The sequence below is a fragment of the Stenotrophomonas sp. FR024 genome, assembly GCF_047500745.2.
In the GTDB taxonomy this organism is placed as follows: domain Bacteria; phylum Pseudomonadota; class Gammaproteobacteria; order Xanthomonadales; family Xanthomonadaceae; genus Stenotrophomonas; species Stenotrophomonas maltophilia_A.
The window spans coordinates 266,295-322,896 of the sequence record NZ_JAXAXM020000002.1 but is presented as its reverse complement, the minus strand read 5'-3'; the positions used below and the strand labels follow the sequence as shown (position 1 = coordinate 322,896).

Annotated in this window: 50 protein-coding genes (2 of these 50 only partly in view); 18 read left to right on the top strand and 32 right to left on the bottom strand. The window is 67.1% G+C overall.

From position 1 onward, the window contains the following. The 3 genes from ACMZ91_RS03510 to ubiM all read left to right on the top strand — a co-directional run. Positions 1-292, top strand: partial view of a DUF4019 domain-containing protein gene (locus tag ACMZ91_RS03510; RefSeq protein WP_032128358.1) — the 3' portion only. It extends 254 nt beyond the left edge of the window; only the last 292 of its 546 coding nucleotides appear in the window; the start codon falls outside the window, past its left edge; the stop codon is at positions 290-292. An 11-nt stretch (positions 293-303) separates the two neighbouring features. Continuing rightward, positions 304-693 carry an MAPEG family protein gene (locus ACMZ91_RS03505; RefSeq protein ID WP_032128357.1) on the top strand — a complete coding sequence of 130 codons (390 nt, stop codon included), beginning with the start codon at positions 304-306 and terminating at the stop codon, positions 691-693. Between the two features lie 80 nt (positions 694-773). Further along, on the top strand, positions 774-1,952 hold the full coding sequence (ubiM, locus tag ACMZ91_RS03500) for a 5-demethoxyubiquinol-8 5-hydroxylase UbiM (protein WP_049461759.1): 1,179 nt from the start codon (positions 774-776) through the stop codon (positions 1,950-1,952). 25 nt (positions 1,953-1,977) lie between these two features. Here ubiM and ACMZ91_RS03495 read toward each other — a convergent pair whose 3' ends face one another. Further along, positions 1,978-2,199 carry an RNA-binding S4 domain-containing protein gene (locus ACMZ91_RS03495; protein ID WP_010486399.1) on the bottom strand — a complete coding sequence of 74 codons (222 nt, stop codon included), beginning with the start codon at positions 2,197-2,199 and terminating at the stop codon, positions 1,978-1,980. A gap of 266 nt (positions 2,200-2,465) precedes the next feature. Between ACMZ91_RS03495 and ACMZ91_RS03490 the strand changes: the two genes are divergently transcribed. From ACMZ91_RS03490 to ACMZ91_RS03465, 6 genes are all read left to right on the top strand, one after another. Then, positions 2,466-4,412, top strand: coding sequence for a DEAD/DEAH box helicase (locus ACMZ91_RS03490; RefSeq protein ID WP_032128355.1), 1,947 nt, complete (start codon positions 2,466-2,468; stop codon positions 4,410-4,412). Positions 4,413-4,639: 227 nt separating this feature from the next. Next, a complete protein-coding gene (locus ACMZ91_RS03485; RefSeq protein ID WP_414577150.1) occupies positions 4,640-7,063 on the top strand; it encodes a putative bifunctional diguanylate cyclase/phosphodiesterase in 2,424 nt (807 codons plus the stop codon). A 109-nt stretch (positions 7,064-7,172) separates the two neighbouring features. Further along, a complete protein-coding gene (locus tag ACMZ91_RS03480) occupies positions 7,173-8,837 on the top strand; it encodes a sensor domain-containing diguanylate cyclase (RefSeq protein WP_049461760.1) in 1,665 nt (554 codons plus the stop codon). 34 nt (positions 8,838-8,871) lie between these two features. Further along, complete coding sequence (locus tag ACMZ91_RS03475) at positions 8,872-9,594, top strand: pseudouridine synthase (RefSeq protein WP_049424580.1); 723 nt, start codon at positions 8,872-8,874, stop codon at positions 9,592-9,594. 144 nt (positions 9,595-9,738) lie between these two features. After that, positions 9,739-10,809, top strand: coding sequence for a sensor domain-containing diguanylate cyclase (locus ACMZ91_RS03470; RefSeq protein WP_049424582.1), 1,071 nt, complete (start codon positions 9,739-9,741; stop codon positions 10,807-10,809). Between the two features lie 117 nt (positions 10,810-10,926). Further along, positions 10,927-12,087 carry an AAA family ATPase gene (locus tag ACMZ91_RS03465; RefSeq protein ID WP_049461761.1) on the top strand — a complete coding sequence of 387 codons (1,161 nt, stop codon included), beginning with the start codon at positions 10,927-10,929 and terminating at the stop codon, positions 12,085-12,087. Positions 12,088-12,117: 30 nt separating this feature from the next. On the opposite strand, the gene ACMZ91_RS03460 is transcribed toward ACMZ91_RS03465, so the two are convergent. Genes ACMZ91_RS03460 through ACMZ91_RS03450 form a run of 3 tightly spaced genes read right to left on the bottom strand, consistent with a single transcriptional unit; the run spans position 12,118 to position 14,370 of the window. Beyond that, a complete protein-coding gene (locus ACMZ91_RS03460; protein WP_049461762.1) occupies positions 12,118-13,065 on the bottom strand; it encodes a DMT family transporter in 948 nt (315 codons plus the stop codon). A 34-nt stretch (positions 13,066-13,099) separates the two neighbouring features. Beyond that, a complete protein-coding gene (locus ACMZ91_RS03455; RefSeq protein ID WP_049461763.1) occupies positions 13,100-13,930 on the bottom strand; it encodes a DUF72 domain-containing protein in 831 nt (276 codons plus the stop codon). Continuing rightward, positions 13,927-14,370, bottom strand: coding sequence for a VOC family protein (locus ACMZ91_RS03450; RefSeq protein WP_049461764.1), 444 nt, complete (start codon positions 14,368-14,370; stop codon positions 13,927-13,929). Before ACMZ91_RS03450 ends, ACMZ91_RS03455 begins: the two co-directional genes overlap by 4 nt. A gap of 110 nt (positions 14,371-14,480) precedes the next feature. Here ACMZ91_RS03450 and ACMZ91_RS03445 point away from each other — a divergent pair, with 110 nt between their 5' ends. From ACMZ91_RS03445 to agp, 3 genes are all read left to right on the top strand, one after another. Then, positions 14,481-16,040 carry a serine hydrolase gene (locus ACMZ91_RS03445; RefSeq protein WP_049461765.1) on the top strand — a complete coding sequence of 520 codons (1,560 nt, stop codon included), beginning with the start codon at positions 14,481-14,483 and terminating at the stop codon, positions 16,038-16,040. Between the two features lie 199 nt (positions 16,041-16,239). Beyond that, positions 16,240-18,072, top strand: a complete 1,833-nt coding sequence (smrA, locus tag ACMZ91_RS03440) for a multidrug efflux ABC transporter SmrA (RefSeq protein ID WP_049461766.1) — start codon at positions 16,240-16,242, stop codon at positions 18,070-18,072. Positions 18,073-18,116: 44 nt separating this feature from the next. Next, a complete protein-coding gene (agp, locus tag ACMZ91_RS03435) occupies positions 18,117-19,346 on the top strand; it encodes a bifunctional glucose-1-phosphatase/inositol phosphatase (RefSeq protein ID WP_414577147.1) in 1,230 nt (409 codons plus the stop codon). A 101-nt stretch (positions 19,347-19,447) separates the two neighbouring features. On the opposite strand, the gene ACMZ91_RS03430 is transcribed toward agp, so the two are convergent. Continuing rightward, complete coding sequence (locus ACMZ91_RS03430; protein ID WP_049461768.1) at positions 19,448-21,256, bottom strand: DUF885 domain-containing protein; 1,809 nt, start codon at positions 21,254-21,256, stop codon at positions 19,448-19,450. 113 nt (positions 21,257-21,369) lie between these two features. On the opposite strand from ACMZ91_RS03430, the gene ACMZ91_RS03425 reads away from it, so the two are divergent. Both ACMZ91_RS03425 and ACMZ91_RS03420 read left to right on the top strand, forming a co-directional pair. Continuing rightward, on the top strand, positions 21,370-21,726 hold the full coding sequence (locus tag ACMZ91_RS03425) for a GFA family protein (protein WP_046983156.1): 357 nt from the start codon (positions 21,370-21,372) through the stop codon (positions 21,724-21,726). A 32-nt stretch (positions 21,727-21,758) separates the two neighbouring features. Continuing rightward, a complete protein-coding gene (locus tag ACMZ91_RS03420; protein ID WP_414577160.1) occupies positions 21,759-22,538 on the top strand; it encodes a DUF4349 domain-containing protein in 780 nt (259 codons plus the stop codon). Positions 22,539-22,569: 31 nt separating this feature from the next. Here the strand turns inward: ACMZ91_RS03420 and ACMZ91_RS03415 are convergent, their stop codons facing one another. Continuing rightward, complete coding sequence (locus tag ACMZ91_RS03415) at positions 22,570-22,863, bottom strand: hypothetical protein (protein ID WP_005415831.1); 294 nt, start codon at positions 22,861-22,863, stop codon at positions 22,570-22,572. A gap of 68 nt (positions 22,864-22,931) precedes the next feature. Then, complete coding sequence (locus ACMZ91_RS03410) at positions 22,932-23,876, bottom strand: LysR substrate-binding domain-containing protein (protein ID WP_049461769.1); 945 nt, start codon at positions 23,874-23,876, stop codon at positions 22,932-22,934. Between the two features lie 115 nt (positions 23,877-23,991). Here ACMZ91_RS03410 and ACMZ91_RS03405 point away from each other — a divergent pair, with 115 nt between their 5' ends. Beyond that, a complete protein-coding gene (locus ACMZ91_RS03405) occupies positions 23,992-24,864 on the top strand; it encodes a DMT family transporter (protein WP_313300470.1) in 873 nt (290 codons plus the stop codon). Positions 24,865-25,448: 584 nt separating this feature from the next. Here ACMZ91_RS03405 and ACMZ91_RS03400 read toward each other — a convergent pair. Next, positions 25,449-26,351, bottom strand: coding sequence for a peptidylprolyl isomerase (locus ACMZ91_RS03400; RefSeq protein ID WP_049461549.1), 903 nt, complete (start codon positions 26,349-26,351; stop codon positions 25,449-25,451). A 136-nt stretch (positions 26,352-26,487) separates the two neighbouring features. Here ACMZ91_RS03400 and ACMZ91_RS03395 point away from each other — a divergent pair, with 136 nt between their 5' ends. Further along, positions 26,488-26,853 carry a PadR family transcriptional regulator gene (locus tag ACMZ91_RS03395; protein WP_032128337.1) on the top strand — a complete coding sequence of 122 codons (366 nt, stop codon included), beginning with the start codon at positions 26,488-26,490 and terminating at the stop codon, positions 26,851-26,853. Then, positions 26,850-27,839, top strand: a complete 990-nt coding sequence (locus ACMZ91_RS03390; protein WP_049461548.1) for a sensor domain-containing protein — start codon at positions 26,850-26,852, stop codon at positions 27,837-27,839. Before ACMZ91_RS03395 ends, ACMZ91_RS03390 begins: the two co-directional genes overlap by 4 nt. 199 nt (positions 27,840-28,038) lie before the next feature. Here the strand turns inward: ACMZ91_RS03390 and ACMZ91_RS03385 are convergent, their stop codons facing one another. Together ACMZ91_RS03385 and ACMZ91_RS03380 are read right to left on the bottom strand one after the other, a co-directional pair. Then, positions 28,039-29,346 (bottom strand): polyhydroxyalkanoate depolymerase, encoded by a 1,308-nt coding sequence (locus tag ACMZ91_RS03385; protein WP_049461547.1) that lies wholly within the window; start codon positions 29,344-29,346, stop codon positions 28,039-28,041. Positions 29,347-29,439: 93 nt separating this feature from the next. Next, positions 29,440-30,030 carry a class I SAM-dependent DNA methyltransferase gene (locus tag ACMZ91_RS03380; protein ID WP_032128334.1) on the bottom strand — a complete coding sequence of 197 codons (591 nt, stop codon included), beginning with the start codon at positions 30,028-30,030 and terminating at the stop codon, positions 29,440-29,442. Positions 30,031-30,179: 149 nt separating this feature from the next. On the opposite strand from ACMZ91_RS03380, the gene ACMZ91_RS03375 reads away from it, so the two are divergent. Beyond that, on the top strand, positions 30,180-30,635 hold the full coding sequence (locus ACMZ91_RS03375) for a CopD family protein (RefSeq protein ID WP_032128333.1): 456 nt from the start codon (positions 30,180-30,182) through the stop codon (positions 30,633-30,635). 330 nt (positions 30,636-30,965) lie between these two features. Here ACMZ91_RS03375 and ACMZ91_RS03370 read toward each other — a convergent pair whose 3' ends face one another. From ACMZ91_RS03370 to ACMZ91_RS03265, 22 genes are all read right to left on the bottom strand, one after another. After that, positions 30,966-31,925 (bottom strand): acetyl-CoA carboxylase carboxyltransferase subunit alpha, encoded by a 960-nt coding sequence (locus ACMZ91_RS03370; RefSeq protein ID WP_032128332.1) that lies wholly within the window; start codon positions 31,923-31,925, stop codon positions 30,966-30,968. A 113-nt stretch (positions 31,926-32,038) separates the two neighbouring features. Beyond that, positions 32,039-32,908 (bottom strand): hypothetical protein, encoded by an 870-nt coding sequence (locus ACMZ91_RS03365; RefSeq protein ID WP_414577143.1) that lies wholly within the window; start codon positions 32,906-32,908, stop codon positions 32,039-32,041. A 64-nt stretch (positions 32,909-32,972) separates the two neighbouring features. After that, the gene (gene dnaE, locus ACMZ91_RS03360) at positions 32,973-36,560 is read right to left on the bottom strand and encodes a DNA polymerase III subunit alpha (RefSeq protein WP_414577142.1); all 3,588 of its coding nucleotides are present in this window, start codon (positions 36,558-36,560) and stop codon (positions 32,973-32,975) included. 218 nt (positions 36,561-36,778) lie between these two features. Next, positions 36,779-37,447, bottom strand: a complete 669-nt coding sequence (rnhB, locus tag ACMZ91_RS03355; protein ID WP_414577141.1) for a ribonuclease HII — start codon at positions 37,445-37,447, stop codon at positions 36,779-36,781. After that, positions 37,444-38,646, bottom strand: coding sequence for a lipid-A-disaccharide synthase (gene lpxB, locus ACMZ91_RS03350; protein ID WP_414577158.1), 1,203 nt, complete (start codon positions 38,644-38,646; stop codon positions 37,444-37,446). Before lpxB ends, rnhB begins: the two co-directional genes overlap by 4 nt. A 53-nt stretch (positions 38,647-38,699) precedes the next feature. After that, the gene (gene lpxA / locus ACMZ91_RS03345; protein ID WP_032128327.1) at positions 38,700-39,491 is read right to left on the bottom strand and encodes an acyl-ACP--UDP-N-acetylglucosamine O-acyltransferase; all 792 of its coding nucleotides are present in this window, start codon (positions 39,489-39,491) and stop codon (positions 38,700-38,702) included. Between the two features lie 16 nt (positions 39,492-39,507). Continuing rightward, on the bottom strand, positions 39,508-39,966 hold the full coding sequence (gene fabZ / locus ACMZ91_RS03340) for a 3-hydroxyacyl-ACP dehydratase FabZ (protein WP_032128326.1): 459 nt from the start codon (positions 39,964-39,966) through the stop codon (positions 39,508-39,510). Continuing rightward, positions 39,963-40,985, bottom strand: coding sequence for a UDP-3-O-(3-hydroxymyristoyl)glucosamine N-acyltransferase (gene lpxD, locus ACMZ91_RS03335; RefSeq protein ID WP_049455670.1), 1,023 nt, complete (start codon positions 40,983-40,985; stop codon positions 39,963-39,965). Before lpxD ends, fabZ begins: the two co-directional genes overlap by 4 nt. Before the next feature lie 434 nt (positions 40,986-41,419). After that, complete coding sequence (bamA, locus tag ACMZ91_RS03330; RefSeq protein ID WP_049463624.1) at positions 41,420-43,783, bottom strand: outer membrane protein assembly factor BamA; 2,364 nt, start codon at positions 43,781-43,783, stop codon at positions 41,420-41,422. Between the two features lie 74 nt (positions 43,784-43,857). Further along, positions 43,858-45,216, bottom strand: a complete 1,359-nt coding sequence (gene rseP, locus ACMZ91_RS03325) for an RIP metalloprotease RseP (RefSeq protein WP_032127946.1) — start codon at positions 45,214-45,216, stop codon at positions 43,858-43,860. 55 nt (positions 45,217-45,271) lie between these two features. Then, the gene (locus ACMZ91_RS03320) at positions 45,272-46,462 is read right to left on the bottom strand and encodes a 1-deoxy-D-xylulose-5-phosphate reductoisomerase (protein ID WP_049463625.1); all 1,191 of its coding nucleotides are present in this window, start codon (positions 46,460-46,462) and stop codon (positions 45,272-45,274) included. A gap of 2 nt (positions 46,463-46,464) precedes the next feature. After that, a complete protein-coding gene (locus tag ACMZ91_RS03315; RefSeq protein ID WP_414577139.1) occupies positions 46,465-47,301 on the bottom strand; it encodes a phosphatidate cytidylyltransferase in 837 nt (278 codons plus the stop codon). Continuing rightward, positions 47,298-48,065, bottom strand: a complete 768-nt coding sequence (gene uppS, locus ACMZ91_RS03310; protein WP_032127943.1) for a polyprenyl diphosphate synthase — start codon at positions 48,063-48,065, stop codon at positions 47,298-47,300. Before uppS ends, ACMZ91_RS03315 begins: the two co-directional genes overlap by 4 nt. Positions 48,066-48,070: 5 nt before the next feature. Continuing rightward, positions 48,071-48,625, bottom strand: a complete 555-nt coding sequence (gene frr / locus ACMZ91_RS03305) for a ribosome recycling factor (RefSeq protein ID WP_032127942.1) — start codon at positions 48,623-48,625, stop codon at positions 48,071-48,073. Positions 48,626-48,721: 96 nt separating this feature from the next. Then, complete coding sequence (pyrH, locus tag ACMZ91_RS03300; RefSeq protein ID WP_032127941.1) at positions 48,722-49,450, bottom strand: UMP kinase; 729 nt, start codon at positions 49,448-49,450, stop codon at positions 48,722-48,724. A gap of 121 nt (positions 49,451-49,571) precedes the next feature. Continuing rightward, on the bottom strand, positions 49,572-51,110 hold the full coding sequence (locus ACMZ91_RS03295; RefSeq protein ID WP_049463627.1) for a GGDEF domain-containing protein: 1,539 nt from the start codon (positions 51,108-51,110) through the stop codon (positions 49,572-49,574). Positions 51,111-51,368: 258 nt separating this feature from the next. Next, complete coding sequence (gene tsf, locus ACMZ91_RS03290) at positions 51,369-52,244, bottom strand: translation elongation factor Ts (RefSeq protein ID WP_032127939.1); 876 nt, start codon at positions 52,242-52,244, stop codon at positions 51,369-51,371. Positions 52,245-52,370: 126 nt separating this feature from the next. Then, the gene (rpsB, locus tag ACMZ91_RS03285) at positions 52,371-53,177 is read right to left on the bottom strand and encodes a 30S ribosomal protein S2 (RefSeq protein ID WP_005408748.1); all 807 of its coding nucleotides are present in this window, start codon (positions 53,175-53,177) and stop codon (positions 52,371-52,373) included. Positions 53,178-53,396: 219 nt separating this feature from the next. Further along, positions 53,397-54,095, bottom strand: coding sequence for a fimbrial biogenesis chaperone (locus ACMZ91_RS03280; RefSeq protein WP_197655699.1), 699 nt, complete (start codon positions 54,093-54,095; stop codon positions 53,397-53,399). Next, a complete protein-coding gene (locus tag ACMZ91_RS03275; protein WP_049463630.1) occupies positions 54,095-54,313 on the bottom strand; it encodes a hypothetical protein in 219 nt (72 codons plus the stop codon). Before ACMZ91_RS03275 ends, ACMZ91_RS03280 begins: the two co-directional genes overlap by 1 nt. Before the next feature lie 290 nt (positions 54,314-54,603). Then, positions 54,604-55,641, bottom strand: coding sequence for a Csu type fimbrial protein (locus ACMZ91_RS03270; RefSeq protein ID WP_049463631.1), 1,038 nt, complete (start codon positions 55,639-55,641; stop codon positions 54,604-54,606). After that, positions 55,638-56,602, bottom strand: partial view of a fimbria/pilus outer membrane usher protein gene (locus ACMZ91_RS03265; RefSeq protein ID WP_049463632.1) — the end only. Its footprint extends 1,414 nt past the window's final position; only the last 965 of its 2,379 coding nucleotides appear in the window; the start codon falls outside the window, past its right edge; the stop codon is at positions 55,638-55,640. The genes ACMZ91_RS03270 and ACMZ91_RS03265 overlap by 4 nt, the downstream gene beginning before the upstream one ends.

Here is a 56,602-nt window from a genome sequence, read left to right as displayed (position 1 = left end):
GGATGGCGCTTCGGCCGTCGCGCGCCGTGCAGTACCGAAGGCCGCCTTCGTCAGTCAGTTGACTGCCGAGCGCACGCGCCTGGGCGCGCTGGCCGGGCGTGGCCAGCCGACCATCACCCGGGTCAAGTACAGCGCCGGTGCCGCGGTGCCGGAGGGGCTGTACATCAACGTCAGCTTCCCGACCCGTTTCGCCAACAGCGCGCAGCCGGTACGCGAGCTCGTCTCGTTCCGTTTCGACGAGGACCAGGTGTGGCGCCTGGCCGGTTACAGCCTGCGTGCGTCGGCACCCTGAGGAGATGATCGATGGCAACTGAACTGACGATGCTGGCCTGGTCGGTGCTGCTGGGCTTTGTCTACATCTTCGCTACCTCCACCGTGGTCACCCGCGAGCGTGGGATGAAGTGGAATGCCTCGGCGCGTGATGGCGAAGCCAGGCCACTCAGCCCGCTGGCCGGGCGCCTGCAGCGTGCGCAGGCCAACTTCCTGGAGACGTTCCCGTTCTTCGCTGCCGCCGCCATCGCAGTGGTCGTGGCCGGGCGCGGCAACGACACCACGGCGCTGGCGGCGCAGGCCTACTTCTGGGCGCGCGTGGTCTACCTGCCGCTGTATGCCGCGGGCGTGCCCTACGTGCGCAGCCTGGTCTGGGCAGTGTCGCTGCTGTCGATCCTGGCGCTGGTGTTCGCGTTGTTGTGATCCCGGCCTGATCCAGATCAAGGCCGGTCAGGTGCGCGGCGCTATGCTGGCGCGGACTGAATCAACGGCAGGAGGCGCGCATGCGCAGGATGGACGTGGTGGTGGTCGGCGCCGGACCGGCGGGGCTGTGTTTCGCGCGTGCGCTGGCCGGTAGCGGCCTGCAGGTCGGGCTGGTCGAAGTTCAACCGCGCCAGGCCCTTGCCGAGGCCGCCTTCGATGGCCGTGAGATCGCGCTGACCCATGCCTCGCGGCAGAGCATGGAGCAGCTGGGGCTGTGGCAGCGCCTGCCGCAGGCTGAAGTCGCTGAACTGCGCGATGCCAAGGTGATGAACGGCGGCTCGCCGTTCGCGCTGACCTTCGCCAGCAGCCAGGTCGACGGCCAGCCGCTGGGCTGGCTGGTACCCAACCATCTGATCCGCCGCGCTGCATGGGATGCCGTGCAGGGGCAGGACGGCCTGGAGCTGTTCGACGGGCGCAAGGTGCTGGGCGTGCAGGCCGATGCGCAGGGCCACGTGGTCAAACTCGATGACGGCATCCAACTTCATGCGCGCCTGCTGGTCGCCGCTGACAGCCGCTTCTCCGCAACCCGCCGCATGCTCGGCATCGGCGCGCAGATGCGCGACTTCGGCAAGTCGATGCTGGTGTGCCGCATGCAGGTTGAGCGTGATCATCACCACACTGCCTGGGAATGGTTCGGCTACGGCCGCACGATGGCGTTGCTGCCGCTCAACGAAGGCCAGGCATCAGCAGTGATCACGCTGCCACCGCGGCAGATTGAAGAACTGCTGGCGATGGACGAGGTGGCCTTCGGTGAGGCCATCGGTGCCTGCTTCGAACACCGTCTTGGCCGCATGCAGCCAGTGGCCACGCCGCAGGCGTATCCGCTGGTGGGTGTGTACGCGCACCGTTTCGTCGGCGAGCGTTCGGCGCTGATCGGCGATGCCGCCGTCGGCATGCACCCGGTCACCGCGCATGGCTTCAACCTGGGACTGGCCAGCGCACAGCGGCTTGCACAGGGCATCGTCGCGCAGCAGCGACGTGGTGCCGACATTGCCGCCGCCGGCATGCTGGCCAGCTACCAGCGGGGTCACCGGCTGGCGTCGCGGCCGCTGTACGAGGCCACCAATGCCATCGCCAGCCTGTATACCGACGATCGCCGCCCGGCGCGGCTGCTGCGCGCGGCGGGCCTGCGTCTGGCACAGGGCGTGGCACCGTTCAGGCAGCTGATCGCCTCGCACCTGACCCAGCGCGTGGCCTGAACCGGTTCAGATCAGCCCGTTCAGATCAGCCGGCGGCCAGCACCCGGATCTGGCTGTCGGCGAACTCGACCACCTGGCCTGCGCGGATTTTGCAGGCCTTGCGCAGTTCGACTTCGCCGTCGACCCGCACCTGGCCGTCACCGATGACCATCTTTGCCTCGCCGCCGCTGGTGACCAGGTCGGCCAGCTTGAGCAGCTGCTTGAGTTCGACGTAGTCACCGTCGAGGTCGAATTCGAGAATCTGCATGGAGCGGGGTTCCTGGGGAAGGGCGCAGCCAGCGGCCGGGCCGGTGAAGAGGGCGCGTATTGTGCGCCAGCTTGGGTCATGACGGTACGCGCACGGCAAGCTGTACGCCTTGTTCAGGATCAATGCGGTATGATTCCGCTCTGAGCGAGTGAAATCTCCTCCAACCGAGCAGCGCCAGGGCACGCGATAAGAAGGGCGCCCAAAGCGCGGACCATCACCTTTTTTATCGCACTGCCAGGAAGACGGCAGTGTCTTCGGAGTTCCCCATGTCCCAAGATTCCCAAGCGCCGCTGCAGTTCGCGCAGCTCGGCCTGTCCGAGCCCGTGATGCAGGCGGTCACCGCCATCGGCTACGAAACCCCGTCGCCGATCCAGGCCGCCACCATCCCGGCGATGCTGGAAGGTCGCGACGTGCTGGGCCAGGCCCAGACCGGCACCGGCAAGACCGCAGCGTTCGCGCTGCCGGTACTGTCCAACATCGATCTGCAGCAGATCAAGCCGCAGGCCCTGATCCTGGCGCCGACCCGCGAACTGGCCATCCAGGTTGCCGAGGCGTTCCAGTCCTATTCGTCGAAGATCCCGGGCTTCCGCGTGCTGCCGGTGTACGGCGGCCAGCCGTACGGCCAGCAGCTGTCGGCCCTGCGCCGCGGCGTGCACATCGTGGTCGGTACCCCCGGCCGCGTGATCGACCACCTGGACCGCAGCACCCTGGACCTGTCCGAGCTGAAGACGCTGGTGCTGGACGAAGCCGATGAAATGCTGCGCATGGGCTTCATCGACGACGTCGAAGCCGTGCTGAAGAAGCTGCCGGAGCAGCGCCAGGTGGCCCTGTTCTCGGCCACCATGCCGCCGCAGATCCGCCGCATCGCGCAGACCTACCTGCAGGACCCGGTGGAAGTGACCATCGCGGCCAAGACCACCACCTCGGCCAACATCCGCCAGCGTTACTGGTGGGTGAGCGGCATGCACAAGCTGGACGCGCTGACCCGCATCCTGGAAGTCGAGCCGTTCGACGCGATGATCATCTTCGCGCGCACCAAGGCCGGCACCGAGGAACTGGCCAGCAAGCTGCAGGCCCGTGGCCTGGCCGCTGCCGCCATCAACGGTGACATGCAGCAGGCCCAGCGTGAGCGCACCATCGCCATGCTGAAGGAAGGCAAGCTGGACATCCTGGTCGCCACCGACGTGGCTGCCCGCGGCCTGGACGTGGAGCGCATCAGCCACGTGCTGAACTACGACATCCCGTACGACACCGAAAGCTACGTGCACCGCATCGGCCGTACCGGTCGTGCCGGCCGCAGCGGCGAGGCGATCCTGTTCGCCACCCCGCGCGAGAAGGGCATGCTGCGCCAGATCGAGCGCGCTACCCGCCAGCCGATCGAAGAGATGCAGCTGCCGAGCGTGGAAGCGGTCAACGACACCCGCATCAACAAGTTCACCTCGCGCATCAGCGAAACCCTCGGCGCCGGTGGCCTGGACTTCTACCGCCAGCTGCTGGAGCGTTTCGAGAACGAGCAGAACGTGCCGGCCATTGAAGTGGCTGCCGCGCTGGCCAAGATGCTGCAGGGTGACACCCCGTTCCTGCTGCAGCCGCCGGTGCGTGCCCCGCGTGAAGAGCGCGCACCGCGCGAACGCTTCGACCGTGGTGACCGCCCGGAACGTGGCGATCGCTTCGACCGCAACGAGCGTGGTCCGCGCTTCGAGCGTGGCCCGCGCCGCGACGACGCCGAAGGTGGCTTCGAGCAGCGTCCGCGCCGTGAGGTTCCGCCGCGTGGTGCGCCGGAGCAGGGCATGGAGACCTACCGCATTTCGGTCGGCCACCAGCACGGCGTGAAGCCGGCCAACATCGTTGGCGCCATTGCCAACGAAGCTGGCCTGGAAAGCCGCTTCATCGGCCGCATCGACATCCACGACGACTTCTCGCTGCTGGACCTGCCGGCACAGATGCCGCCGGACGTGCTGTCGCACCTGCAGAAGGTGTGGGTGTCCGGCCAGCAGCTGCAGATGCGTGCGCTGGCCCCGGGTGAAGACACCAACCCGGCCCCGCGTCCGTTCAAGCCGCGCTTCGACAAGCGTGGTCCGGGCGGCCCGGGTGGCCCGCGTCGCGGTGGCCCGGGCGGTCCGGGTGGCCACGGTGGCGACCGCGGCGGTGACCGCGACAGCCGCCCGCCGCGTCGTGACGGCTTCAAGCCGCGCGGCCCGCGCAGCTTCTAAGCCGCACCTGCGGTCCTGAACAACGCCAGCCTCCGGGCTGGCGTTGTCCGTTATGGGCCTGGAAAAGGGGACGGAGGGGATTAAGTCGTTTATGCCCGGCAGTGCGCTTATGCCGAAAACGACTTAATCCCCTCCGTCCCCTTTTCGCATGGCAAACACATTGCCGGTCATAGGCTGGGTCGGTTCCAAGGGAGGTTGTCACCGCAGCACATTCGGGGGGATCCGGGATGGGTAGAAGTGGCACGGACCAGCAGAGCCGGCGGGTGCCGATGACCCGTGGCCTGGGATTGCGCTTTGCGTTGTTGACGGGCATGGCGATCGGGTTGGTCGCGCTGTCCGCGTTGATCCAGGAACTGCAGGCGGCCTCGACGGCCTGGATTGCCGGCCAGGGCTACTGGTCGCGGGGGCAGCAGGATGCGACCGCTGCGCTGAGCCGCTACCTGGCGCGTGGCGATGCGCAGGACCTGGATGACGCGCGCCAGGCCCTGCGGATTCCGTTGGGGGATCTGCAGGCCCGGCTGGCGCTGGAACAGGCGGTACCGGACGAGGAGAAGGCCCGGCAGGGTTTCCTGCAGGGCGGCAACGCGCGCGCCGATATTCCACGCCTGGTGTTCTCGTTCCGCTACGCCCGTGACCTGGGAGCATTCCGCGAAGCCACTGCACTGTGGCGGCAGACCGATGGTGATCTGGAGGCTGTGCAGGCCCTGGTCGCCGAGCTGCAACGGAGGCATGCGGCAGGTGAACTGCCCGTGGCCGACCGCAATCGCTACCTGCAGCAGCTGCGGGATCTCGACCGCCGCCTGCAGGTGCAGGCCCAGGCGTTCTCGCAGGCGCTGCTGAGGATGGCCACCATGGTCCGGATCGCCACGCTGATGGTTGGCGGCCTGTCGGTGCTGGTGATCAGCCTGATGGCAGTGGCGCTGGCGCGTCGCGTCGGCAAGGATCTGACCGAGCACGAGAGCCGCTTCCGCGCGGCCTTCTACCAGGCCAATGTCGGCATGCTGAAGCTCGACACCGATGGCCGCGTGGTCGAGGCCAACCAGGCGATGGCGGATATCCTCGACTACCGGCGCGATGTGCTGCTGCAGATGCTGCTGGGTGACCTGCTGATGGAGGGGGAACTGGTCCTCGACGGTGTCGGCCGCATCGACTGGGACCGGCAGCTGCGGCCGAGCGAGCTGCGTTTCCGGCGGCGCGATGGCAGCCTCGTCTGGGGACGCTGGAGCGGTACCGCGGTTCGCAGCTCGGGCGGTGGATTGTCGGTGTTCGCGATCATCGAGGATGTCAGCCAGAACCATGCACTGGCGCGCGAGATCGAGCATCACGCCAGCCACGATCCGCTGACCGGCCTGATCAACCGCCGCGAGATCGAACGCCTGCTGGAACGCGCGCTGCTGCAGGTCCGGACGGACGGTGGTACGCATGCGCTGTGCTACATCAACCTGGACCACTTCAAGCTGGTCAACGACAGCTTCGGTCATGCCGCCGGCGACCAGATGCTGCGCGGTTTCGCCGACTATCTGGTGGCGGCGGTGCGTGATGGCGATTGGGTCGGCCGCCTGGGGGCCGATGAGTTCGCGGTGTTTCTCGCCCACGCCGGCCAGGATGAAGCCAAGCGGGTACTGCAGCGGGTGATCCGCAACCTGGGCCAGGCCACGTTCCCGATCAGCGAGGGCAGCCCGCAGTTGAGCTGCAGCATCGGCGTGGTCGAGGTCAGTGCCGAGGCGCCGGACGCGAACTGGTTGATGAGCGCCGCCGACAGCGCCTGCTATGCCGCCAAGCAGGCCGGTCGCAACCGCGTGCACTGCTTCAACGAGAACCGCATGGCGCTGGAGGAGCGGCGGCAGGAGGCCGAGCGTCTGCAGGGTGTCAGCCTGGCCATGGCGGAGAATCGCATGCTGCTGTACGCGCAGCGCATCGCCCGCGTGGGCGATCCGTCCTACCTGCATTACGAGGTGCTGGTGCGCATGCGTGGTACCGATGGCAGCCTGCATCTGCCCGGTCAGTTCATGCCGGCGGTGGAGCGATACGGCATGGCGGTGGCGCTGGACCGGCACGTGCTCGGGCTGTTGTTCCGCCACCTGCAGGTCTGCCCGGCACACGTGCGCCAGCTGGGCCTGTGCAACGTCAACGTTTCGGCGCAGCCGATCGCCGAGCCGGGATTCCTCGCCTTCGTCTGCGACCTGCTCGAGCGCAACCGCGCGCTGGCCTCGAAACTGTGTTTCGAGATCACCGAGACCGCGGCGATCAGCAACCTCAGCCAGGCACGCGCTTTCATCGATGCGGTCAAAGCGCGTGGCTGCCGGATGGCACTGGATGACTTCGGCTCCGGCCTGTCCTCGTTCGGCTATCTGCGCCAGCTGCCTGCGGACATCCTGAAGATCGACGGCACCTTCGTGCGTGACATGGACACCGACCCGGTCAGCCACGCCACGGTGCGGGCGATCAGCGAGCTCGGGCGGGAACTGCAGATGGAGGTGGTGGCCGAATGGGTGGAAACCGCCGAGGTGGCTGGCGCACTGACCCGGCTCGGCGTGCAGGGCCTGCAGGGCTACGCGATCGAGCGGCCGCAGCCGCTGGAACGGATGACCCTGAGTGACCTGAGGCCGGTCCGCCTGGTGGCGGTGAAGGGGCCTCCGGCCGCTGGCTGAACGGCGCACGGCGACTTTGGTCTACACATGCGTGGCGTGCCCGGCTGCGATAATGCGCGCCAGGGGCGACGCGCAGTGGGCGCGGACGTAAGCAGGAACAGGATGTGGCGTGGGCGTCAGGCAGTGGCGGTACGAAACAGGGGCGCTGCTGGTCGTCCTGCTGATGGGAGTGTTGCTTCCCGGTCTGGTGCACGCGCGCCTGGCCGAGGCCGGCCGGGATTTCCTGCTGGTTGGCGCACCGACGGACGAACCGACACCCCATCGTGGCTGTACGCCCGCGATGCTGGCCGGGCCGCGCGAGCAGGTAGAGGTGCCGGCGCCGCCCGGGGGCTGGTCGGGGCAACCCCAGGCGCTGGATGTGTTCAACGTGTTCGCTGGCGAAGTCCGCGTACAGCATGGTGACCGCGAGATCTGCGGCAACATGCACGATGCGCGCACCCGTGATTCGCGCTTCCGTGCCGGCATCGGCCTGGTGGCGGTGCCAGCGGCAGGCAGCCATGAGCCGTTCCTGGTGTCGTGGCAGGCGCCGCTGAAAGCGCGCTGGGTGCCGACCTTGCGGCTGGGGGCGCCCAGTCCGGTCCAGCAGAACGATACCGCCCGCCTGCTGGTGCGCGCGGCCTGCATCGCGGTGGCGATCGCGCTGGCGCTGTCGGCATTGATGGCCTACCTGACCACCCGTGACCGCAGCTTCCTGGTCTACATCGGCGCGACGATCGTGGTGGTGGTGTGGCAGGCGGTTCTTGGCGGCTTGAGCGGTTATCCCGAACCGTGGCTGCCGGTGGGCGAGCGCGGCGCATGGTGGCTGCTGGCGCTGACCGCCGCGACCCAGGCGCTGGTACTGCCCGCTCTGTGGCGCCTCAACGGTGGGGACCGCTTGCTGCCACGCTCGCGGCCGGCACAGCAGGCTGTGCTGTGGGGCCTGATGGGACTGGCCGCGCTGGTGCCGTGGCTGCGCTGGGACACCCTGGCGCTGGTCGCGCAGAGCCTGCAGCTGACCTTCATCCTCGGTTGCCTGTTGTCACTGGCCGCTGGCATGCGTGCCTGGTTGCGCGGTGACTGCTGGGCGTTGGCGGGCCTGGCGGCGCTGGTGCCACTGCTGGTGATGATCGCAGCCGATGCCAGCAGTGCGGGGTGGCTGCTGGAGTACCGGGTGGAAGCACTGCAGCTGTCGGTGACCTGGCTGCTGATGATGGCCGCCTATGCCATGAACCAGCGGTTGGGCCGGCTGCGCCAGCAGCGCGATGAACTGCGCCAGCTGGCCGAAACCGATGGCCTGACCGGGCTGCCCAACCGCCGGGCCGGCCTGCAGCAGCTGGCCCGTCACCTGGCACAGGTCGACCGTGAGCGCGGCCCGCTGGTGATCGGTTTTCTCGACATCGACCTGTTCAAGGACATCAACGACCGCCATGGCCACGCGGTGGGCGACCAGGTGCTGGTGGCGGTGGCGCGTGCCCTGCGCACGGCAGTCCGCAGCCAGGACGAAGTGGTGCGGATGGGCGGCGAGGAGTTCCTGCTGCTGATGCCGGGCATGCCGCGCGAGGCGGCGTCGGCGCGCCTGGACCGCCTGCGCCAGCGCATCACCGAAGCCGGCCAGGCCCTGCAGGTGCCGGGCCTGGAAGTGACCGCCAGCATCGGACTGGCGCAGTGGCGGCCGGGTGAGGATGATCTGGCCGCGCTGCTGCGGCGGGCCGACCATGCCATGTACGTGGCCAAGCGGGCGGGTCGCAACCGGGTGTTCGACGGCGAAGAGCTCGATCCGCCGGCCCTGGCATGAAGCGCAGCGGGCGGCGATGCCGGATAATGGACCGATGACCACCCGACTCAACAAACATATCGCCGACACCGGCTTCTGCTCCCGCCGCGAGGCCGATCGCCTGATCGCCGCCCGCCGCGTCACCGTCAACGGCCACGCGGCCGGCACCGGTGCGGTGGTGGGCGAGGAAGACCAGGTGCTGGTCGACGGCCAGCCGCTGCGCGCGCGCGTGGCACGCAAGCCCGGCGCCCGCCGCCACGTCTACATCGCGCTGAACAAGCCGGTGGGCGTCACCTGCACCACCGAAACCTCGGTCAAGGGCAACATCGTCGACTTCGTCGGCCACGAACAGCGCATCTTCCCGATCGGGCGCCTGGACAAGGAGTCCGAAGGACTGATCCTGATGACCAGCAACGGCGACATCGTCAACCAGATCCTGCGTGCCGAGAACGGCCACCAGAAGGAGTACCTGGTGGCGGTGAACAAGCCGGTCACCGACGAGTTCCTGCGTGGCATGGCGCGCGGCGTGCGCATCCACGACCAGATGACGCTGCCGTGCAAGACCTCGCGCATCGCCAAGTTCGGATTCCGCATCACCCTGCAGCAGGGACTGAACCGGCAGATCCGCCTGATGGCCGCCGAATTCGGCTATCGCGTGACCCAGCTGCGCCGCGTGCGCATCGACAACATCAAGATCGGTGCGCTGAAGCCGGGCCAGTGGCGCAACCTGACCGAGCAGGAGCTGCAGGGCCTGCTGCCGAAGCAGCTGGACTGGTAACGCGCGGTAGCGCCGGCCGCTGGCCGGCTGCACCAGGCATCGAATGAGCGCGGGATGCCGGCCAGCGGCCGGCACTCCCCGTTGTGCGAATTGCGCACCGGCATCAGCTAGACTCCGCAGTGACCTGCCGGAACGTGACGCTGCATGATCAAGCCCGACAAGCCTGCCAACGAAGCCCTGCGGCTCGAGGCGCTGTACCGCTACCGGATCCTGGATTCGCAGCGTGAGAAATCCTTCGACGACCTGGTCGCGATCGCCAAGGCGGTCTGCGGTACCTCGATGGCGGCGGTGACCCTGATCGACGTCGAACGGCAGTGGTTCAAGTCGATCCAGGGCATCGACGCGGCGGAAAACCTGCGCAGCGAATCGATGTGTGGCCACGCCATCCTGCAGCCACAGGAAATCATGGTGGTCGAGGACGCGTTGCAGGACATCCGCTTCCACGATAATCCGGTAGTGACCGGCGACCCGCACATCCGCTTCTACGCCGGTGCGCCACTGATCAGTTCCGATGGCCTGCCTCTGGGCACGCTGTGCGTGTTCGATGCACATCCGCAGCACCTGCCCAGCGACAAGGCCGAGGCACTGGCCGCGCTGTCACGGCAGGTGATGCTGGTAATGGAGCTGCGCCGTTTCGCGCTCGACATCCAGAAGCACATGCTGGAGCGCGATGACTACGAGCGCCTGTTGGCGGAGTACCAGGACGTGCTGCTGGCGCAGAATGCCGACCTGGCCGAGCAGAGCCGCACCGATGCGCTGACCGGCCTGCCCAACCGCCGCGCAATGGCGGCGGCACTGGAAGAGGCGGTGGTGGAGATCGATGGGCAACCGGGCGTCGCCTGCGTTGCGTTGCTCGACATCGATCATTTCAAGCACATCAATGATTTCCAGGGCCACGCTACAGGCGACCGGGTGCTGGCCGAGCTGGGCGTGCTGCTGCGCTCGCACTTCGCCGGCCGCGGCATGGCTGCGCGCTACGGCGGCGAGGAGTTCGTGGCGGTAATGCCGGGCACCGACCTGCACACGGCCGAACTGCAATGCGAGTTCCTGCGCCTGGCCGTGGCTGACCTGCCGCTTGGATTCCCGGTCACGGTCAGCATCGGTGTTGCCCAGCACCAGCCAGGTGAAAGCGTGGATGACATGCTGGCGCGCGCCGACAAGGCGCTGTACCGGGCCAAGGGCAATGGTCGCAACCGGGTGGAACGGGCGGGCTGAAGCCCCAGGTAGATCCACGCCACGCGTGGATGAAAAACCACTCGAACACCGTGCGCGTCGCATTCCCTGCGATCCACGTGCTGCACCATGCCGTCCCTGTTCCCACGGACGCCGACCATGCTGCAGACCCTGGCCATCGCCCACTATCGCTCGCTGCACGGGCTGATACTGCCGCTGCAGCAGTTGAATGTGGTGACCGGCGACAATGGCAGTGGCAAGTCCAGCCTGTACCGCGCGCTGCGCCTGCTGGCGGAGACCGCGCAGGGCGGCGTCGCGGCGGTTCTGGCCCGCGAAGGTGGGCTCGGTTCGGCGCTGTGGGCGGGGCCGGAAAAAATGGACCGTCGGGTTGCTGCCGGCGAAATCCCCTTGCAGGGCGGCCCACGTCAGGAATCGGTGGGATTGAAGCTGGGCTTCACCACCGACGAGTTCGGCTATGCCATCGACCTGGGCTACCCGCCGCCCAGCCGTTCGGCCTTCGCACTGGACCCGCAGATCAAGGCCGAGGCGATCTGGGCCGGGCCGTTCCTGCGCAGCGCCAACCTGCTGGTCGACCGACGTGGGGCAATGGTGCGGCAACGCCATGCGCGCGGCTGGGATCTGGTCGATGACCGGTTGTCGCTGTTCGACAGTCTGTTCTCCCAGGTTGGCGATCCGCAGCGTATGCCGGAAACCATCGCCCTGCGCGAGTACATCCGTCGCTGGCGCTTCTACGACCATTTCCGCAGCGACGCCGATGCCCCGGCACGGCAACCGGCGATGGCCACGCGCACGCCGGTGCTGCATCACGACGGTCGCGATCTGGCGGCGGCCTGGGTGACCATTCTCGAGATCGGTGATCCGGGCGCACTGGCGCGCAGCGTGGAGGATGCGTTCCCGGGCGCCACGGTGGGGTTCGAGGAACTGGACGGTCGACTCGCCCTGCGCTTCCACCAGCCGGGGCTGCTGCGGCCGTTGTCGATGGCCGAGCTGTCCGACGGCACGCTGCGCTTCCTGCTGCTGGCCGCGGCACTGCACACGCCGCGCCCGCCGCCGCTGCTTGTGCTCAACGAACCGGAGACCAGCCTGCATCCGGACCTGCTGCCGGCGCTGGCGCGGCTGATCATCGCGGCCAGTGCGCGCAGCCAGGTGTGGGTGGTCTCACACGCCAGCCGACTGATCGCAGCACTGGAGCAGGCGCCCGGCTGTCATTCGCTGCATCTGCACAAGGAACAGGGCCGCACGCTGTTGAGCGGGCAGGGCCTGCTGGATGCCCCGGCATGGCACTGGCCGCAGCGCTGACAAGGCGATTCGCATCCTGCGCGGATACGCTCAATCGGCGATGTTGCGTGCTTCCGACGTACCGAGAATTTCCGGATGCTGCACCGGCTTGCGGCGGTTCAACAACGGATGCAGGAACACCGCGCCGACGATGATCGCCACGCCCAGGTAGAACCACGGCGTGACCTCGTGCTGCTCGCGCAGCAGCACCACCGCCAGCACCACCGCGTAGACCGGTTCCAGGTTGGTCACCAGCTGCACCGTGTAGGCGCTCAGGTGGCGTAGCGCGACCAGGGCCAGGGCGAACGGCAGCAGCGTGCAGAACCCGGCCAGTACCAGCAGCAGGATGCCGTCGTGCAGGTCCGGAACTACCCATAGCGGGCTGGCCAGCGCCGGCAGCAGGTAGGGCATCAGTGGCGCCAGCAGGGTCAGGGTGAGGGTGCCGGCGCCCAGCTCCAGTGCCGTGACCGTAAGCGGATCGGCGTGGCTGACCATGCGCTTGTTGAGCGAGCCGAACACCGCCACCAGCAGCGCCGATATCGCGCCGATCAGTACACCCAGGCGCATGCCATCGGGCACGCCACCGACCACCAGTGCAACACCCGGCAGCACCGCCAGGCCGAAGGCGAGTTCACGCAGCTGGAACGGTCGCTTGGCTACCCACGGTTCGATGATCGAGGTGAATACCGGCGCCAGCGCGATGCAGGTGGCGGCCACCGAGGCGTTGGCCAGCTTCACCGCGCCGTAGAACGTCAGCCAGTGCAGGGCGACCAGCGCGCCGATGCCGGCGTAGCCCGCCACCAGGCGCAGTGGCAGGGTGCGCAATCCGCGCCAGACCCGCGGCAGCAGCGCCAACATTGCCGTTACCAGCAGCATGCGCCACCACACCAGCGGCAGCGCCGGCAGGGTGATCAGCTTGCCGAGGATGGCGGTGACGCCCCACAGCAGGACACAGAAGTGGATCTGCCACAGCGCTTTGCGGGTGTCGGGTGTGCTCATCCGCCTATTGTGAGGCAAGGCGATGACCGCAGCGCTATCCGCGTGAGGAATTGCTGGCCCCATCCACCCGCCGCTGCAGGGCCATCGCCGCCGCCGGGTTGCGTGCCTTGCCCGCACCAATGCACAGCAGGTAGACCTCGCGCGGTTCTGACGGTGCCGGCGCGGCCTGGCAGGGCAGGTCGTCCACCGGCTCGCCGCGTGACCAGTGGAGCGCGCGTTCGGCCCAGTGCTGCTGCAGGGGTGCCGGCAGACCCTCGTTCAAGCGGGCCTGGCTGCGCTTGATCCTGGCGTAGACGAAGCCGGCACTGACATCGCCGTGTAGTGGCGCCTCGTCGCTGTCCTCGATCACCAGCGCCACGCCGTGTCGACGGGCGGCAGCAACCAGTGCCGGGCCATGTGCCTCGGCGTTGCGGACCTCCAGCGCATGCTGCAGCGTCACCCCTTCCAGTTGCTTCGGCAGCTGCGCCATCAGGGCACCCAATGCATCGGCATCGGCCGGATGGCGCGGATCGAACTGCCACAGCAACGGGCCGAGCCGGTCACCGAGTGCAATCGCCGCCTGCAGGAAGGGCGCGGCCGCTTCCACCGTGCTGGAGAGGTCGCGGCGCTGCACCAGGTAGCGTGGTGCCTTCATCGAAAACCGGAAACCGTCGGGTGTCTGTGCGGCCCACTGCGCGCACTGCGCCGCTGTTGGCGTGCGGTAGAAGGTGCCGTTGATTTCGATGCAACGCAGGGCACGGCTGGCATGGGCCAGTTCTTCACGCTGCGGCAGGCCAACCGGGTAGAAAACGCCGCCGCGCCATTCGGGAAACACCCAGCCACCAATGCCGCAGCGGATCTCCGCCTGCCGGGCGGTCGCGGTCACTGGCCGTGGTCCGCGCGCCACGGGTCGTAGCTGCCGAACCACCACAGATAGCCTTCCGGGTCGGCGCAGGCGTAGCCGCGTCCGCCATAGTCCTGGTCGGCGATGTCGATGACAATGCGGGCACCGGCGGCCTTGGCCCGTGCATAGTGCGCATCGGCATCGGTGACGATCACGCAGGCGTTCTGGGTCTGGCGGCCGCCGACCTCATCAGGCATCGCCGCATGCTGGCTCCACTCGCTTTCCTTGTCGGCCGAGCCGAGCATGATCATGCCGGTGCCGAAGGTCAGCTGTGCATGGAAGACCGTATCGCCATCGGCGTAGACGGCCTGGGCATGGAAGCCGAAGGCGCGCTGCAGCCAGTCGATGGCGGCCTGCGCGTCGCGATAGCGCAGGCATGGAATGATGGTGGAGCCGTTGCTCGGTTGGCCGTTCCCGCCCATGACACCCCTCCTATGGCACAGGGCAGGGTGCGCCGTAGACCGTTACCATCGCGCGAAACCCCGGTGACGGCCTGCACATGGCCGCCACCCCTGTTCGGAGATCGTGCTGGATGAAACCCTGGATTGGAGGAGCCGTGCTGCTGGCGTGCACGACCATGGCGAGTGCTGCCACCCCGGCGCAGCTGCAGGACCTGGATGCGACCGTCGAGCGCGTGCGCGCGCAGTTCGACGTGCCCGGCATTGCTGTGGCAGTGGTCAAGGATGGCGAGGTGGTGCTGGAACGCGGCTGGGGCGTGCGCGAGCAGGGCAAGCCGGAACCGGTGCAGGCCGATACGCTGTTCGCCATTGCTTCCAACACCAAGGCGTTCACCGCCACCTCACTGAACCTGCTGGCCGAGGACGGCAAACTGAAGATGGACGACAAGGTGATCGACCACCTGCCGTCGTTCCGCATGTCCGACCCGTTCGTGACCGGGCAGATGACGATCCGCGACCTGCTGTCGCATCGCAGCGGGCTGAGCCTGGGCGCAGGTGACCTGCTGTTCTGGCCGACCACCTCCTACAGCAATGCCGAAGTGGTGGAGCGGCTGGGCAAGGTGCCGCTGAAGGGCGGTTTCCGCGAGAGCTATGCGTACGACAACATCCTGTATGCGGTTGCCCAGCAGGTGATCGAGCATGTCTCCGGCATGAGCTACCAGCAGTTCCTGCAGACCCGCATCTTCGACAAGGTGGGCATGGCCGGTACACGCTACAACGCCGATCACCTGAAGCCGGGCGACAAGGCCGCGGTCGGCCACGCCAAGTACGATTTCAAGGACCTGCGTACCGTTGCACCGCTGACCTGGTCGAACAATGCCGGCGCCGGTGGCATCTATTCCAGTGCGCACGACATGGCGCGCTGGATGCAGGTGCAGCTGGCCGAAGGCAAGCTGGCCGATGGCACCGCGCTGTTCAGCGACAAGAGCCAGCAGCAGATGTGGCGGATGATCACGCCGCAGTCGATTCCGGCGCCGAGCGTGCCGGAGCTGGCGCCGGCGCGGGCCAACTTTGCCGGCTACGGCGAAGGCTGGAGCCTGAGCGACTACCGCGGCCAGAAACTGGTCTGGCATACCGGTGGCTGGCCGGGCATGGTCTCGCGTTTGACCCTGGTGCCAGGCGAGAAGCTGGGCGTGGTGGTGCTGACCAACCAGGAAGTAGGCGCGGCGTTCAACGCGATCACCCTGAGCGTGCTTGATGCTTACCTGGGCGGTGAGAAGCACGACTGGGTGGACGCCTATGCCAAGGCCGTGGCCAAGGGCCAGGACAAGGCCGACGAGGCCTGGGCCAAGCACCAGAGCGCGCGCGACAAGGGCAGCAAGCCATCGCTGGCACTGGCCGGCTACACCGGCACGTTCCGCGACCGCTGGTATGGCGACATGCAGGTCAGTGCCGAGGGCAAGGGCCTGCGCCTGCGCTTCATGAAGACCGCGCAGCTGAGCGGGCGCCTGGAGCATTGGCAGCATGACACCTTCATCGTGCGCTGGGACGACCGTTCGCTCAACGCCGACGCGTTCGTGAACTTCAGCCTGGATCCGGACGGCAAGGTGCGCGAGGTGCGCATGCAGTCGATCTCCGACCTGACCGATTTCAGCTTCGATTTCCAGGACCTGCTGTTCACCCCGGTGAAATGACGCCGCCGGGCGTGGCCCGGCGCTGCCGTTTGACGAATCCCATCGGTAGTGCCGGCCGCTGGCCGGCAACCTGATGATCCCCGGAAGCGTCGCGAGGGGGCCGGCCAGCGGCCGGCACTACCGGAACCGCGGTGATCATCGGCTGGCGTACACACGCGGCGTGGGATACTCCGCCGGCTATTGATGGCGAGGGAATGCGATGTTCCGTTGGTTTGAATCCCTGATTCCGGTGTTCCCTCCCGTGGACGGGCGCATGCCGCCGCGCAAGGTGCTGCCGTTCTACCTGCACTACCTGCGCCCGGTGTGGCCGGTGCTGCTGGCCACCCTGATCGCCGGCCTGCTGCTGGCGCTGGTGGAAGTGGCGATGTTCGATTACCTGGGCCGCATCGTCGACATGGTCGCCGAGCAGCCGGGGGCCGATTTCTTCAAGCGCCATGCCAATGAGCTGGGCTGGATGCTGTTCATCACGGTCATCGCGCGGCCAATCCTGGTCGGCCTGCACAACCTGCTGGTCAACCAGGCCATCGTGCCTGGCCTGAGCAACCGCTCGCGCTGGCTGATGCACAACTACGTGGTGCGGCAGAGCCTGAACTTCTTCCAGAACGACTTCGCCGGCAGCGTGGCCAACCGGGTGATGCAGACCGGTACCTCGCTGCGCGAATCGGCAGTGCAGATGGTCGACTCGCTCTGGTACATCGTGGTCTACACCGGCACCGCGCTGTACCTGTTCGCGCAGGCGGACTGGCGGCTGATGGTGCCGTTGATCCTGTGGCTGCTGGCCTATGCAGTGATCCTGGCCTACTTCGTTCCGCGCGCGAAGGAACGCGCATGGATCGCCTCCGAAGCGCGTTCCAAGGCGATGGGCCGCATCGTTGATGGCTACACCAACATTCCCACGTTGAAGCTGTTCGCCCATGGCGGACGCGAGCAGGCCTATGTGGCCGAGTCGATCCAGGAACTGGCGGTCAAGCACCGTGCGCAGACCCGCATCACCACCGGCATGGACCTGACCATCGCCATCGTCAACGGTTTCCTGATTGCCGGTACCTGTGGGCTCGCGCTGTGGCTGTGGAACGGTGGCCACATCACTGTTGGCGCGATCACGCTGGCGACCGGCCTGGTGATCCGCATCCACAACATGTCCGGCTGGATCATGTGGACCATCAACGGCATCTTCGAGGACATCGGTACGGTGCAGGATGGCATCACTACCATCGCCCAGCCGCTGACCGTGCAGGACCGCGAGGATGCGGTGCCGTTGCAGGTGACCCGTGGTGGCGTGCACTTCCAGGACATCCACTTCCACTACGGCAAGAAGGGCGGTGTGATTGCCGGACTGGACCTGGTGGTGAAGCCGGGCGAGAAGATCGGCCTGGTCGGTCCTTCCGGTGCCGGCAAGTCGACCCTGGTCAACGTGCTGCTGCGCCTGTACGACCTGGAAAGCGGCCGCATCCTGATCGACGATCAGGACATCGCCCATGTCACCCAGGAGAGCCTGCGCCAGCAGATCGGCGTGGTCACCCAGGACACCTCGCTGCTGCATCGCTCGATCCGCGACAACCTGCTGTATGGCCGCCCCGATGCCACTGACGAGCAGCTGCATGCCGCCGTGGCCAAGGCGCGCGCCGCAGCCTTCATCGATACGCTGGTGGACGGGCAGGGCCGGCGTGGCTACGACGCGCACGTGGGCGAGCGCGGCGTGAAGCTGTCCGGTGGTCAGCGCCAGCGCATCGCCATCGCCCGCGTGCTGCTGAAGGACGCACCGATCCTGGTGCTGGATGAGGCGACCTCGGCGCTGGACTCGGAAGTGGAAGCGGCGATCCAGGACAGCCTGGATCAGCTGATGGGCGGCAAGACGGTGATCGCGATCGCGCACCGGTTGTCGACCATCGCACGCATGGACCGGCTGGTGGTGATGGACCAGGGCCGCATTGTCGAGACCGGCACCCATGCGGACCTGATTGCGGCCGGTGGCCTGTACGCGCGCTTGTGGGCGCGGCAGACTGGTGGTTTTGTGGCTGCAGACCAGTAGATCCACGCCATGCGTGGATGCATCCCTTGGGGTCGGAGACCCGCATGATTCGTTCTCTACGCCCCCTACTGCTGGCGCTGGTGCTGGCACTGGTCGCCACTGCCGCAGCCGCTGCATCGCCATCAGTGGAAGGCGAAGCCCTCGAGCAGGTCATCCTTCTCAGCCGCCACAACCTGCGCGCACCGGTGGTGGCATCGGGCGCGTTGGCCAATGCGACTCCGGAGCGCTGGCCGAGCTGGGACGTAGGCGCCGGCGAGCTGACCAACAAGGGCGGCGTGCTGGAGATCTACATGGGCCGTTACATCGGCCAGTGGCTGCGGCAGGCAAAGTTGCTGCCGGCAACGGGCTGCCCGCAGCCGAGCGACTTCCACGCGCACGCCAACAGCCTGCAGCGCACCCAGGCCACCGCGCAGTTTTTCGTTGCCGGTGCGTTCCCGGGCTGCCACGTGACGGTGGAACAGCGCATGCCGCTGGGCACGATGGATCCGTTGTTCAATCCGGTGATCCACAACGGTGATGCGGCCTTCCGCGAACGCGCGTTGTCGGCGATGCAACAGGCGCAGGCCGCATCGGATCTGGCACCGGCGTTGGCGGCGGTGGAGGCGATCACCCGCTACCCGCAGTCGGCTGCGTGCGCAGGCCGCAGCGAATGCCACCTGACGCCGGCCGATTCCATTTTCAGCGCAGAGCCGGGCAAAGAACCGCGTACTTCCGGTTCGCTGGCCCTGGCAAGCGGGTTGGTCGATGCCTTGTTGATGGAGCACTACCAGGGAAGTGGCATCCCCCGCGAAGGCTGGGGCCGATTGAACACGGAGGCCAAATGGCAGGCGCTGGCGCAGGTCCGCAACCGCTACCAGGACATCCTGTTCGGAACACCCGAGGTGGCGCGTGACGTGGCCGCGCCGCTTTTGGCAAGAATAAAAGGGCTGTTCGAAGATCCGGCGTCACCGAAGGTGAGCCTGCTGGTCGGCCACGATTCCAACATCGGTTCCGTGCTGGCGGCGCTGGGAATCACGGACTACACGTTGCCGGGCCAGTATGAGAAGACACCGATCGGCGGCCTGCTGCAGTTCGAGCGCTGGCGCGACCGCCAAAGCGGTGGCGAGCGCTTCCGCCTGGCCTACGTCTACCCGACCACCGCGCAACTGCGAGATGCGCTGCCGTTGAGCGATGTACAGCCACCCGTTCGGGTGGAGCTCGCGCTTCCCGGGTGTGGGCAGAATGGATGCAGTGACGTGCAGTTCGAGCGCGTGCTGCATCGCGCGCTGAATTGAATGCCATCCACGCATGGCGTGGATGGGTCCATCCCGGGACGCCGAACAGAAAACGGCCCGGGTTTCCCCGGGCCGTTCTGCTTCCGCTCACACCTGCGCGATCACTCGATCGGCTGGTCCAGCATCAGCTGGCGTGCGAAACGCACCGGCGGCGCGCCGTAGGACAGCATCTGGTCGTGATAGGCCTTGAGGTTGAACTTGTCGCCCAGCTTGTCCTGCATCGCCTTGCGGGTGTCGAAGTGTTCCTGCGCACCGACGAAGTAGGTCGGCAGCTGTGCCGAGGTCAGCTGCGCGCGCACCCACTTGCCCGAGGCTTCGCTTTCCTGCTGGAAGGCATCGTGGGTCATCAGGTGCATCGCCTTTTCGCGATCCCAGTTGTCCACGTGTACGCCCTGGTCGAGGATCGCGTTGGAGATCGTGCGCAGGTAGAACTTCAGCTGCACCAGGTGGAACAGCGGGTCGTTGTTGAGGTAACCCTGCTCCTGCATCATGCGCTCGGTGTAGACCGCCCAGCCTTCGGCGAACAGGCCCGAACGCAGCACCGCACGCAGGGTGGAGGGGAACTTGGCCGAATGCCAGCCTTCCAGGTAGTGGCCCGGGGTGCCTTCGTGGATGCTCAGCAGGTGGATCATGCGCGAGTTGTACTCACGCAGGAACGAGTCGACCTGCTTGTCGTTCCAGTCGTCCGGAATCGGCGAGACGGCGTAGAAGGTCTTCAGGTTCTTGTCCAGCGGGCCCGGCGAATCGCAGTAGGCCACGGCCACGCCGCGCTGGAATTCCGGCATCAGGATGATGTCCACCGGCGCGTCGGGCAGGGTCATCAGGTCGTGCTCGCGCACGAACGCGGTGGACTGCTCCAGTGCGGCCTTGGCATCGTCGACCACCTTGTCGCGCGCCGGCTTGTCGGCGTAGGCCAGCTCCAGCGCGGCCTCGATCGCCTTCTGCTGCTGCTCGTCGGTCGGCTGTGCCGGCATCTCCGGTGCGCCCGGCTTGTCCTTCAGCACGGTCTGCGCGATGCCGTACATGTCTTCGCGCACGCGCTTGAGTTCGGCGCGTGCTCGCTCGCCGATCTCCTGGCGCGACAGCGACGAGTTCAGCGCGAACTTCAGCTTCTGGTCGTACTTTTCCGCACCGATGCGGAAGTCGCCCTTGGCGTTCGGCACCAGGGTCTTGTCCAGCCAGGTCTGCTGTTCGTCCACCGCCTTCTTCAGGCCATCGATGGCGGCCTGCAGGCGCTGCTGGTCGGCCTGCGGCAGTTCGCCGATGTGCGGGGTGATGAAGGTATCGACGATGCTGAGGATGCCCTTGTTCTGCTTGGCCACCGTCTCGGCATGGATCTTCGGCACGCGGGCCGGATCCAGGTTCTCGCGGGCCTGGGCGAAGATCGCCGGCAGCTTCTCCATGCGCGCGGTGGCCGACTTCAGGCGCTCGGGCAGCGGTGCGAACTCACGGGCCATCAGGCCGTAGATCGCGCTGCCGGCCACGCCGTTGTACAGCTGCGGGTCCCACTTGCCGGACTGCATGACCTCGGCATTCCAGATCTCGGACTGCAGCTGGTTGCGCAGGATCGCCGCGTCCACCTGGTTTTCGCGGCCGAGCTTGGCCACCTCGATCTTGTCCAGCTCGCCCAGCAGCGCCTTGTAGGCGGCCAGGGTCTTCTGCTGGCCGGCGGCACTGAGGTCATCCAGTTCGCTGTCGTAGCGGTGGTCACCGATCTGGGTGGCGCTGACCGGCGACAGCTGCATCCAGGTGTCCAGGGCGCGCTTGGAAAGATCGGCGAAGGCGGCATCGACCGCCGCGTCGCCGGCCTGCTGGCTGGCGGCCGGGGTGGAAGCGTTGGTCGGGGCGTCGGCCGGCTGGCAACCGGCCAGGGCGGCGACCAGGGCGAGGGCAAGAAGATGCGGGCGCATCGGCGTTCCTGTACTGGGGTCAATTCCCGAGCATAGGCCTCCGGGGCTGCTTTGTCCCCGTGCCATAGGATTACCATGGGCACTGACAAGGACCCTCCAGCGGAGCGCAGGACATGGAATACCAGGGAAGCTGCCATTGCGGCAGGATCGCATTCACCGTACAGGCCGAGGCGCCGATCAGCGACGTCATCGACTGCAACTGCTCGATGTGCCGTCGCCGCGGCAGCCTGCTGTGGTTTGCCCCGCGCGAGGCGTTCCAGCTGAGCACCAATCCCGCGGATGTGGCCACCTACCACTTCAACAAAGCCCACATCGATCATCACCACTGCCGCGAGTGCGGCGTCGCTCCCTACAGCGAAGCGGTGGACCCGCGCACCGGTACGCCGATGGTGGCGGTGAACGTGCGCTGCGTACCGCAGGTGGACCTGGCCACGCTGGCGGTGATGTCCTACGACGGAGCGGCACTGTGACGCCGCTGCGCGCGTGGACGCGTGTGGTGGCAATGCCGGTGCTGCTGCTGGCGCTGGCGGCCTGTGCCAAGAACGGCGAGAGGGCGCAGGAGGCGGGTGCGGCCGCTGCCGATGCTGCTGTCGCTTCGCCGGAAGGTGCGTTCCTGGCCTACGAGCATGACGTGCAGATCCAGCTGGAAGCGGCGCAGATCGCTGTGCGCATCCAGCAGGTGGCGCAGGCCTGCCAGAGCGCGAAGTTCGGTGACTGCGCGGTGCTGCAGGTCGATCAACGCAGTGGCGAGCAACCCAGCGGTGAGGTCAAGGTACGCATCGCGCCGAAGGGCACCGAGCCACTGATCGCGATGGCCGGTGAGGGGGGCACGCTGCAGTCGCGTAACACGCGCGCCGAAGATCTCGCGCAGCAGGTCGCCGACACCGCACTGACCAAGGCGCGGTTGGAGAAGGAACATGCGCGGCTGCTGTCCTACCAGGACCGCAAGGACCTGAAGATCGAAGACCTGATGGCGATCACCACGCGCCTGTCGGAGATCGAAGCGGGCGTCGAGCAGGCCAACAAGGATTCTGCGCAGCAGCGCCGGCGCATCGATACCCAGCTGGTGACGATGCACTTCGACACCACCTCGGGCCAGCGCAGCCGCAGCGAGATTGGCGAGGCGCTGAGCGAATCGGGCAGCATCCTCAGCACCAGTATTGCGTTCCTGATCCGCGCCGCGGCCGCGCTGCTGCCGGTAGCGGTGCTGGCGTTGATCGCGGCCTGGGGTGTGCGGGCGTGGTGGCGTCGCCGCCGTCGCAAACTACCGCCCACCCTTTGAGGACAAGGTTGATGCCGGCAGCCAGCCGGCATCAGCCCTCGTCGGTCTCGTACTCGACGAACACATCCAGCTCCAGCGCCAGTTCCTGCACCGCATCGCGCACCTTCTGCGCGGTGCTTTCGTTGCCGACTTCCACCTCCAGTTCGTGGATGCCCGGGCCGATGTCATCGGACAGCCCGGCCGAACTGGAATCGTCGTCGTCCATGTGCGGCATCAGGTCGTCGGTTTCCTCGACATGTTCGATGCCGTCCAGGCCGAGCAGCAGGTCGCTGATGGCACGGGCGTCGTCTTCGGTTCCGGTGATGCGCAGTCGCAGCATGGCCATGGCGTCGATACGGTGTGGGGTTGCCAGCAGCCTAGCCAGCGTGAAGCAAAGAACGGGTGAGGGCGCAGTCAGGCGCGTGTGGCCGGGCGCCCGAGCAGGCTGTCCGGCAACGCGGGAATCGGCGTGCGTTCGTCCTGCGCCTGCTCCAGCAACCAGTCGATGAACAGGCGCGCGGCGTGGCTCGGCGGTTGCCCTTCGGCATGCACCACGTGATACGCGTAGCGCGCCTTCAGCGCCGGGCCGGGCAGGCGTACCACTTCGTAGCGCTGCAGGTAGGGCTGCGCGATGTGGGTACGTGCCAGCACCGCGCCCATGCCGTACACCGCGGCACGCATCGCATCGGTACTGTCGGCGAAGGTGTGCATCGGCGGCAGTGGCGAGGGTGGGCGCACGCCGGCATGGCGGAACCAGTCACGCCAGCCCTGCGGCGACAGATCGGTCAGCAGCGGCAGGTCGGCGATGCGCGCCGGATCGACCAGCGTTTCAACCCCGGCCAGCGCCGGCGAGGCCACCGGGAACAGGTAGTCATCCATCAGGTGCTGTGCACGCAGGCCCGGCCACTGGCCCAGGCCATAGCGGATGCCGACTTCCGGGCCGTTGTCGTCGTAGCGATCCAGCCCGCTGCCCGTGTGCAGTTCGATGCGGATGTGCGGATGGGCCTGGGTGAAGCGTGGCAGCCGTGGCAGCAGCCAGCAGTAGGACAGCGAGCGCAGCGTGGTGATCCGCAGCGGCACGCTGTCGGCATCCGGCTGCAGGTGATGGGCGACGGCCGCGACATCGGAGAAGGCGGCGCTGGCGGCGTCGGCCAGCTGCCGGCCCTCGGCAGTCAGGCGCACGCCGCGGGCGTGGCGCAGGAACAGCCGGGTTTCCAGCACCTCCTCCAGCCGGCGCACATGGTGGCTGACCGCGCTGGCGGTCAGGTGCAGCTCCTGGGCGGCCTGGGCGAAGTTCTGGTGGCGCGCGGCGACCGCGAACACGGCCAGTGCGGGGAGCAGGGAAGGGCGTAGCTGCATGTCGAGCCTCAAGCCATATTTGTGGCTGGCAGCGATACTACGCGCTTGTGTGGCGGGCGTCTGCGCCTGATCCTGTCTGCCTTGGCGAGGAACAGACGATGGACGGAGGCAGGGCATGAATGCGGTCCCACAGGCGGCCGAGCGCGACTGGCGCACGCCGCTGGAATTGACCCTGCTGGGCGCCATCTGGGGCTGCTCGTTCCTGTTCATGCGGGTGGCGGTGCCGTCGTTCGGCCCGTTCGCGCTGGTCGAGGTGCGGCTGGTGCTGGGCGCGCTGGTGCTGCTGCCGTTCCTGTGGCGCGCCCGCGCACAGTTCCCGCCGCGGCGCTGGCTGTGGCTGGCACCGATCGGCCTGATCAACTCGGCGCTGCCGTTCGTGCTGTTCGCCTATGCCGCCGAACAGGCACCGGCCGCGATCGGTGCGATCTGCAATGCGATGACCGTGCTGTTCGCCGCGCTGATCGCCTTCCTGTTCTTCGGCGAGAAGATCGGCATGCGCCGTGCTGGCGCGTTGCTGGTCGGATTCGCCGGCGTGGTGGTACTGGCCACGGCCAAGGTCTCTGGCCTGAGTATCGGCACCGCGGTGCTGGCCGGTGCGGCGGCCTCGCTGCTGTACGGTCTGGGCGTGAACCTGGTGAAGCGGCACATGACCGGGCTGCCGTCGGCGGCCGCGGCGGCGGCAACGCTGTCCTGTGCTTCGCTGTGGATGCTGCCGATGGCGGTCAGCCACTGGCCGCAGGCGGCGATTCCGGCCAAGGCCTGGGGCGCAGCGATCGCGCTTGGCGTGGCCTGCACCGGGCTGGCGTTCCTGATGTTCTATCGTTTGATCGGCCGTATCGGCCCGTCGCGTGCGTCGACCGTGACCTATCTGATTCCGCTGTTCGGCGCGGCGTTTGCGTGGTTGTTCCTCGGGGAAGCGGTGACGGTGCAGATGCTGATTGCCGGTGCGTTGATCCTGGGGAGCGTGGCGGTGAGTCAGAAGGGTTGAGGTGTTTTGCACGTGGCGCGTGCTGAAGGCGCTTCATCGTTCATGGGCGTTACTTTTCTTTGTACGCAAAGAAAAGTAACCAAAAGAAACGTTCCGCCGGTCACGAGCCGATGCGCGTTGCGCATCGGTGCCCTGCGCTCCTCGGCCCGTCGAGGGACGGCGCGGGAACTCGCTGCGCTCAGACACCCGCGCCTCTTCGCCCTCGCCGGACCTGCGGTGCTCGGCTCGCTCAAGGCGGACCCAGATCAAAGGCCACAGCTGCACCCAGTAGATCCACGCCATGCGTGGATGCCTTTGCGGTTGATCTTGACCTTCCAGTCCGCCTTGAGCGAGCCGAGCATCGCAGGGGAATCAGGGGCGAAGAGGTGCCGATGTCCTGTAGAGCCGACTGCTAGTCGGCTGACTTCCTCGCGCCGCCCCCTGATTCACCGAGAAGCGCAGGGGACCGGCGTGCGAAGCACGGCGGCTCGCGACCTGGCGGCGCGTTTCTTTTGGTTACTTTTCTTTTCGCGCGAAAAGAAAAGTGACGCCCATGAACGATGAAGCACCTTCAGCACGCGCCACGCGCAGAACCCGCGACGGCGTTACTTCACCGGCACCGGAATATTGCACAGGTCGATATGCCCCGCCGGGCGCTTGTAGAAATCGTCCACACGATTGCGTCGCGCTTCGACCGTATCGGCGAACGTCTTTGAATCAGTACGCAGTACCTGGATCGGCGTGCGCTCGGCCACCGGCACATCGCTGGCACGGCGGATAGACACGATCGGCGTGCGCAGCTTCGGGTCGGCATAGAAACCCATCGGCGCCGGGCCGCGCGGGGTTGCACTGAGCAGTTCCATGCCCTTCAACACGCGACCGACCAGGGTGATGTTGCGGTCCAGCTGGCGCGGCGACTGGCCGGTCACCACATAGAGTTCGGCGCCGATGCTGCTGTCTTCCTCGTTGCTGCGGCCGGCGCCCAGCATGCCGTAGCAGTGCGCCAGCCAGGCCTTGCCGGCCTGCGGGTCTTGGCCGACCGGGAAGCCGTCGACGAAACCGGTCTGCGCGGCCCAGCCATCGCGATCCGGCAGCACGCTGACCTTCAGGCCGGCGCTGGCGCGTTCGAATTCGGCCGGCAGCTTGCGCGCGGCGCTGCCGAACGGCTTGGCCTTGGCGGCGTCATCGGCATCGGCATCGCCGAACTGCACCACGAAGTTGTCCTGCGAGCGGTAGATGCTGGTGCCGTCCCAGAAGTGCTCGCGGGCGAAGGTCTGGATGTTGGCGACATGGCGCGGGGCGAACTGCGGCGCCAGCTCGATGATCACCCGCCCGGCCGGCAGGTCCATGTACAGCAGGTTGGCCGGGTCCGGGGTGCGCCAGTCGCTGGCCGCCGAAGCATCAAGAATCTGCTGCGGGCTGCGGTAGGGCGTGGCCGCGCCGGCCAGGACGGGCAGCAGGCAGGACAGGGCGAGGGCGGTCAGGGCAAGGCGACGGCGGTGCGGCATGGGAACCCCGGAACATGAACGAGGCTTCGATTCTGCGTGAGCGGCCCGGCCACGCCAACCGGCAGAGTGACTAACGACACATTCGCTATACCGAACTTCGCACTACTGTGGACTTCAACGTAGTGGAGGGCCGGTCATGTCCGAGGACGATGTCCAGCTGAAGAAGTTCCAGAAGGAACTCAGCGCCGGAACGGTGTCGCTGGCCCTGCTGGCGGTGCTGGCCCGGGCCGGGGAGCCGCTGTACGGCTACCTCATTGCCAAGGAGCTGGAGCGGGTGGGCGAGGGCGTGCTGAGCGGCAAGCAGAGCGCGCTGTACCCGGTGCTGCGCAATCTGGAGGGCGCTGGCCTGCTGGAAAGCCATGTGGAGCCGTCCAGCAGCGGGCCGCCGCGGCGCTACTACCGCATCAATGAACGTGGCCGCGAGGTGTTGGCGCAATGGCGCCAGGCCTGGCAGGCCACCCGCGATTCCGTCGATTCCGTGTTGGAGGGGGTACCACAATGAACGACCCGAGCCTGGCAGGCCGAGCCCTGCCCACGACCATCCCGCAGTACCTGGCGCAGCTGCGCGCGGCGCTGGAAGGCGCCGACCCGGCGATGGTGCAGGACGCGCTGTACGACGCCGAGGAGTACCTGCGTTCGGAGTTGGCCGCGCAGCCCGGCCGCAGCGAGGCCGAGGTGATCGCTGACGTCGCCGGCAGCTATGGCGCGCCGGACGAAGTGGCCGAGATCTACCGCGAGACCGAAGTGACGGTGAATCGCGCGTTGCGCACACCACGTGCGGATACCGCGCCGGTGCTGCGTGCTGCGGCGGAAGCCAGTGGCGTCGAGCCGGCCGCACCGCCGCCGGTGCCGGTGCAGCGCTCGCTGCTGACGCGCTTCTTCGGTGTGGTGACCGATCCACATACCTACGGCGCGCTGTTCTACATGCTGCTGTCGCTGGCCACCGGCACCTTCTTCTTCACCTGGGTGGTGACTGGCCTGTCGCTGTCGCTGGGCCTGCTGATCCTGATCATCGGCATCCCGCTGACCGTGCTGTTCTTCGGCTCGGTGCGCGGGCTGGCGTTGCTGGAAGGGCGGCTGGTGGAAGCGCTGCTGGGCGAGCGCATGCCACGTCGTCCGCAGTACACCGACCGCAGCCGCACGTGGCTGCAGCGCATCGGCGACATGTTCACCGACGGCCGCACCTGGCTGACCCTGCTGTACTTCGTGCTGATGCTGCCGCTGGGCGTGATCTACTTCACCATCGCGGTGACGTTGCTGTCGCTGTCGCTGAGCCTGATCTGGGCGCCGGTCGCGGCGATCTTCAGTGGCGACATCCCCGGCGTGTACATCAACGACGTGAACGTACTGCCGATGGCGGCCTCGCCGCTGGTGGCAATCGCCGTTGCCGCGGCGGGGGCGCTGCTGCTGCTGCTGACGATGCATCTGGCACGCGGCATCGGCAAGCTGCATGGGCTGATCGCCAAGAACCTGCTCGTGCGGCTGTAAGCGGGTGCGGACGCTCCGGTAGGTGCCAACCTTGGTTGGCACGATCCATCAGTGCAGAGGCGCTTGGCGGAATTCGCTTTGGTAGGTGCCAACCTTGGTTGGCACAATCCTTCAGATACCGGGATTCAGGGTAGAGCGCCAACCAAGGTTGGCATCTACCAGGGCATACCGACCAAGGTCGGCACCCACCCTGGGCGAGTTACCCCGCCTTTCGCCGCAACGGGGTGACGTTGCTCTTCTTCTTCGTGACCTTCGCCGCCGGTGCTTCGGCATGCGCGGCGAAGAAGTCGCGCACCTTCGGGTACACGACTTCGCGCCAGCGACGGCCGCTGAAGATGCCGTAGTGGCCGGCACCTTCGACGATGAAATGCTCACGGCGGCCAGCGTCGATGCCGGTGCACAGCGCCTGCGCGGCTTCGGTCTGGCCGAGGCCGGCGATGTCGTCCAGCTCACCCTCGATGCTCAGCAGCGCGGTATCGCGGATCGCCGACGGATCGACCTTCTCGCCATTGACCACCCACTCGCCACGCGGCAGCAGGAAGTCCTGGAACACCACGCGGATGGTATCCAGGTAGTACTTGGCCGGCATGTCCAGCACCGCGTTGTACTCGTCGTAGAAACGACGGTGCGCGTCGGCGTCTTCCAGGTCGCCCTTGACCAGGTCGGTGTAGAAATCCCAGTGTGAGCTGAAGTGGCGGCTCGGGTTCATCGACAGGAACCCGGCGTGCTGCAGGAAGCCCGGGTACACGCGACGGCCGGCGCCGGGATAGCTGGCCGGCACGGTGTGGATGACGTTGTTCTCGAACCACGACAGCGGGTTCTGCGTGGCCAGGTTGTTCACTGCGGTCGGGCTGCAGCGTGCATCGATCGGGCCACCCATCATCACCAGCGTGCGCGGCGTCGGCTCGCCACGGCTGGCCATCAGCGAAACCGCAGCCAGCACCGGCACGGTCGGCTGGCACACGCTGACCACGTGCAGGCGCTCCACGCCGAGGTGGCGGATGAACTCCTGGATGTAGGCGATGTAGTCGTCCAGGCCGAACTCGCCTTCGCTGGCCGGCACCATGCGCGCGTCGACCCAGTCGGTCACATACACGCGGTGGTCGCGCAGCAGCGTGCGCACGGTGTCGCGCAGCAGCGTGGCGTGGTGGCCGGACAGCGGCGCCACCACCAGCACGAACGGCTGGTTGAGCATGGTGTGCAGCTGGTCGGCTTCATTGCTGTGGCGCTTGAAGCGCAGCAGCTTGCAGAACGGCTTGCTCACTTCCTCGTGCACGACGATCGGCACGCGCTCGCCATCGACGTCGATTTCGTTGATGCCCCACTCGGGCTTCTCGTAATCCTTGCCGATGCGATGGAAGAGTTCATTGACCGCCGCCAGGCGATCAGCGCCGGGCATCTGCGACCACCAGTGGCCCTGGTTGGCGAAGAACCTGGCGTTGGCCTGGGCCTGGTGCACCCAGGGGGCGAGCAGGTTGCGGGTCAGTTCGTGCAGTTGATAGAGCATGACGACCGAATATGTATGGTCATATGTTGCCGCGCAGCATATCCCATCCGGGTGTCCCGCAGGTTAAGTTGGCTGAAAATAATGAATCCGGATTCACATCCGTTCCAGCGCGGCCGCATCGCCTGCCAGGGCGGGACCGAGCCAGCAATGCGACCCTACCGGCTGCAGACCGTGCCGGGCCAGCGTCCGCCGGTACCAGCGCGCCGGGCGGGCCTGGAAACCCTCGTGGTCGCCCTCGAACGCGTCCTCGGCGGCGAAGGTCTCCAGGAAGGCCACGCCGCCGGTCAGCTCCGCCACGCCGGCCAGTCCGGCACGCAGCTCACGGTCGGGCACGTAGTGCATCACGTCCGAGCAGATCAGCAGGTCGACCGGGGCGCAGGGCCGCAGCCAGGCGAAATCACCGAAGCGGGCCAGGTGCAGGTTGCGGGTGCGGCCGTAGCGGCGCACAGCGTACTCGCTGCTGTCGAAGCCGAGGTATTCGACCTTCGGACGCAGCTTCAGCAGCGGCGCGCGCCAGGCGCCTTCGCCGCAGCCGATATCCAGCACGCTGCGGATCGGTCGCTCCAGGTAGTACTCGGCGCTGGCCACAGCCAATGCCACCTTGCGTGCCAGGCGGGCGCTGCCACCGATGTCGGCACGGCGGTACCAGCGTTGGAAGTAGGCGGCGTCGTAGGTCTTGTCCATGGGGCGGTGCACGATCGGGGAAAACGGCGCTTATCGTACGGCGTTGCGGCGTGCCATGCGTCGATGTGTCGCGGCGTGCGTGCCTGCGGCGGCCTTGCCACGGCATGCGAGAATGGCCGCCAACCTACGCCAGCCGCCGGAGCGAGCGCATGCAGAGCTATTACTGGGTCAAGACCTTCCACATCGTGTTCGTGGTGGCGTGGATGGCGACGGTGTTCTACCTGCCGCGCATCCTGGTGAACCTGGCCGAGACCGCAGGCCAGCCGGCGGTGACCGAGCGCCTGCAGCTGATGGGCCTGCGCCTGTACCGTTTCGGCCACTCGATGTTCGGTCTGGCGTTCCTGCTGGGCCTGGTGCTGTGGCTGGGCTACAAGGTCATTCCGGATTTCCCGACGATGGTTGCCTCGGGCGGCGCCGGTTGGCTGCATGCCAAGCTGGGGCTGGTGGTGCTGCTGCTGGTGTACTTCAGCTGGATCGGGCGCCTGCTCAAGGGCGTGGCCAAGGGCAGGGCGCTGCCGTCGTCGCGCGCGCTGCGCTGGATCAACGAGATCCCGTTGCTGGCCTTCATCCCGATCGTGTGGCTGGTGCTGGCCAAGCCGTTCTGAGATCCCGCTATCCGTAGAGCCATGCTTGGCTCTACGGGGGCGCGTGATTCTTCGCCAAAGCATAGGCATCCACGCATGGCGTGGATCTACTGGGGGCAGCTGTGGCTTTTGATGTTCAGGTCCGCCATGAGCGAGCCGAGCATCGCAGGTGAAACAGGGGCGAAGAGGCGCTGATGTCCTGTAGTGCCGACTGCTAGTCGGCTGACTTCTGCGCGCCGTCCCCTGATTCACCGAGAAGCGCAGGGAACCGGTGCAAGGCACCGGCTCGCGTTCGGCGGCGTGTTCTTTGGTTACTTTCTTGCACGAGCAAGAAAGTAACAAGCCGATGAATCAGGCCGCTTCGTACGTGCCGTAGCTGCGCAGGCGGGCGTAGCGCTGTTCCAGCAGCTGCTCGGTGGACAGCTTGTCCAGCGCGTCCAGCTCGTTCAGCAGCACCGCCTTCAGGCGCTTGGCCATCTGCGTCGGGTTGCGGTGGGCGCCGCCGGTCGGCTCGCGCACGACCTTGTCGACCAGGCCCAGGCTCTTCAGGCGCGGGGCGGTCAGGCCCAGCTGTTCGGCGGCATCCTTGGCCTTGCCGGCATCCTTCCACAGGATCGAGGCGCAGCCTTCCGGGGTGATGGTCGAGTACACCGAGTACTCCAGCATCACGGTGCGGTCGCCCACGCCCAGCGCCAGCGCGCCGCCGGAGCCACCTTCACCGATCACGGTGCAGATGATCGGCACCTTCAGTTCGGCCATCTCGATCAGGTTGCGTGCGATCGCTTCGGACTGGCCGCGCGATTCGGCATCGATGCCCGGCCAGGCGCCGGCGGTGTCGATCAGGGTCAGCACCGGCAGGCCGAAGCGCTCGGCCATCTTCATCAGGCGCAGGGCCTTGCGGTAGCCCTCCGGCTTGGGCATGCCGAAGTTGCGCTTGATCTTTTCCTTGGTGTCACGGCCCTTCTGGTGGCCGATCACCATCACTGCACGGCCGTTGATGCGTGCCAAGCCGCCCATGATCGCCTTGTCGTCGGCGAAGGCACGGTCGCCGGCCAGCTCCTGGAACTCATCGAACATGACGCGGAGGTAGTCTGCGGTGTACGGGCGCGACGGATGACGGGCCAGCTGCAGCACCTGCCACGAGGTCAGGTTGCGGAAGATCTGCGCGGTGCGCATGCGCAGCTTGTCCTGCAGCGCGTGCACTTCCGCCTCGACATTGACCGCCGGCCCGGCACTGGCGTTGCGCAGTTCCTGGATCTTGGCTTCCAGGTCGGCGATGGGTTGCTCGAAGTCGAGGTAGTTCGGATTCATCGGAAGCCGTCGTGTAAAGAAGAGGGGAATTCTAGCCGAATGCGTGCAAACCACCCGTACGCCTTCGTCTGGAAGGCGACGGTAGCGCAGCCGGGCAGGGGGCGCCAGTCAGCTCAGGGCACCACCAGGGCGCTGCGGCCCATCAGCTGGCTGCGCTGGGAAACGAAGTCGTTGTAGGCCTCGTTGGCCTCCCGGCCCAGCCCGCTGCCCAGGGTGGCGGTGGCCGAGGTGAAGGCCATCTGCGCGGCGAAGTCCTGCTTGCGCAGGGCCTTCTGTTCATCGGCGGTGGTGGCCTTCAGCCAGCGCGCATAGACCTCACGCAGCGGCGCGGCATGAGCCTCGAAGGCCGGCACCAGCGCCGGCAGGCTGGCCGGGGCCGGTTCCAGGCTGAACGCCGGGGCCACGTAGCCGGCCGGCTGCTCGCGCTTGAACGCACCGGGCTCTCCCATGCCTTCTTCCACGTAAGCGATGAAGTCCGGCGCAGTGAACACCTTGGCCACGATCTGGCCACCGCTGGCGTCGACGTGGGCCACCACCTTTTCCTTCGGGAAGGGCTCGCGCACGCCGTAGGTCCAGGTCTTGTCGATGAACAGTTCGTGGCTCTTTTCGAACGGGCCTTCGAAGTCGACGCCGCCCAGCTCGATGCCGGCCTTGCCGGTGCCGAAGTTCTTCAGCTTGCTCTCGTCGGTGACGTAGATCTCGCGGGCGACCACGTACTCGCTCAGGGTCGGGTTGATCAGCCCGCCACGACCGTCGACGTAGACGATGAAGCGCACATCACCGAGCTTGTCGGTATGCAGGCGATGCTCGCCGACAGCGAGCGAGACCGGGCGCGAGCCCTGTGCGGCTACCGGCAGGTCCTTGCCATCGATGCTCAGTGCCAGCGGCGTGTCGGTCGGGTTGTCGATCTGGAACTCGACCTTCGAGGGCGAACAGGCGGCCAGGGCCAGCGCGGCGGCGAACGGGAACAGCAGGGTCTTCATCGGCAATCGTCCTTGATACATGGAACGGGAAAGCAGGGGGGTCAGCAAAACCAGGGAGCCAGCTTCAGCTGGCCCACGGCGGGCTGTAGCGCACCTTCAGGGTGCGCACGGCCGGGTCGGCGCGCAGCGCCTCCATCAGCTTGGAATCGATGCGTACCGCGCTCTGCCCGGACACATCGAGCATGCCGGCGACGCCGCCGTGCGGCCCCTTCAGCAGCAGGTCCAGGCGCAGCGGCGTGCGGCCGGGGCGATGGCGGTCGAGCAGGGCGTCGATGCGCTCCCAGACCGGGCGCTGCTGGCGCAGGTCCAGGCGCAGCGAGAGCCGGGTGGCGTAGTTGGCGCAGACTTCGTCGAAGTCCCAGCACTGGCGGATGCGCAGCGCGAAGCCGCCGTTGAACTCGTCCTCGCGCAGGCCACCTTTGACCACCAGGATGCGGTCCTTGGTCATCAGGTGGCCGAACTCGGCCATCGCGTCGGAGAATGCGCTGCACTCGACGCGGCCGCGGCCATCCTCGAGCTGGATGAAGATCTGGCTCTCGCCCTTGCGGCGCACGCCGACCACCTGGCCGGCCAGCACGGTCTGTACTTCCGGGCGCCAGCGCTTCTCGCCGCCGCCGCCGCCACTGTTGGCGCTCCAGATCTTCTCCACCGAGCCCAGGTCGTTGCCGACCAGGTCGCGCACATCGTCGCGCCAGGGATCGAACGGGTGGCCGCTGAGGTAGAAGCCCAGCGTGTCGCGCTCGCCGTTCAGGCGCTGCAGCAGCGGCCATTCCTCGGCTTCAGGCAGATCCAGCTGGATCGTGGTCGCGCTCGGGTCGGGGCCGCCGAACAGCGAGTTCTGCCCGGACGCACGTTCGCGCGCCATCTGGTCGGTGGCCTTGATCACTTCCGGCAGTTGCAGCATCAGGGACGCGCGGTTGTGGCCGAGCTCGTCCAGTGCGCCGCAGTTGATCATCGCTTCCAGCGTGCGCCGGTTGAGCTTGGCCGAGCCGACGCGGGTGCAGAAGTCGAGCAGGTCCTTGTAGTCGCCACCCTTCAGGCGTTCGTCCACGACGGCCTCGCAGGCACCCTGGCCGACGCCCTTGATCGCGCCAAGCCCGTACTGGATGGTGTCCGGGGTGACGGCTTCGAACATGAAGGCGGAGTGGTTCACCTTCGGCGGCAGCACGGTCAGGCCGAGGTTGCGCACCTCGTCGAGGAAGCCGACCACCTTCTCGGTGTTGTCCAGGTCCGAGGACAGCGTGGCCGCCATGAACTCGGCCGGGTAATGGCGCTTCAGCCATGCGGTCTGGTAGCTGACCAGCGCGTAGGCAGCGGCGTGCGACTTGTTGAAGCCGTAGCCGGCGAACTTCTCCATCAGGTCGAAGATCGCGTCGGCCTTGGCCTCGTCCACGCCGTCCTTGGCCGCGCCTTCGCGGAAGATCTCGCGGTGCTTGGCCATTTCGGCCGGCACCTTCTTGCCCATCGCGCGGCGCAGCAGGTCGGCGCCGCCCAGCGAGTAGCCGCCGACGATTTGCGCCATCTGCATCACCTGCTCCTGGTACACCATGATGCCGTAGGTGTCCTTCAGGATCGCTTCGGTGCGCGGATCGGGATAGATGATTTCTTCCTGGCCGTGCTTACGCGCGTTGAAGGACGGAATCAGGTCCATCGGGCCGGGGCGGTACAGCGACACCAGCGCGATCAGGTCTTCGAAACGGTCGGGGCGCGCGTCCTTCAGCAGGCGGCGCATGCCCGAGGATTCGAACTGGAACACCGCGCCGGTATTGCCGTTGGCAAAGATGTCCTTGTAGGTGGGCGTGTCGTCCAGCGGGATCGCGGCGATGTCCACCGGCGGAATGCCGGCGCGCTCATGGCGCTTGTTGATCGCCTTCACCGCCCAGTCGATGATGGTCAGCGTGCGCAGGCCGAGGAAGTCGAACTTCACCAGGCCCACTTCTTCCACGTCGTTCTTGTCGAACTGGGTGACCGGGTTCTTGCCGAGTCCGTTCTCGTCGTGTTCGGCGTACAGCGGGCAGAACTCGCTCAGCGGCTCGGGCCCGATCACCACGCCACCGGCGTGCTTGCCGGCGTTGCGGGTCAGGTCTTCCAGCTGCAGCGCCAGGTCGATCAGGTCGCGGACATCGTCCTCGGTCTCGTAGCGCTGGATCAGTTCGGCCGAGGCCATTTCCGAGCTGGGACCCTCCTTGCCCTTGCCCAGCGCATCCTTCAGGTGGATGCCGAGGATGTTCGGGATCAGCTTGGAGACACCGTCCACCAGGCCGTACGGGAAACCGAGCACGCGGCCGGAGTCGCGCACCACCGCCTTGGCGGCCATGGTGCCGTAGGTGATGATCTGGCTGACGCGCTCGCGCCCGTACTTGCGCGCGACGTAGTCGATCACCTCGTCGCGGCGGTCCATGCAGAAGTCGATGTCGAAGTCGGGCATCGACACGCGTTCCGGATTGAGGAAGCGCTCGAACAGCAGGTTGTACGGCAGCGGGTCCAGATCGGTGATCTTCAGCGCCCAGGCCACCAGCGAACCGGCACCCGAACCGCGGCCGGGGCCGATCGGAATGCCCTGGTTCTTGCCCCACTGGATGAAGTCGGCCACGATCAGGAAGTAGCCCGGGAAGCCCATCTTGATGATGGTGTTGAGCTCGAACTCCAGGCGCTCGAAATACTCTTCGCGGGTCTTGCCCGGCGCCAGTGGATTCTTCTCCAGGCGCTCTTCCAGGCCATCGCGCGACATCTTCTGGATCCAGGTGTCCAGGGTCTCGTCGTCCGGCACCGGGTAGTTGGGCAGGAAGTAGGTGCCCAGCCGCATCTCGATGTTGCAGCGCTCGGCCAGCGCCAGCGTGTTGTCGATCGCATCGGGGATGTCGGCGAACAGCGCACACATCTCCTCGGCCGACTTCAGGTACTGCTGGTCGCTGTACTCGCGCGGGCGCTTGGGATCGTCCAGCACGCGGCCGGTGGAAATGCATACGCGCGCTTCGTGCGCGCTGAAATCCGTCGGCGACAGGAAGCGCACGTCGTTGCTGGCCACCACCGGCAGGCCACGCTGGCCGGCGGCCATCAGCGCGAACTGGTTGAAGGTTTCTTCGCCCTCGCGGCCGGTGCGGGTCAGCTCCAGGTGCAGGCCGTCGCCGAACACGCGTTGCCAGTCGGCCAGCTGCTGCTCCGCCAGTTCATGCTTGCCGTCCAACGCCAGGCGCCCGGCCAGGCTCTGCCGGCCAGCGAGTGCGAACAGGTTGGCGTTGCCGGCCTTCAGCCAGTCCGGGTGGATTGCCACGCCGCCTTCCGGGCGATGGCCTTCCATCCAGGCGCGGGTCAGCAGGCGCGACAGGCTCAGGTAGCCCTCACGGTCGCGGCACAGCAGGGTCATCCGCCACGGGTCCTGGCCTTCCTCGGCGATCAGTACATCGGCGCCGGCGATCGGCTTGATGCCCACGCCTTCGGCGGCCTTGTAGAACTTGACCAGGGCGAACAGGTTGTTGAGGTCGGTCACTGCCAGCGCGGGCAGGCCGAGCTCGACCGAGCGCGACAGCAGGTTGGCCTGCTTGGCCTTCTTCGGGTCCGCCTGGTCGGGCTTGGCCGGCACGCGGATGGTCGAGTCCGCCAGCGAGAACTCGGTGTGGACGTGGAGATGTACGAAGCGGGAGTTGGACATGCCGGACCAGGTTGGAGCGCGCGGGCCCCGGGTGCTGACGGAAGATCGTCGCCGGGGTCGGGATGCGCTGGAGTGCCCGGTCAGGGTAGCGAGGGCAGGGGGAAGCGACAAGGACTTGACGGTGCGCCGATTGCGCGAATGTCGCCGGGCATGGCCCGGCGCCAGCGGAGGCGTTCACATTGCCGTGAAAGCGCCGGACGATACCCGGCAGCCGTTGTTCAAGCGATGGCTGTGATCGTGGGGGCTGGCGCTGTTTCCAGGCACTCGCGCACCGGGGCGAAGCTGCGCCGGTGCTCCACGCAGGGGCCGTGCTCGCGCAGGGCGGCCAGGTGGGCCGGGGTGCCGTAGCCCTTGTGCTGCTCGAAGCCGTACTGCGGATGGCGGGCATGCACCTCCTGCATGTAGCGGTCGCGCGAGACCTTGGCCAGGATCGAGGCGGCCATGATCGCGCGGTCGATGCCATCGCCGCCGACCAGCGCCTGCGCCGGCAGTACCAGCCCCTTGGGCACCACGTTGCCATCGATGCGCGCGAAGCCGGCCACGTGGGCGACCGCTGCGACCACGTCGCGCATGCCCTGCAGGGTGGCCTGGTAGATGTTCAGACGGTCGATGGTGTCCACGTCCACCAGCACCACATGCCAGGCCAGGGCGCGCTCGATGATGCGGTCATGCAGCTGCTCGCGGCGCGCCGCGGTCAGCTGCTTGGAATCGTCCAGGCCGTTGATGCGCGGCCGTGCCGGGTCGAACACCACGGCCGCCACCGCGACCGGCCCGGCCAGCGGGCCACGACCGGCTTCGTCGACGCCGGCGACCAGGCGCTCCGGCTCGACCACCGCCGCGCCATCGAACAGGGTCAGGCTGGCCGCTGCGGCATGGCGGCGGCTCATGCCTGGGCCTGGTCGCGCATCAGCAGCTCGCCGACGGCGTCGGCGGCACGTGCCGACGCATTGCGGCGCAGGCGCTCATGCAGGCGGGCATAGGTGTCCTGCAGGTCGGTCACCCGCTGCGGGTGGTCGAACCATTGCTGGATGGCCGCAGCCAGCTTGTCCGGCGTGCAGTCATGCTGCATCAGCTCCGGTGCCAGGTCCTGGCCGGCCAGGATGTTGGGCAGGGCGAAGCGGTCGACCTTGATCAGGCCGAATGCCTTGACCAGACGGTAGGTCAGCTCGTTGACACGGTAGCCGACCACCATCGGCCGCTTCACCAGCATGGCCTCCAGGGTCGCGGTACCGGACGCCAGCACCACCACGTCGGCCGCGATCATGGCGTTGCGCGCCTGGCCGTCGAGCACATGCGAGTACGCGACCGGCAGCGCCGAGCGCGACAGCTGCTCTTCGATCAGCCGCTTGCATGCGGGGTTGGCGGCAGGCACCACCACGTGCAGGCCGGGGATGCGCTCGGAGACCTGCCAGGCGGCTTCGAAGAAGGGTTCACCGAGGCGCGAGATTTCGCCCAGGCGGCTGCCTGGCAACACCGCCAGCACCTTGGCCGACGTCGGCAGGCCAAGCGCGGCGCGCGCTTCCTCGCGGTTGCCCTGCAGGGGGATGTCATCGGCCATCGGATGGCCAACGAAACGCGCGTCGATGCCGTGCCTGGCATAGATGGGCGGTTCCATCGGGAACAGGCACAGCACCAGGTCGGCGCTGCTGCCGATCTTCTCGGCGCGCTTCTCGCGCCAGGCCCAGACCGAGGGGCTCACGTAATGCACGGTGCGCACGCCGCGCTGCTTCAGCCAGCGTTCGATGCCCAGGTTGAAGTCGGGCGCGTCGATGCCGATGAACACGTCCGGCTGCCATTCCAGCGCACGCTGGCGGAACGCGGAACGCAGTTTGAGCAGGCGTGGCAGATGGCGCAGTACTTCGGTCAGGCCCATCACCGCCAGCTCGCTGGCATCGTGCCAGGTCAGGCAGCCGGCGCTGCGCATGGCATCGCCACCGATGCCGGCGAACTCGGCATTCGGAAAGCGTGCCTTCAGTTCGCGCACCAGTCCCGCACCCAGCAGATCACCGGAGGCCTCACCGGCCACCAGCGCGATCCGCAACGGGCGCTCGCTGAGCACCCGCTGCGCGGGGACGCTGCCGGCCATCGAGGCCAGCGGAATCACGGCGGCGCCGGCCGGCGCCTGGCCGGTCGTGCTGCTCATCGCAGCAAGGGCCTCTCGGCGTGCTCGATGAAGTCCAGCATGGCCTTCACGTCATCGCTGTCGCGCGCCTGTTCGGTCAGCTGCACCTTGGCTTCGGCCAGTGGCAGGCCCGCCACGTACAGCGTGCGGTAGGCACGCTTGATGGCGGAAATGCGCTCGGCGTCGAAGCCGCGGCGCTTCAGGCCTTCGCTGTTGATGCCGCGCGGGCGGCCCAACGAATCGGTGCCGACCATGGTGAACGGCGGAACATCGCCATTGGTCAGCGCGCCCATGCCGAGGAAGGCATGCGCGCCGATCCGGCAGAACTGGTGGGCCCCGGCGAAGCCGCTGATGATCACGTAGTCACCCACGGTCACGTGGCCGGCCAGGGTGGTGTTGTTGGAGAACACGCAGAAGTTGCCGACATGGCAGTCATGCGCCACGTGCGTGTAGGCCAGCATCCAGTTGTCGTCGCCGATGGTGGTGATGCCGCCGCCGCCGCCGGTGCCACGGTTCAGCGTGACGAACTCGCGGAACACATTGCGGTCGCCGATCACCAGCTCGGTGCGCTCCCCTGCATACTTCTTGTCCTGCGGTTCGCCACCGACGGCTGCGTGGCCGATGAAGCGGTTGTCGCGGCCGATCTTCGTCGGGCCGTGGATGCTGCAGTGGGGGCCGATCACCGTGCCGGCACCGATTTCCACATCGGCCCCGATCAGGGTGAACGCGCCCACCTGGACGTCATCGGCCAGGCGCGCGGCCGGGTCGATGACGGCGGTCGGGTGGATCCGCGGTGCGTTGTCAGTCATTCCTGCCTCCAGTGGATCAGCCCTTGGCGCCGGCGCACATGACTTCGGCCGAGGCAACGACTTCACCGTTGACCTTGGCTTCGCCGTAGTACCAGCCCATGTTGCGGATCAGGCGCTTCATCTGCACATCCAGCATCAGCACGTCGCCGGGAACGACCTGCTTGTTGAAGCGGGCGTTTTCCACCTTGACCATGTAGAACAGCTTGGACTGCGAGTCACGGCCGAGCGTGAGCTGGGTCATCACGCCACCGGCCTGCGCCAGCGCTTCGATGATCAGTACGCCGGGCATGATCGGGCGGCCCGGGAAGTGGCCCTGGAAGAACGGCTCGTTGATGCTGACGTTCTTCTGCGCAAGGATGCGCTTGGCGTCGATGTCGAGCTCAAGCACCCGGTCCACCAGCAGGAACGGGTAGCGGTGCGGGAGCAGTTCCTGGATCTGGCAGACGTCGATCGGAAGCTGCAGCGTGTCGTTCATTCTTTCTCCTTGCCAGCAGCCAGGACGCGGCGAGCCAATGCGTCCAGCTGCTTGAAGCGCGCGGCGTTCTTGCGCCACGTGCGGTTGTCGGTCAACGGGGTGCCGGACGAGTACTCGCCCGGCTCATGGATGGAATTGCGGACCACCGACTTGCCGGTGATCACGACCTTGTCGCAGATCTCGAGGTGGCCGACCACGCCAACGTGGCCGCCGAGCAGGCAGTAGCGGCCGATCCTGGCGCTGCCGGCGATGCCGGTGCAGCCGGCGATGGCCGAGTGCGCACCGATCTGCACGTTGTGCGCGATCTGCACCAGGTTGTCCAGGCGCACGTCTTCGTCCAGCACGGTGTCTTCCAGCGCACCGCGGTCGACGCAGGTGTTGGCGCCGATCTCGCAGTCATCGCCGATGCGCACGCCGCCGAGCTGCGGCACCTTGATCCATTTGCCGGCGTCCATGGCCAGGCCGAAGCCATCGGCGCCGAGCACGGCACCGGGGTGCACACGAACCCGCTTGCCGAGCTTGACCCGGGTGACCAGGGTGACCCGCGCGATCAGCTCGCAGCCGTTGTCCAGGCTGCAGTCTTCGCCGATCACGCTGCCGGTGCCGATGATGCAGTTTTCGCCGACCACGCTGCGGGCGCCGACGGAGACGAACGGGCCGATATGCGCGCTGGCGGCGACCTGCGCGCTGGGATCGATGACGGCGCTGGGGTGGATGCCCGGCGGGCGCGTCGGCGCGATGTCGAACAGCGCGGCGATCTTGGCGAAGGTGGTGTACGGGTCCTTGGCCACGAGCGCGGCGCCGGGGGCGGCCTCGGCGTCGTCGGCACGCAGGACCACCAGCGAGGCCTGGCTGTCGGCCAGCTGGGCGCGGTAGCGCGGGTTGGCGAGGAAGGTCAGCTGGCCAGGACCGGCATGGGCGAGGGTGGCCACGCCATGGATGGCGGTGGCGGGGTCGCCATGGACCTGCAGGCCGAACTGCTCGGCGAGTTGCTGGGCGGTGTAGGTGGGAGTATTCACGGCGGGAGTTTAACGTGTGACGGCATTGCGGTCATGCGGGGCGGTCATGCAGCCAACGGCAGGGCCCCTCGCGGCCGGCAGAGCCAGTGTCATGGGCTGGGTCGGACGGGGCGGGGCTGCGGGGGGCGGCGCAAGTACGTCCATGTAGCCTTGGTCGCCGCATCCATGCGGCTCACACCCCCGCAGCCCCACCCCGTCCGACCTCCGAGGGCGTGGCGCGAGTGCCAGCCACGGAAAAACAGAAAAGATCAAAAGCAGAGCGGGCGCTTCCGGCATCCAGGCCAAACGAAAACGCCGGGCAGAGCCCGGCGCTTCGCATCCCGTCTGGTGGAGAGCCCCCCTTCTGTTAAGGGGGGCGCGCCAGCGGCGCGGGGGATAGGTGAAATGCGCGGGCAATTCACCGGAGGTGGATCAGTTCTGAGGAACGACGTTCCTCAGAACTGGCCACCGAACGTGAATTGCAGACGTTCGATCTTGTCATCGTCTTCCTTCTTCAGCGGGAAGGCGTAGCTGATCGAGATCGGGCCGACCGGGGCGCGCCACAGCAGGGCCACACCGGTGGACACGCGCAGTTCGTTGGCCTTGAAGTTCTTGGTGCCGTTGTAGACGTTACCGAAGTCGACGAAGGCGGACACGCGTGCCGACGGGCTGTCGAACAGGCGCGGGAAGTAGGCTTCGACCGAACCGACGGTCTTCAGCGAACCACCCAGCGGCTGGCCTTCCGGGTAGCCGTTGGTGACTTCGCGCGGGCCGAGGGTGTTGTCTTCGAAGCCGCGCACCGAGTTGGTACCGCCGGCGTAGAAGTTCTCGAAGAACGGCAGGCCGCTGGCGGTCACCGTACGGGTGGTGCCGTCCGGGTTGGTCAGCGTGCGGGTGTAGTCGTTGCCATAGGCATCGCCGTAGCCCACTTCGGCACGGGTGTTGATCACCAGCGACGGCATGATCGGCCAGTACTTGCTGATCTGGTAGTTCAGCTTGTAGTACTCGATGGTCGAACCCGGCAGCGTGGTTTCCAGGCCGATGCGCTGGTAGGTACCGCGGGTCGGCATGAAGTAGTCGTTGCGCGAGTCACGCGCCCAGCCCAGCTCGGTGCGCCAGGCATGGAACGTGCGCCTACCGACGGCGTTGATGTAGTCGATGATCGACTGCGGGGTCGAGCCCTGGTAGGTGGTGATCTGGTTGCTGTCGATGCCGAACATCAGCGAGACGGTATCGGTCTCGGTGATCGGCACGCCGAACACCACCTGCGCCGAACCATTGGTGCTGTTGTACTGCGCGGTGTTGAAGTCGGAGTAGTCCAGTTCGCGCCAGGACAGGTTGTAGCCCAGCGACACGCCGTCATCGGTGAAGTACGGGTTGGTGTAGCTGAAGCCGTAGCGCTGCAGGTAGCTGCTGCGCGAGGCTTCGACCGACACGCGGTTGCCGCCGCCGAGGAAGTTGTTCTGCGACAGCTGCACCGAGGTGGTCATGCCGTAGGACTGCGAGTAGCCCAGGCCGAACACGAAGCTGCCGGACGTGGTTTCCTTGACGTTGTAGACGACGTCGACCTGGTCGTTGCTGCCGCTCACGGCCGGGGTTTCAACGTCCACCGACTCGAAGTAGCCCAGGCGCTGCAGGCGGATCTTGGAGCGGTCGATCGCGGCCTGCGAGTACCAGCTGTTCTCGAACTGGCGCATTTCGCGACGCATCACTTCGTCGGACGTACGCGTGTTGCCACGGAACAGGATGCGACGCACCGATACGCGCGGGCCGGGCACGACCTGCATGTTGATCGCCACGGTCTGCTCGGGGCGGTTGGTGGTCGGGATCGGGTTCACCTTGGCGAACGCGTAGCCGATGTTGGACAGCGAGTTGGTGATGGTGTCCGAGCTGAATTCCAGCAGCGCACGCGAGAACGTGTCGCCGGACTTCTGGATCACCATGCGCTCGACGTCCTCCTGCGGAAGGATCGTGTCGCCGCTGACCTTGATCTCGGAGATCTTGTACTGCGCACCTTCGGTCACGCCGGCGGTGAGGAACATGTCGCGCTTGTCGGGGCTGATCGACACCTGGGTCGAATCAATGCTGAAGTCGACATAGCCGCGGTCGAGGTACCAGGAATTGAGCTTTTCCAGGTCGCCGGACAGCTTTTCCTTGGAGTACTGGTCGTCACGGCGGTACCACGATGCCCAGTTGTGCTCCTTGGACTCCCAGGTCTCCAGGATGTCCTTGCTCTCGAACTTCTCGGTGCCGACCAGGTTGACGTGACGGATCTTGGCCGCCTTGCCTTCCTTGATGGCGATCGCGATGTCCACGCGGTTGCGGTCCAGCGGGCTCACCGTCGGGGTGATCTCGACGTTGTACTTGCCGCGGTCGTTGTACTGGCGGCGCAGTTCCTGGGTCACGCGGTCCAGGCTCAGGCGATCGAAGGTGCCGCCCTCGGTCAGGCCGATGTCGGACAGGCCCTTGAGCAGCTGCTCGGACTTGATGTCCTTGTTGCCGGTCACGGTCAGCTTGTTGATCGCCGGGCGTTCCTTGACGGTCACCACCAGGATGCTGCCCTGGCGGTCCAGCTGCACGTCTTCGAAGAAGCCGGTCTTGTACAGGGCGCGGATGGTCTCGCCGACCTTGTTGTCGGTGACCGTCTCGCCACGCTCCACCGGCAGGTAGGTGAATACCGTGCCCGAGCTGATGCGCTGCAGGCCATCCACGCGGATGTCGCTGACAGTGAAGGGCTCGGCTGCCTGGGCCAGGGCGGGAGCGCCGGTGACGGCGGCGAGGGCGAGGGCCAGCAGGCGGCGATTGGGGAGTCGCGTCATGTCACGTCCGGTAGGAAGGTCGATTTCATTGGTGCGGGATGCCGACGCTGTAGACGGCAACAACGTGGAAAAGTTCATCGCGGGACCAGGCCGAGGATGTCGTTGTAGAACGCCAACCCCATCAGCCCGGCCAGCAACGCCAGGCCGATGTACTGGCCGGCGGCGATGGCACGCTCGCTCAGCGGGCTGCCCTTGACCAACTCGATAAGGTAATACAGCAGGTGGCCGCCGTCCAAGATCGGGATCGGCAACAGGTTGATGATGCACAGGCTGAGTGACAGCAGGGCAAGGAACTGCAGGAACCAGTCCAGGCCGCGTTTGGCCGAGATGTTGGCTACCCGGGCGATGGTGACGGGCCCGGAAACGTTCTGCAGCGAGGCTTTGCCGGTGACGATGCGGCCCATCATGCCCAGCGAATCGGCCGCCAGGCGGCCGGTTTCGCGCACGGCCACGGTGACCGCGTCGAGCGGGCCATAGCGCAGCAGGGTGTCGTAGGGAGGGCTGAACGAGGTCGGGAACTGCACGCCGATCTGCCAGATCGGCTCGCCCTTTGAATCCTTGCCCTGGCGCGGGGTGACTTCCAGCGCCAGGCGCTCGCCGCCCCGCAGGACCTCGATCATGCCCGGGCCGCCGGCGCGGCCCAGCGTCTGGATCTCGCCGATGACCTGGTCGGCGCCGTCGATGCGCTGGCCGTCGATCGCTACGATCAGATCGCCCGGCTGCAGCTGCCCGGCCACCACGGAGTCCGCGGTGAGCGACTCGACCAGCGCCGGTTGCAGCCACGACTGCCAGTACAGGCCAGCCAGGATCGGCACGCGCCGTTCATCGAAGCCGGGGGGCAGCTGCGACAGCGGCAGGCTGCGCACGCGCACCTGGTCGGCCGGGTCCAGCACTTCCAGCTTCACGTCGCGGCGGTCCATCGCGGCGGCGGTCAGCGCCATGCTGGCCTCGCCGAGGGTGACCACCGGGCGCTCGTCCACGCGCAGCACGCGGTCGCCGCTGGTCAGGCCGGCGCTGGCGGCGATGCCGCTGACACGGCCGATGGTCGGCGAATAATCCTGCTTGCCGATCACGAACATCGCCCACAGCAGCAGGATGCACAGCAGCAGGTTGGCGATCGGTCCGGCGGCGACGATGGCGATGCGCTGCCAGACGGTCTTGTGGTTGAAGGCCTGGCCGCGCTCGTGCGGGTGCACTTCGACCTCGCGCTCGTCCAGGAACTTCACATAGCCACCCAGCGGGATGGCGGCGATGGCGAACTCGGTGCCGTGCCTGTCCCGGCGCGACCACAGCGGCCGGCCGAAGCCGACCGAGAAGCGCAGGATCTTGACCCCGCACAGGCGCCCGACCCAGTAATGCCCGAACTCGTGGAACGTGACCAGCAGCCCGAGGCTGACAATCATCCACCAGACCGATCCGATGAAGTCAGTCATGCAGGCTCACAGTGGCGGGCAGGGGCGGCGTCGTCATGCTGGGCGAGGCGGTCGTTCAGGCGGCGTCGATGGCGTTCAGGGTCAGCTGGCGTGCCCGCTGGTCGGCGGACAACAGGACCTCCAGTGTATCGGCTGGCTGGGTCGGCAGTGTTGAAAGAGCGTTAGCAACCAGCTCCGGGATGGTCAGGAAACCGATCCGGCCCTGAAGAAACGCTGAAACCGCCTCTTCATTGGCAGCGTTCAGCACCGCCGGGGCGGTGCCGCCGGCCTGCATCGCCTGCCAGGCCAGGGCCAGGCAGGGGAAGGCGTCGGTGTCCGGGGCCTCGAAATCGAGCCGGCCCTGGGCCAGCAGATCCAGCCCGGATACGCCCGATTCAATGCGTTGTGGCCAGCCCAGGCCAACGGCCAGTGTGGTGCGCATGTCCGGCAGGCCCATCTGCGCCAGGGTCGAGCCGTCCACGAACTCGACCAGCGAGTGGACCAGGCTCTGCGGGTGCACCAGCACTTCGATGTGCTCTCCGGGGATGCCGAACAGGTGGTGGGCCTCGATCACTTCCAGGCCCTTGTTCATCAACGTCGCCGAATCGACCGAGATCTTCGGCCCCATCGACCACTTCGGGTGGGCAACGGCCTGGGCCGGGGTGACCTGGGCCAGTTCGGCGCGGCTGCGGCCACGGAACGGGCCGCCGGAGGCGGTCAGCAGGATGCGGCGCACGCCGGCGCCATCGACGCTGGCATCGCGCGAGCGCAGGCACTGGAAGATCGCGCTGTGTTCGCTGTCGATCGGGATGATCTCGGCGCCGGCGCGTTCTGCGGTGCGGGTCAGCAGCTCACCGGCCAGCACCAGCGATTCCTTGTTGGCCAGCAGGATGCGCTTGCCCGCGGCGGCGGCGGCCAGGGTGGAAGACAGCCCGGCCGCACCGACGATGGCGGCGACCACGGTGTCGCAGGCATCGCTGGCGGCCAGCTGGTCCAGCGCGGCATGGCCGGCATGCGCCTCGGTGGCCAGTCCGGCATCGCGCAGGCCATCGCGCAGCTCAGCGAACAGCGATTCGTCGGCGATCACCGCGTGCGCGGGCCGGTGCTGGCGGCACAGTGCCAGCAACGCCTGCACCTGACGACCGGCGGCCAGCACGGTGGCCTGGTAGCGCTGCGGGTGGCGGGCGATCACGTCCAGCGTGGAGGCACCGATCGAGCCGGTGGCGCCGAATACGGCGACCCGGCGCAGGTCTGCGACAGCATTCATGGTCAGAACCCGAAGATTTCCTTGCCGAGTGCGAACACCGGCACTGCAGCCAGAACGCCGTCGACACGGTCGAGTACGCCACCATGGCCCGGAATCAGGTGGCCCGAGTCCTTGGCGCCCGCGTGGCGCTTGATCAGGCTTTCGAACAGATCACCCAGCACCGAGGCGAACACCGCCACCACCGAAGTGATCAGCAGGCCCGGCAGGTGTGCGGTATCGATGCCGGCCAGCCAGCCCAGGCCGACGGCCACGGCGACACCGGCCAGCAGGCCGCCGAACAGGCCTTCCCAGGTCTTGTTGGGGCTGATGCGCGGGGCCAGCTTGTGCTTGCCGAAGTGACGGCCGGCGAAATAGGCGCCCGAATCGGCCGCCCAGACCAGTGCCAGCGCAGCCAGCAGCCACAGGTGGCCCTGCTGGCCCGGCGGATCGCCGCCGGCATGGATCAGCACCAGCGCGGCCCAGGCCGGAACGATGGCCAGCGTACCGGCCAGCATCTTCACGATGCGCGAGGGTGCCGACGGCTGCGCGCCGAAATTGAAGAAGCGCAGCCAGACCAGCGCCGCCAGCCACCAGGCAACACCGGCCAATGTGGTGATCTGGAACAGCACCAGCGTGCTGCCATCGGCCCACACCAGCAGCACCATCAGCAGCAGGTTCAGTACCAGCAGCACGGTGCGCGCCAGGGTGTCTTCGATGCCGGCCAGCTTCAGCCACTCCCACAGGCCGATCAGCAGCACCGCAGTGGCCGCCGCTGCCAGCCATTGGGTCGGCAGCAGCAGGATCGCGGCAATGGCGACCGGCGCCATGATCAGCGCGGCAAGGACTCGGGTCTTGGTCATGGGCTGGAAGTCTCGGTGGCCAGTGCGGCGATCTGGGCGCTGGTCAGGCCGAAACGACGCTCACGGCTGCCGTAGGCGTCCAGCGCCTGCTGCAGCAGGGCGGGATCGAAGTCTGGCCACAGCGCCTCGGTGAACCACAGCTCGGTGTACGCCAGCTGCCACAGCAGGAAGTTGCTGATGCGGGTGTCGCCACCGGTGCGGATGAACAGGTCCGGTGGCGGCAGGTCGGCCAGGGCGACCTGGCTGCCCAGCAGCGATTCGTCGATCTGTTCGGGCAGCAGGCGGCCGGCGGCGACTTCAGCGGCCAGCGCGCGCGCGGCACGGGCGATGTCCTGGCGGCCACCGTAGCTGGCGGCGATCGACAGGGTCAGGGTGGTGTTGTCTGCGGTGCGCTGCTCGGCCAGCTGCATGCGGCTGACCAGCCCGGCACCGAAGCGTTCGCGCTCGCCGATGAAGCGCACGCGCACGCCACGCCGATGCAGCTCGTCCACTTCGCGGTCGAGCGCGCCGAGGAACAGCTTCATCAACGCATCGACTTCTTCCTGCGGCCGGCCCCAGTTCTCGCTGGAAAACGCGAACAGGGTCAGCGCCGGAATGCCCAGCTCAAGGCAGCGCTCGATGGTGCGGTTGACCGCACGCGCGCCGGCGCGGTGGCCGATCACGCGCGGACGACGGCGCTGCTGTGCCCAGCGCCCATTGCCATCCATGATGATGGCAATGTGGCGGGGCAGGGCGGCCGGCAACGGAGGCGGGACTGAAGGCATCGACTTCAGACCGACAGCAGTTCTTTTTCCTTGTCGGCAACGACCTTGTCGACGTCCTTGATGTTGGTGTCGGTCAACTTCTGGATGTCGTCCTCACCGCGCTTCTTCTCGTCTTCGCTGATCGCCTTGTCCTTGACCAGCTTGGCGATTTCCTTGTTCGCGTCCTGACGGATGTTGCGGATCGCGATCTTGGCGCCTTCGCCTTCCTTCTGCACCTGCTTGGCCAGCTCCTTGCGGCGCTCTTCGGTCGGCGGCGGCATGTTGATGCGGATCGCGGTGCCCAGGGTGTTCGGGGTGAACTCGGCGTTGTAGAGACCCTTTTCGATCTCCTTGATCATGCTCTTGTCGAACGGCGTGACCAGCAGCGAGTGGGCGTCGGCGTTGGAGATCGATGCGACCTGGTTCAGCGGGGTGCTGGCGTTGCCATAGGCGCTGACCGTGACGCGGTCCAGCAGGGCCGGGGTGGCGCGGCCGGTGCGGATCGAGGTGAGGGTGTGCTTCAGAGCGTCGATGCTCTTGGCCATGCGCGTCTGCGCGTTGTTCTTGATGTCGTTGAGCATCGCCCGGTCCTGGGTGTAACTGGAATCGGTCGATTATAGGCGAATACGGGACGCTGCCGGGCCAGAATCGGCCCGGAGCTCGCCTGGCGCTCAGGCTCAGGCCGGGTCGCGGCCCTGGACCAGGGTGCCGATGTTCGCGCCGCTGAGGATCTTCAGCAGCTCGCCCGGCTGGCCCATGTCGAACACGCGCATCGGCAGGTCGCTGTCGCGGGCCAGTGCGAAGGCCGCGGTATCCATCACTTCCAGGCCGCGGCGGATCACTTCGTCGTAGCTCAGGCTGTCGAAACGGACCGCGTCGCTGTGCTTGTTCGGGTCCTTGTCGTACACGCCATCGACCTTGGTGGCCTTCAGCAGCAGGTCGGCACCGATCTCGATCGCACGCAGCGCGGCGCCGGAGTCGGTAGTGAAGAACGGGCTGCCGACGCCGGCGGCGAAAATCACCAGGCGGCCCTTTTCCAGGTGGCGGATGGCGCGGCGGCGGATGTAGTCCTCGCACACGTCGTTGATCTTGATCGCGCTCATCACGCGGGCCTTGGCGCCCAGCTTTTCCAGGGCGTCCTGCATGGCCAGGGCGTTGATGACCGTGGCCAGCATGCCCATCTGGTCGCCGGTGACCCGGTCCATGCCGCCAGCGGCCAGGCCGGCGCCGCGGAAGATGTTGCCGCCGCCGATCACCAGCGCCACTTCGGCACCGGCCTGCTGGGCTTCGATGACCTCACGGGCCAGGCGATTGATGATCTTCGGGTCGATGCCGTAGTCCTCATCTCCCATCAGCGCCTCCCCGGACAGTTTCAGAAGGATGCGACGATAGGCGAGCTTGGACATGGGGACCTCGGGTGCGTGGAAATCGCGGGCGATTCTACGCGCATGCGGCGTTGGGCCAAAGTGTTTTGTGCACTGCGGCGCGAAATCCTGCCGTCCGCCCCGCTCACGCGGGGCGTCCCGTTCAGCCCAGCTCGGCGCCGGCGGTGGCTGAAAGCTCGTCGTGGCCGAGAGCGCCGGGGGAGCGGGCGATCACCCGGTTGCGGCCCAGGTTCTTCGAGCGGTACAGCACATCGTCGGCTGCGCGCAGCAGGTCCTGCACGTCGGCAAAGCGTTCGTAGCCGCCCTGGGTGGCCACGCCGGCGGAGAAGGTGACGAACAGCGGGCCTCCCTCCAGCTCGGCCATCGGCGTGGCGACGATGTTGGCCAGCACACGCCGGATCACGTCCAGCGCCACCGATTCACTGGTGTTGGGCAGCAGCGCGACGAATTCCTCGCCACCGAAGCGGGCCACGGTGTCGCTGTTGCGCAGCTGGCCCTGCAGCTTGCCGGCAAAGGCGCGCAGCACCTCGTCGCCGGTCAGGTGGCCGTGGGCATCATTGATTTTCTTGAAGTCGTCCAGGTCGATGAAGGCCACCGACAGCGGCCAGCCCTGGCGCCCGGCGCGCAGGAACTCCTGTTCCAGCACCGCCTCCAGCTGGCGGCGGTTGAGCACGCCGGTCAGGGCGTCGCGGTGGGCCTGGTCGGCCAGGCGCTTGGCCCGCGCCTCGAATTCGTCGGCGCGGCGGCGTGCCTGATCGGCATCCTGCAGCTCGCGCAGGTTGCGCAGGGTGGCCAGTTCCTGCGCGTGGTCGATCAGCTCCCGGACCCGCGAGGGCGAGTTCAGGCCGGCCTCGAACAGGCTGGCGATATCCGGAAGGGCATCGCTGATGCGGGTCAGCACCTGATCGAAACGGGCGCTGTCGAGCTCCAGCCGGTCATGCACCTGGTGCAGAGCGCGTTCGCGGGCGGCATCGGCGTCTTCGTCCAGCCAGATGTCGGCAACAGCGCCGGACAGCTGCACGCAGGCCTGGAACGGCGAATCGGCAGCGTCGTCGTCCTCGCTGTGGCTGATGCTTTCCACCAGGTAGCGCGGCAGGCCCCACTGTTCGGCCACCCAGGCGCCGACATCGGCGTGGCTGCAGCCCAGTTCCTCGCGCTCGCGTGCGACCAGATCGGTATTGTCACGGGCTTCGCGCAGCAGTGGCAGGTAGCGCTCCGATTCGGCCTGGGCCAGGCACAGCACGCCCAGGTCCTGCAGCAGCCCGGCCAGCATCAGTTCCTCCAGCCGGCGCAGGCCGCGTGCCTGGCCCAGCTGGCTGGCGGCCAGGGCGCTGAGAATGCTGCGCTTCCACGCGCGCTGGCGCAGGTCGTGGTCGGCACCGCCGCCAGCGGTCAGGCCCTGGGTGACGGTGAAGCCGAGGGCGAGGCTGATCGTGGCATTCAGGCCGAGCATGGTCAGCGCCTGGCCGAGGTTCTCGATGCGGCGGCGGCTGGCGTACAGCGGCGAATTGGCGATGCGCAGCATGCGAGCGCTCAGCGCCATGTCGATGGCGATGATGTCGGCGGCGGTGGCGATATCCGCTTCCGGGTCCTGGGCCAGCTCGATGATGCGCAGGGCAATACCGGGTGGCGAGGGCAGGTTGCGGCAGAGCGCCAGGGCAGCTGTCAGCTCGGGAGGCATGTCGGGTCGTTCAATTCCATTGGGACAAGAATACCTAGGAATGCATCACAGTCCGCGATTTTCGTTCCTGCTATGTGACTGTGGATTCCCTGCGCCGAGTATCGGCTTGATTCGCGCGCAACGCAAAGGTGCCGGTTGTGCGCACCAACGGTGCACACCCGCCGATGGGGCATGGGTTCATCCCTTGGCCCATACATAAAAAAAGAGCCGCGGTTTCCCGCGGCTCCTTCTGGTCGCTTCACAGCCGGAAGGCTGGAATCAGACCTGCATCGCCTTGGCAACTTCAGCGGCGTAGTCTTCCACCACCTTCTCGATGCCTTCGCCGACGATCAGCAGCTTGAAGCCAGCCACGTCGGCGCCAGCGGCCTTGACCACCTGCTCGACGGTGGTGTCGCCCAGCACGTAGGTCTGGCCGTACAGGGTCACGTCGCTGACGATCTTGTTGATCTTGCCGCTGATGATCTTTTCCAGGATCTCGGCCGGCTTGGCCTTGTCCTTTTCGGACATCTTGGCCAGCTCGATTTCCTTTTCCTTCTCGACGAACTCGGCCGGGACGTCCGCAGCCTTGTTGTGCGGCGGCTTCAGGGCTGCCACGTGCATGGCCAGGCCACGGGCCAGCTCGACGTCGCCGCCGACCAGGTCGACCAGCACGCCAACCTTGCCGTTGGTGTGGACGTAGGCGCCGATGGTGTTGTTGCCATCAACCTTCACCATGCGACGGATCTGGATGTTTTCACCCAGGGTCTGCACGGCGGTGGCGCGGGCTTCTTCAACGGTGCGGCCATCGGCCAGCTTGGCAGCCTTCACGGCTTCGACGTCGTTGGCGCCCGATGCCAGGGCGGCAGCGGCGACGGCATTGACGAAGGACTTGAAGTTGTCATCGTTGGCGACGAAGTCGGTTTCCGAGTTGACTTCGACCAGCACGGCCTTGCCGCCATCCTGGGCCAGGCCCAGACGGCCTTCGGCGGCCACGCGGTCAGCCTTCTTGTCGGCCTTGGCAGCGCCGGACTTGCGCATGGCTTCAGCAGCAGCGTTGATGTCGCCGTTGGCTTCGGTGAGAGCCTTCTTGCATTCCATCATGCCGGCGCCGGTGCGCTCGCGCAGTTCCTTGACCAGGGAAGCAGTGATTTCCACGGGATTACCTCACGAAAGAAAGGGGTTGGGCCGGCATGGTGGCCGGCCCGTGTGACACGGTCCTGTCACGCGCCAAAGGCTGCGCGCAGGGAGGGTGGACGCCGGGCGTCCACCCCGGGGCCTGGATCAGGCCTGGGCGTCGTCGCCCTTCTTGGCAGCCTTCTTGGCCGGGGCGCGGCGGGCCGGCTTCTCTTCGCCTTCAGCAGCGGCTTCGGCGAACTCTTCCTCACGCACCGAAGCAGCGTGCGGCGCAGCAGCCTTGCCTTCCAGCACGGCGTCGGCAGCGGCGCGGGCGTACAGCTGCACAGCGCGGATGGCGTCGTCGTTGCCCGGGATGGCGTAGTCCACCAGTTCCGGGTTGTAGTTGGTGTCGACCACGGCGATGACCGGGATGCCCAGCTTCTTGGCTTCCTTGATCGCGATGTCTTCGTGGCCGATGTCGATCACGAAGATGGCGTCCGGCAGACGGTTCATGTCCTTGATGCCGCCCAGCGAGGCTTCCAGCTTGTCGCGCTCGCGACGCAGGCCCAGCACTTCGTGCTTGACCAGCTTCTCGAAGGTGCCGTCGGTTTCACCGGCTTCCAGTTCCTTCAGGCGGGCAACCGACTGCTTGACGGTACGGAAGTTGGTCAGGGTGCCGCCCAGCCAACGCTGGTTCATGAACGGCATGCCACAACGCTCGGCTTCTTCCTTGATGGTTTCGCGGGCGCTGCGCTTGGTGCCCAGGAACAGGACGGTGCCGCGCTTCTGGGCAACCGACGAGATGAAGTTCATCGCATCGTTGAACAGCGGGACGGTCTTTTCCAGGTTGATGATGTGGATCTTGCCGCGGGCGCCGAAGATGTACGGAGCCATCTTCGGGTTCCAGTAGCGGGTCTGGTGGCCGAAGTGGACGCCGGCTTCCAGCATCTGACGCATGGTGACCTGGGGCATTGCAATACTCCTGATATGGAACCGGCGATTCCGCCCGCGGGATAGGTATGCGGGACGCGTGGAAGCGCGGATGGTTCCGGGGTTGGGCTTCCCTGTTGCCTCCGTGGCCGAACTCCTTGCGGAGCACCCCGGCACGGATGGGGGCAGCAGGTGTGGATTCACCGGTGACGTCCGGTGTGGACGGTCTCCCGCGCACGCAGGCGGCAGGAATCCGGTCGATTATAGCCCGCTGGGAGCGCTCGCTGCAATTGCCGGGTACGGCGCGGTCAGATCGACCACGCGGCCGTCCTGCAGCCGGGCCTGGAAATGGCCACCGGCATAGCCGTCGGCATGGACGGGGAGGGCCCAGCGGCGTTCCCGGCCCGCCAGCAGGTAGCCGGCCAGTCCCGGCAGCAGCAGGGTGCGGCGTCCATCGCCGGCGACAAACGCAAGATCGTGCAGGCGGGCGTGAACGGAACCTGCGTTGCGCAGTCGCAGAAGAGGCTGCGACGTGCCGGGCTCGATCCCGGCATGCAGGTCCGGCCGCGCCAGGGGCGTCGCATGCCCCCGGAACAAGGGCAGCGAGTAGCGAGGCAGGCCCTGTCCGCTGGGGCTCAGGATCACCCGGTAGGCCTGCTCGACGGCAACGGGCGACGTCTCCCGAGGCAGCAGCCAGATGCGTTGACGGGTGCCGGGCGGGAGGTCGAGCCGGGCGGGGCTGGCCAGGATCTGGTCGCTGGGCCGCAGCTTTTCCGCATCGACCTGCTGTTCCCAGGCCAGGATCCGAACCTCGCCCTGCCAGCGGCCGGGCCCGGGGTTGTACAGCCACAGCTCGCCGTGCCCCCCTTCGGCGGGCAGCTGCAGGGTGGTGGGCACCAGGTCCAGCGCCGCAGCGGGCAGTGCCAGCAGCAGTGCCAGCAGGCTCAGCAGGATGCGCATCAGTAGATGAGGGTCACGGCAGGCGCCGCGTCGTCGCTGTCGGCCGGCGGCGCGAGGTCGCGGATCTGTTGCGGAAGCTCGGGCGCGTCGCTGCGCCGGTGCGGTGCCGAGCATCGGGTGTTGCCGGCATCACTGCTGCAGCCCTCGACCACAGTCAGCCGGATCTGCAGGGAGGTGCTGCCGGGATCGGCCCACGCGGGCGTACTGGCGACCAGCATCGCCCCGATCAGAAGTGCGCGAACCACCTGCCATCCACCGTACTGTAGGACCCGTTGCGCGGTATCGGCCGGATCGGCCGAATCTGTAGGGTCGACTGCCAGTCGACTGGTCCTGCCGCAGGAGTGATGTGCGCATCCACGCATGGCGTGGATCTACCGAAACCCATCCCGGTGGATGCCGACGATTCCAAACCCACGCCGGTGGGTGCCGACCATTCCAAACCCACCCCGGTGGGTGCCGACCATTCCAATCCATCCCGGTGGATGCCGACCGTTGGTCGGCACACAGGTCAGTAAGTGATCGTCACCTGCACCAGATCGTTGTAGGTACCGGCCGGGGGCTGGCCGGTGACCGGCGGCACCCGGCCATGGATGGTCAGCTGCTGCGCGCTGCCACTTCCGGTGCCGCCAACGGTATCGACGTTGAGGGTATTGCCCCAGCGCAGGCTGCGCGCGGCGTCGCGGTACAGCTCATAGGGGAGGTAGTAGGTGCCGCTGCCAATGGTGGTGGCCATGCGCCGGGTGGTGGAGGCGGCGGGGTTGTTCTGGCCGTTGTTGAGGCTGATCTGGTAGGCGGTGTTCTTCAGGCAGGTCAGCGTGAGCGTGGCGGTCCGGTCGATGTTGGCGGGAATGCTGCCGGTGACGTTGCCGAAGTCCATGTTGGTGGTGACGTAGCTGCCGCATTGCGGCAGCACGTTGGCAGTGGCAGTGAAGCTGAAGGCCGCACTGGCGCTGTTGGTGCCGGTTGCGCCGCCGTTGCAGGCGGCCGGCACGGTGGCGTTGCCGAGCAGGACTTCATTCCAGGCCCAGGTGAGCACCACGTTGGCGCCACTGAAGGTGCTGCTGTAAGCACCCGAAGCGAGGATCTGGTTGGCGGGGATCTGCGCGAACAGCTGCACGGACTGCGCACCGCTGCCGCCGGTCAGCAGCGGCACGTTGTAGCTCATGGTCAGTTCCTGCGCCGGCGGCGTGCCGCGTGGCACCAGGCCGGTGACCTGGCCGTAGCTGGCGTTGTTGTAGAGCTGGAAATTCATGGTGTCGCTGCTGGAAGTGGACATCGTGCGGAAGGTGGAGCTGCTGCCGCCGCCACTGCCTGCGCCGACACCCACGCAGACGCGGACGCCGGTGGTGGCCAGCAGGCTCAGTGCGGCGGTGGTGCAGGTCACCGTGATGTTCAGCGTCGCCGCCGTAGGGCCGGGAGCGTTGCTGTTGATGTTGCCGAACGGCAGGGTCGGGTTCGCGGTTGCCGTGCAGACCGCTGTCGCCTGGGCCGGTAGTGCCGCGAGCAGGCCGGCGAACAGCAGCATGCCGAGCAGCAGCACTCTCATGGCGCCACCTCCGGGATGCACGGCAGCGGTGCCGGCTTCGGCCGGGCGCCGGACGCCACTACCTTGGGCGGCTCGGGTACCTTCACCCGGCACTGGCCGCGGCTGGTGGTGATGTACAGCACGCTGCCGGCAGCGACGTCTTCCAGATACAGCAGGCCGTCATAGCCCACCGTGGCCTGGCGTCCGCCGGGCAACTGCACTTCGCTGCCCACTTCCAGCGGCTGCCCGTCCATGCTCTGCAGCGTCAGGCTCAGAGAGGGCCGCGAGCGCAACTGGAATGTCACGTGGGTCCCAGCGCGCTGGCGCGGCGTCACCCAGTCCTCGATGCGGTCGGCACGCATGTCCTCGGGCAGGTCCAGGGTGTCGATCGAGACCCGGTTGCGCTGCCAGGACAGCAGCGGGCTGACCAGCAACAGGCCACGATCATCGGTGACGCCGATCAGGCGGTTCTCCAGCCGCACCGGCACGCCACCGACACCATTGGTGCTGATCACCGCGAATGCATCGGAGACCTCGCGGGTGGCAAACGCGTGCCCGCCCATCCAGACCAGGCTGCCACTGGCGCTGCCGTAGGCATAGTTGAGCCCGCCCTGGCGCGAGGCCCCGAAGGAGTAGCGGCCGACGTCATTGAGGATGCCGACTTCGGCCAGGCCGCCACTGCCGTCCTCGCCGTGGCGCACCTGCGCGCGCCAACCGATGCCGCCTGCACTGCCATCGCCGGGCACCGGCTGGGTGACGTCGGCCACCCAGGTCTGGCTGTCGCCATTGCGCTGGCTGGACAGGCTGGCCTGGCGGTTGTTGCCCAGGCTGGCGGTTACCGACAGATAGATGCTGCGGTCATCACTCTGGTCCAGGTTCTGGTTCACCGAGAGGTAGGCTGACCAGCGCTGGCTCCAGGTCCGCGACCAGAACAGGCTGGCGTAGCGGTTGTCTTCGCCATCGGGGTAGCGCAGGCGCAGGT

Coding starts and splice junctions, on each gene's coding strand:
- ACMZ91_RS03320 (WP_049463625.1), bottom strand. CDS start 46,462: ATGAATGCTGTCGCAGACCTGCGCCGGGTCGCCGTATTCGGCGCCACC.
- ACMZ91_RS03475 (WP_049424580.1), top strand. CDS start 8,872: ATGACCACCCGACTCAACAAACATATCGCCGACACCGGCTTCTGCTCC.
- rseP (WP_032127946.1), bottom strand. CDS start 45,216: ATGACTGACTTCATCGGATCGGTCTGGTGGATGATTGTCAGCCTCGGG.
- ACMZ91_RS03280 (WP_197655699.1), bottom strand. CDS start 54,095: ATGCGCATCCTGCTGAGCCTGCTGGCACTGCTGCTGGCACTGCCCGCT.
- ACMZ91_RS03270 (WP_049463631.1), bottom strand. CDS start 55,641: ATGAGAGTGCTGCTGCTCGGCATGCTGCTGTTCGCCGGCCTGCTCGCG.
- ACMZ91_RS03375 (WP_032128333.1), top strand. CDS start 30,180: ATGCAGAGCTATTACTGGGTCAAGACCTTCCACATCGTGTTCGTGGTG.
- ACMZ91_RS03365 (WP_414577143.1), bottom strand. CDS start 32,908: ATGAAGACCCTGCTGTTCCCGTTCGCCGCCGCGCTGGCCCTGGCCGCC.
- ACMZ91_RS03495 (WP_010486399.1), bottom strand. CDS start 2,199: ATGCAGATTCTCGAATTCGACCTCGACGGTGACTACGTCGAACTCAAG.
- uppS (WP_032127943.1), bottom strand. CDS start 48,065: ATGCCTTCAGTCCCGCCTCCGTTGCCGGCCGCCCTGCCCCGCCACATT.
- ACMZ91_RS03465 (WP_049461761.1), top strand. CDS start 10,927: ATGCTGCAGACCCTGGCCATCGCCCACTATCGCTCGCTGCACGGGCTG.
- rnhB (WP_414577141.1), bottom strand. CDS start 37,447: ATGAGCCGCCGCCATGCCGCAGCGGCCAGCCTGACCCTGTTCGATGGC.
- smrA (WP_049461766.1), top strand. CDS start 16,240: ATGTTCCGTTGGTTTGAATCCCTGATTCCGGTGTTCCCTCCCGTGGAC.
- ACMZ91_RS03450 (WP_049461764.1), bottom strand. CDS start 14,370: ATGGGCGGGAACGGCCAACCGAGCAACGGCTCCACCATCATTCCATGC.
- ACMZ91_RS03315 (WP_414577139.1), bottom strand. CDS start 47,301: ATGACCAAGACCCGAGTCCTTGCCGCGCTGATCATGGCGCCGGTCGCC.
- lpxB (WP_414577158.1), bottom strand. CDS start 38,646: ATGGCCGGCAGCGTCCCCGCGCAGCGGGTGCTCAGCGAGCGCCCGTTG.
- ubiM (WP_049461759.1), top strand. CDS start 774: ATGCGCAGGATGGACGTGGTGGTGGTCGGCGCCGGACCGGCGGGGCTG.
- ACMZ91_RS03430 (WP_049461768.1), bottom strand. CDS start 21,256: ATGCGCCCGCATCTTCTTGCCCTCGCCCTGGTCGCCGCCCTGGCCGGT.
- rpsB (WP_005408748.1), bottom strand. CDS start 53,177: ATGCCCCAGGTCACCATGCGTCAGATGCTGGAAGCCGGCGTCCACTTC.
- fabZ (WP_032128326.1), bottom strand. CDS start 39,966: ATGAACGACACGCTGCAGCTTCCGATCGACGTCTGCCAGATCCAGGAA.
- ACMZ91_RS03275 (WP_049463630.1), bottom strand. CDS start 54,313: ATGCTGGTCGCCAGTACGCCCGCGTGGGCCGATCCCGGCAGCACCTCC.
- ACMZ91_RS03370 (WP_032128332.1), bottom strand. CDS start 31,925: ATGAATCCGAACTACCTCGACTTCGAGCAACCCATCGCCGACCTGGAA.
- ACMZ91_RS03425 (WP_046983156.1), top strand. CDS start 21,370: ATGGAATACCAGGGAAGCTGCCATTGCGGCAGGATCGCATTCACCGTA.
- ACMZ91_RS03405 (WP_313300470.1), top strand. CDS start 23,992: ATGAATGCGGTCCCACAGGCGGCCGAGCGCGACTGGCGCACGCCGCTG.
- frr (WP_032127942.1), bottom strand. CDS start 48,625: ATGCTCAACGACATCAAGAACAACGCGCAGACGCGCATGGCCAAGAGC.
- ACMZ91_RS03460 (WP_049461762.1), bottom strand. CDS start 13,065: ATGAGCACACCCGACACCCGCAAAGCGCTGTGGCAGATCCACTTCTGT.
- ACMZ91_RS03410 (WP_049461769.1), bottom strand. CDS start 23,876: ATGCAGCTACGCCCTTCCCTGCTCCCCGCACTGGCCGTGTTCGCGGTC.
- ACMZ91_RS03490 (WP_032128355.1), top strand. CDS start 2,466: ATGTCCCAAGATTCCCAAGCGCCGCTGCAGTTCGCGCAGCTCGGCCTG.
- lpxA (WP_032128327.1), bottom strand. CDS start 39,491: ATGACTGACAACGCACCGCGGATCCACCCGACCGCCGTCATCGACCCG.
- ACMZ91_RS03400 (WP_049461549.1), bottom strand. CDS start 26,351: ATGCCGCACCGCCGTCGCCTTGCCCTGACCGCCCTCGCCCTGTCCTGC.
- bamA (WP_049463624.1), bottom strand. CDS start 43,783: ATGACGCGACTCCCCAATCGCCGCCTGCTGGCCCTCGCCCTCGCCGCC.
- ACMZ91_RS03485 (WP_414577150.1), top strand. CDS start 4,640: ATGGGTAGAAGTGGCACGGACCAGCAGAGCCGGCGGGTGCCGATGACC.
- ACMZ91_RS03470 (WP_049424582.1), top strand. CDS start 9,739: ATGATCAAGCCCGACAAGCCTGCCAACGAAGCCCTGCGGCTCGAGGCG.
- ACMZ91_RS03380 (WP_032128334.1), bottom strand. CDS start 30,030: ATGGACAAGACCTACGACGCCGCCTACTTCCAACGCTGGTACCGCCGT.
- ACMZ91_RS03445 (WP_049461765.1), top strand. CDS start 14,481: ATGAAACCCTGGATTGGAGGAGCCGTGCTGCTGGCGTGCACGACCATG.
- ACMZ91_RS03420 (WP_414577160.1), top strand. CDS start 21,759: ATGCCGGTGCTGCTGCTGGCGCTGGCGGCCTGTGCCAAGAACGGCGAG.
- agp (WP_414577147.1), top strand. CDS start 18,117: ATGATTCGTTCTCTACGCCCCCTACTGCTGGCGCTGGTGCTGGCACTG.
- pyrH (WP_032127941.1), bottom strand. CDS start 49,450: ATGTCCAAGCTCGCCTATCGTCGCATCCTTCTGAAACTGTCCGGGGAG.
- dnaE (WP_414577142.1), bottom strand. CDS start 36,560: ATGTCCAACTCCCGCTTCGTACATCTCCACGTCCACACCGAGTTCTCG.
- ACMZ91_RS03395 (WP_032128337.1), top strand. CDS start 26,488: ATGTCCGAGGACGATGTCCAGCTGAAGAAGTTCCAGAAGGAACTCAGC.
- ACMZ91_RS03415 (WP_005415831.1), bottom strand. CDS start 22,863: ATGGCCATGCTGCGACTGCGCATCACCGGAACCGAAGACGACGCCCGT.
- ACMZ91_RS03295 (WP_049463627.1), bottom strand. CDS start 51,110: ATGCCTCCCGAGCTGACAGCTGCCCTGGCGCTCTGCCGCAACCTGCCC.
- ACMZ91_RS03390 (WP_049461548.1), top strand. CDS start 26,850: ATGAACGACCCGAGCCTGGCAGGCCGAGCCCTGCCCACGACCATCCCG.
- ACMZ91_RS03505 (WP_032128357.1), top strand. CDS start 304: ATGGCAACTGAACTGACGATGCTGGCCTGGTCGGTGCTGCTGGGCTTT.
- ACMZ91_RS03385 (WP_049461547.1), bottom strand. CDS start 29,346: ATGCTCTATCAACTGCACGAACTGACCCGCAACCTGCTCGCCCCCTGG.